The organism is Paraburkholderia tropica (genome assembly GCF_900109265.1).
Taxonomy (GTDB): Bacteria; Pseudomonadota; Gammaproteobacteria; order Burkholderiales; family Burkholderiaceae; genus Paraburkholderia; species Paraburkholderia tropica.
This window is the reverse complement of the sequence record NZ_FNZM01000012.1, coordinates 1-57,671: the sequence shown is the minus strand read 5'-3', so window position 1 is coordinate 57,671 and position 57,671 is coordinate 1. Positions and strand designations below refer to the sequence as shown.

42 protein-coding genes (1 of these 42 running past the window's edge) are annotated in these 57,671 nt (G+C 67.1%); 30 read left to right on the top strand and 12 right to left on the bottom strand.

Annotation, left to right across the window (positions count from 1 at the left end; all coding sequences use genetic code 11):
* Both BMY06_RS20730 and BMY06_RS20725 read right to left on the bottom strand, forming a co-directional pair.
* Positions 1-957 carry the 5' portion of a porin gene (locus BMY06_RS20730; RefSeq protein ID WP_065063504.1) on the bottom strand. Its footprint begins 222 nt before the window's first position, so only the first 957 of its 1,179 coding nucleotides appear in the window; it begins with the start codon at positions 955-957; the stop codon falls past the left edge of the window.
* 139 nt (positions 958-1,096) lie between these two features.
* On the bottom strand, positions 1,097-2,998 hold the full coding sequence (locus tag BMY06_RS20725; protein WP_065063577.1) for a bifunctional sugar phosphate isomerase/epimerase/4-hydroxyphenylpyruvate dioxygenase family protein: 1,902 nt from the start codon (positions 2,996-2,998) through the stop codon (positions 1,097-1,099).
* A 345-nt stretch (positions 2,999-3,343) separates the two neighbouring features.
* On the opposite strand from BMY06_RS20725, the gene aroQ reads away from it, so the two are divergent.
* The 13 genes from aroQ to BMY06_RS20665 all read left to right on the top strand — a co-directional run bounded on the left by aroQ (position 3,344) and on the right by BMY06_RS20665 (position 28,656).
* The gene (gene aroQ / locus BMY06_RS20720) at positions 3,344-3,811 is read left to right on the top strand and encodes a type II 3-dehydroquinate dehydratase (RefSeq protein ID WP_065063506.1); all 468 of its coding nucleotides are present in this window, start codon (positions 3,344-3,346) and stop codon (positions 3,809-3,811) included.
* Positions 3,808-4,704, top strand: a complete 897-nt coding sequence (locus BMY06_RS20715) for a shikimate dehydrogenase (protein WP_080180479.1) — start codon at positions 3,808-3,810, stop codon at positions 4,702-4,704. The genes aroQ and BMY06_RS20715 overlap by 4 nt, the downstream gene beginning before the upstream one ends.
* Before the next feature lie 42 nt (positions 4,705-4,746).
* A complete protein-coding gene (locus tag BMY06_RS20710; protein ID WP_074984904.1) occupies positions 4,747-6,129 on the top strand; it encodes an MFS transporter in 1,383 nt (460 codons plus the stop codon).
* A 245-nt stretch (positions 6,130-6,374) separates the two neighbouring features.
* Positions 6,375-7,049 carry a TetR/AcrR family transcriptional regulator gene (locus tag BMY06_RS20705; RefSeq protein ID WP_065063510.1) on the top strand — a complete coding sequence of 225 codons (675 nt, stop codon included), beginning with the start codon at positions 6,375-6,377 and terminating at the stop codon, positions 7,047-7,049.
* 284 nt (positions 7,050-7,333) lie between these two features.
* Complete coding sequence (locus tag BMY06_RS20700) at positions 7,334-9,007, top strand: methyl-accepting chemotaxis protein (protein WP_065063512.1); 1,674 nt, start codon at positions 7,334-7,336, stop codon at positions 9,005-9,007.
* 46 nt (positions 9,008-9,053) lie between these two features.
* A complete protein-coding gene (locus tag BMY06_RS20695) occupies positions 9,054-9,581 on the top strand; it encodes a chemotaxis protein CheW (RefSeq protein ID WP_065063514.1) in 528 nt (175 codons plus the stop codon).
* Positions 9,578-11,275, top strand: a complete 1,698-nt coding sequence (locus BMY06_RS40205) for a CheR family methyltransferase (RefSeq protein ID WP_074984903.1) — start codon at positions 9,578-9,580, stop codon at positions 11,273-11,275. Before BMY06_RS20695 ends, BMY06_RS40205 begins: the two co-directional genes overlap by 4 nt.
* Positions 11,268-12,005 carry a chemotaxis protein CheW gene (locus BMY06_RS20685; protein WP_244144316.1) on the top strand — a complete coding sequence of 246 codons (738 nt, stop codon included), beginning with the start codon at positions 11,268-11,270 and terminating at the stop codon, positions 12,003-12,005. The genes BMY06_RS40205 and BMY06_RS20685 overlap by 8 nt, the downstream gene beginning before the upstream one ends.
* Entirely contained in the window at positions 12,002-14,389 is a 2,388-nt protein-coding gene (locus tag BMY06_RS20680; RefSeq protein ID WP_074984901.1) for a hybrid sensor histidine kinase/response regulator, read from the top strand. Before BMY06_RS20685 ends, BMY06_RS20680 begins: the two co-directional genes overlap by 4 nt.
* Complete coding sequence (gene cheB / locus BMY06_RS20675) at positions 14,389-15,417, top strand: chemotaxis response regulator protein-glutamate methylesterase (RefSeq protein ID WP_074984900.1); 1,029 nt, start codon at positions 14,389-14,391, stop codon at positions 15,415-15,417. Before BMY06_RS20680 ends, cheB begins: the two co-directional genes overlap by 1 nt.
* Before the next feature lie 64 nt (positions 15,418-15,481).
* Positions 15,482-16,597, top strand: a complete 1,116-nt coding sequence (locus BMY06_RS20670) for a diguanylate cyclase (RefSeq protein WP_080180480.1) — start codon at positions 15,482-15,484, stop codon at positions 16,595-16,597.
* Positions 16,598-16,825: 228 nt separating this feature from the next.
* Complete coding sequence (locus BMY06_RS38815; protein ID WP_124263338.1) at positions 16,826-17,131, top strand: hypothetical protein; 306 nt, start codon at positions 16,826-16,828, stop codon at positions 17,129-17,131.
* A gap of 386 nt (positions 17,132-17,517) precedes the next feature.
* On the top strand, positions 17,518-28,656 hold the full coding sequence (locus BMY06_RS20665; RefSeq protein WP_161495568.1) for an autotransporter-associated beta strand repeat-containing protein: 11,139 nt from the start codon (positions 17,518-17,520) through the stop codon (positions 28,654-28,656).
* 66 nt (positions 28,657-28,722) lie between these two features.
* Here the strand turns inward: BMY06_RS20665 and BMY06_RS20660 are convergent, their stop codons facing one another.
* Positions 28,723-29,295 (bottom strand): nucleotidyltransferase family protein, encoded by a 573-nt coding sequence (locus tag BMY06_RS20660; protein WP_074984898.1) that lies wholly within the window; start codon positions 29,293-29,295, stop codon positions 28,723-28,725.
* A gap of 207 nt (positions 29,296-29,502) precedes the next feature.
* On the opposite strand from BMY06_RS20660, the gene BMY06_RS20655 reads away from it, so the two are divergent.
* A complete protein-coding gene (locus tag BMY06_RS20655; protein WP_074984896.1) occupies positions 29,503-30,057 on the top strand; it encodes a hypothetical protein in 555 nt (184 codons plus the stop codon).
* A 36-nt stretch (positions 30,058-30,093) separates the two neighbouring features.
* On the opposite strand, the gene BMY06_RS20650 is transcribed toward BMY06_RS20655, so the two are convergent.
* Positions 30,094-30,546, bottom strand: a complete 453-nt coding sequence (locus tag BMY06_RS20650) for an Lrp/AsnC family transcriptional regulator (RefSeq protein WP_074984894.1) — start codon at positions 30,544-30,546, stop codon at positions 30,094-30,096.
* 131 nt (positions 30,547-30,677) lie between these two features.
* Between BMY06_RS20650 and BMY06_RS20645 the strand changes: the two genes are divergently transcribed.
* From BMY06_RS20645 to BMY06_RS20630, 4 genes are all read left to right on the top strand, one after another.
* Positions 30,678-31,304: a LysE family translocator gene (locus BMY06_RS20645; protein ID WP_065063585.1), complete on the top strand. Its 627-nt coding sequence runs from the start codon at positions 30,678-30,680 to the stop codon at positions 31,302-31,304.
* Positions 31,305-31,443: 139 nt separating this feature from the next.
* Entirely contained in the window at positions 31,444-32,265 is an 822-nt protein-coding gene (locus BMY06_RS20640) for an anti-sigma factor (protein WP_065063532.1), read from the top strand.
* 22 nt (positions 32,266-32,287) lie between these two features.
* The gene (locus tag BMY06_RS20635; protein ID WP_065063534.1) at positions 32,288-32,806 is read left to right on the top strand and encodes a sigma-70 family RNA polymerase sigma factor; all 519 of its coding nucleotides are present in this window, start codon (positions 32,288-32,290) and stop codon (positions 32,804-32,806) included.
* A complete protein-coding gene (locus BMY06_RS20630) occupies positions 32,803-33,666 on the top strand; it encodes an anti-sigma factor family protein (protein ID WP_074984892.1) in 864 nt (287 codons plus the stop codon). Before BMY06_RS20635 ends, BMY06_RS20630 begins: the two co-directional genes overlap by 4 nt.
* Positions 33,667-33,815: 149 nt before the next feature.
* Here the strand turns inward: BMY06_RS20630 and BMY06_RS20625 are convergent, their stop codons facing one another.
* On the bottom strand, positions 33,816-34,169 hold the full coding sequence (locus BMY06_RS20625) for a DUF4148 domain-containing protein (RefSeq protein ID WP_065063538.1): 354 nt from the start codon (positions 34,167-34,169) through the stop codon (positions 33,816-33,818).
* Positions 34,170-34,455: 286 nt separating this feature from the next.
* Here BMY06_RS20625 and BMY06_RS20620 point away from each other — a divergent pair, with 286 nt between their 5' ends.
* The 3 genes from BMY06_RS20620 (at position 34,456) to BMY06_RS20610 (ending at position 39,465) form a co-directional block, all read left to right on the top strand.
* A complete protein-coding gene (locus BMY06_RS20620) occupies positions 34,456-35,583 on the top strand; it encodes a transporter (protein WP_065063540.1) in 1,128 nt (375 codons plus the stop codon).
* A 216-nt stretch (positions 35,584-35,799) separates the two neighbouring features.
* A complete protein-coding gene (locus tag BMY06_RS20615) occupies positions 35,800-37,653 on the top strand; it encodes a sensor domain-containing diguanylate cyclase (RefSeq protein WP_074984890.1) in 1,854 nt (617 codons plus the stop codon).
* A 138-nt stretch (positions 37,654-37,791) separates the two neighbouring features.
* The gene (locus BMY06_RS20610) at positions 37,792-39,465 is read left to right on the top strand and encodes an EAL domain-containing protein (RefSeq protein WP_124263336.1); all 1,674 of its coding nucleotides are present in this window, start codon (positions 37,792-37,794) and stop codon (positions 39,463-39,465) included.
* 88 nt (positions 39,466-39,553) lie between these two features.
* Here BMY06_RS20610 and BMY06_RS20605 read toward each other — a convergent pair whose 3' ends face one another.
* From BMY06_RS20605 to BMY06_RS20590, 4 genes are all read right to left on the bottom strand, one after another.
* A complete protein-coding gene (locus tag BMY06_RS20605; RefSeq protein ID WP_065063543.1) occupies positions 39,554-40,513 on the bottom strand; it encodes an ABC transporter substrate-binding protein in 960 nt (319 codons plus the stop codon).
* A gap of 103 nt (positions 40,514-40,616) precedes the next feature.
* Positions 40,617-41,651: an ABC transporter permease subunit gene (locus BMY06_RS20600; protein ID WP_065063545.1), complete on the bottom strand. Its 1,035-nt coding sequence runs from the start codon at positions 41,649-41,651 to the stop codon at positions 40,617-40,619.
* A gap of 56 nt (positions 41,652-41,707) precedes the next feature.
* On the bottom strand, positions 41,708-43,261 hold the full coding sequence (locus tag BMY06_RS20595) for a sugar ABC transporter ATP-binding protein (RefSeq protein WP_065063547.1): 1,554 nt from the start codon (positions 43,259-43,261) through the stop codon (positions 41,708-41,710).
* Positions 43,248-44,510, bottom strand: coding sequence for an ROK family transcriptional regulator (locus BMY06_RS20590; protein ID WP_065063549.1), 1,263 nt, complete (start codon positions 44,508-44,510; stop codon positions 43,248-43,250). Before BMY06_RS20590 ends, BMY06_RS20595 begins: the two co-directional genes overlap by 14 nt.
* A 452-nt stretch (positions 44,511-44,962) precedes the next feature.
* Between BMY06_RS20590 and BMY06_RS20585 the strand changes: the two genes are divergently transcribed.
* Positions 44,963-45,385: a VOC family protein gene (locus tag BMY06_RS20585; protein WP_065063551.1), complete on the top strand. Its 423-nt coding sequence runs from the start codon at positions 44,963-44,965 to the stop codon at positions 45,383-45,385.
* Positions 45,386-45,417: 32 nt separating this feature from the next.
* On the opposite strand, the gene BMY06_RS20580 is transcribed toward BMY06_RS20585, so the two are convergent.
* A complete protein-coding gene (locus BMY06_RS20580) occupies positions 45,418-46,827 on the bottom strand; it encodes an MFS transporter (protein ID WP_074984886.1) in 1,410 nt (469 codons plus the stop codon).
* Between the two features lie 306 nt (positions 46,828-47,133).
* Between BMY06_RS20580 and BMY06_RS20575 the strand changes: the two genes are divergently transcribed.
* The gene (locus BMY06_RS20575; protein ID WP_074984884.1) at positions 47,134-48,216 is read left to right on the top strand and encodes a lactonase family protein; all 1,083 of its coding nucleotides are present in this window, start codon (positions 47,134-47,136) and stop codon (positions 48,214-48,216) included.
* A 61-nt stretch (positions 48,217-48,277) separates the two neighbouring features.
* Here BMY06_RS20575 and BMY06_RS20570 read toward each other — a convergent pair whose 3' ends face one another.
* On the bottom strand, positions 48,278-49,555 hold the full coding sequence (locus BMY06_RS20570; RefSeq protein WP_244144315.1) for a serine hydrolase: 1,278 nt from the start codon (positions 49,553-49,555) through the stop codon (positions 48,278-48,280).
* Positions 49,556-50,064: 509 nt separating this feature from the next.
* On the opposite strand from BMY06_RS20570, the gene otnI reads away from it, so the two are divergent.
* The 3 genes from otnI to BMY06_RS20555 all read left to right on the top strand — a co-directional run bounded on the left by otnI (position 50,065) and on the right by BMY06_RS20555 (position 52,908).
* On the top strand, positions 50,065-50,850 hold the full coding sequence (gene otnI / locus BMY06_RS20565; RefSeq protein ID WP_074984882.1) for a 2-oxo-tetronate isomerase: 786 nt from the start codon (positions 50,065-50,067) through the stop codon (positions 50,848-50,850).
* Positions 50,851-50,960: 110 nt separating this feature from the next.
* Positions 50,961-51,959: a D-erythronate dehydrogenase gene (denD, locus tag BMY06_RS20560; RefSeq protein ID WP_074984881.1), complete on the top strand. Its 999-nt coding sequence runs from the start codon at positions 50,961-50,963 to the stop codon at positions 51,957-51,959.
* A gap of 43 nt (positions 51,960-52,002) precedes the next feature.
* Positions 52,003-52,908 carry an SMP-30/gluconolactonase/LRE family protein gene (locus tag BMY06_RS20555; protein ID WP_074984879.1) on the top strand — a complete coding sequence of 302 codons (906 nt, stop codon included), beginning with the start codon at positions 52,003-52,005 and terminating at the stop codon, positions 52,906-52,908.
* A 38-nt stretch (positions 52,909-52,946) separates the two neighbouring features.
* On the opposite strand, the gene BMY06_RS20550 is transcribed toward BMY06_RS20555, so the two are convergent.
* On the bottom strand, positions 52,947-53,216 hold the full coding sequence (locus BMY06_RS20550; RefSeq protein WP_074984877.1) for a hypothetical protein: 270 nt from the start codon (positions 53,214-53,216) through the stop codon (positions 52,947-52,949).
* Between the two features lie 49 nt (positions 53,217-53,265).
* Between BMY06_RS20550 and BMY06_RS20545 the strand changes: the two genes are divergently transcribed.
* The 4 genes from BMY06_RS20545 to BMY06_RS20530 form a co-directional block, all read left to right on the top strand.
* Positions 53,266-53,520 carry a hypothetical protein gene (locus BMY06_RS20545; protein WP_074984875.1) on the top strand — a complete coding sequence of 85 codons (255 nt, stop codon included), beginning with the start codon at positions 53,266-53,268 and terminating at the stop codon, positions 53,518-53,520.
* Between the two features lie 344 nt (positions 53,521-53,864).
* Positions 53,865-54,869: an AraC family transcriptional regulator gene (locus tag BMY06_RS20540; RefSeq protein WP_065063566.1), complete on the top strand. Its 1,005-nt coding sequence runs from the start codon at positions 53,865-53,867 to the stop codon at positions 54,867-54,869.
* A 223-nt stretch (positions 54,870-55,092) separates the two neighbouring features.
* Positions 55,093-56,883 (top strand): acyl-CoA dehydrogenase, encoded by a 1,791-nt coding sequence (locus BMY06_RS20535; RefSeq protein ID WP_074984873.1) that lies wholly within the window; start codon positions 55,093-55,095, stop codon positions 56,881-56,883.
* 64 nt (positions 56,884-56,947) lie between these two features.
* Positions 56,948-57,671, top strand: a 724-nt coding sequence (locus tag BMY06_RS20530) for an NAD(P)/FAD-dependent oxidoreductase (protein WP_143064429.1), incomplete at its 3' end; no start/stop codon positions are given.

Below are 57,671 nucleotides of genomic sequence, written 5' to 3'. Positions count from 1 at the left end.
CGCGGCGCTGCTGATGCCGTTCGCCTTCGAGGCCATCGTGTACGCGTAGCCGCCGCCCACGTCGAACGCCGGCGTGAAGCGGTAGACGGCCAGCGCGGCCCACGTGTTGAAGACGGCCGTATCCGCGAAGATCGACTTGCCGCCCGGCAGATATTCGACGTTCGAATACGAGGCGCCGAGCGTGAGATTGCCGATCGCGTAGTTGCCCGCCACGGCAATATGCTGCACCGCGCGCGCCGACACATAGCCCGTATTCAGCGAGGACTTGCCGAAGCTCGCCGTCGACGAGGTGTCGAAGCCGCTCGTCAGCGCGGCGTTGTCCATGCGCAGGTAAGCGGCCGCGAGCGAGATCGGGCCGTTCAGGTAGCGCAGCGCGGCGCTCCACGTCTGCCCCTTGCCGGTGCTGCCCGCAATGCCGCCGAATGCGTACATCGCGCTTGCCTGCAGGCCGTTCCACGAGGGCGTGGTGTAGATCGCCGAGTTGTTGATGCGCACGGTGGTGTCGAGGCCGTCGATATCGCCCGGGTGCGCGCCCGTTGCGCCGGTCAGCCAGTTGCTGCCCGTGAGCGGACCGACGAACTGGTAGTAGGGCGTGTACTGGCGGCCCATCGTGAAGGTGCCCGCGCTGCGGTTTTGCAGACCCACATACGCCTGGCGGTTGAAGATCAGGCCGCTCGATTGCATCGCGCCGGTGTTCGGATCGAAACCGTTTTGCAGATCGAAGATCGCGAAGGTGCCGCCGCCGAGATCTTCCTTGCCCTGGAAGCCGAACTTCGAGGCGTAGACGTTACCCTGGCGCAGATAGACGTTCGATTTGCCGTTCTGGTTGTTCACGTAGGTGATGGCGTCGTCGATGGCGCCGTACAGCGTGACGCTGCTCTGCGCGAAGGCGGGACTGGCGATCAGGGCAGCGCCGGCTGCGAGGAACAGGCCGGGACCGAAGGCGGATTTCTTCATCGTTGTGCGTCTCCAGGAAAAGTAGGAATACTTATTGTTATGTGCTTTTTCGAGCACTTATAAGTTCTGTGCGAGAAGTGGGCGCGGCAAGTGCCGCGCCGGTGTTGCGTACTGTGCTTGTGCTTCGATGCTTCGTTGATTACTTCTGCGACTGCGCACGCTGACGCGCCTGCGCGGCGAGACGCACGGCCGCGTTCGGCGCGCCATAGCCGTCGTAGCCGCCGCGCCGTTCCACGAGTTCGAGGAAGAAGCGCTGGTCGAGCGTCTCCGTGTAGGCGTGCAGGAATTCGCCGCCGCGTTCGTCGCGATCGTAGAGCAGATTGTGTTGACGCAATGCGTCGAGGAAATCGCCGCGCAGCGCGAAGCGCGCGTCGAGATCGTCGTAATAGTTCGCGGGCACGCGCAGCAGCGGCACGCCCGCCGCTTCGAATTCCGTCACCGCGCGGAAGATGTCGGCGGTCGTGAAAGCCACGTGACTCAGGCCGCTGCCGTGATACGCGCGCACGGTTTCGGCAGCCGCCGTGTGCTGATCGACCGACGCGTTGAGCACCATGCGCAGGCCGCGATCGGCGCTGAACAGGGCGCGGCTGCGCACGAGACCATACGGATCGGGCAGCATCACAGGCGCGCTGGCCTGCAAACCGAACACCGATTTGAGGAACAGCACCCACGCGTCGAACGAACCGGCGGGCAGCGAAAGACTCACGTGATCGATGCCGCTGATCGGGCCGACTTCGGTCGGACCGTCCACATCGGTGAGCACGAAGTCGGCTTCGAACAGCGTCGGCTGACCCGGTTCTTCGTTAACGAAATAGTTAAGACTGCCGTCCGGACCCTGCACGGCGGGCACCACGCGCTCGTTCGGCCCGACGCGGCCCGAGAACGGCTGATAGCCGAAACCGGCGGCGCGTTCGAGCGCCAGTTGCGCGTTGTCCACGCGCAGCGCGGAGGCGCACAGCGAGAGACCGTGGCGCTGGAAAAAGGCGTCGGCGAACGAATCGCGCTCGGCGTTCAGCACGATGGCCGCCGAGCCGTGCTGATAAAGCGTGACGTTCTTCGAGCGATGCTGGCCCGCGCGGCGGAAATGCAGCTTGCCGAGCCAGTCGGCGACCTGCGCGCGCGCCGTATCGTTCACGGCGAATTCGAGGAATTGCCACTCCGTGTGCGTGGGCGCAGCAGGCGGATGATAGAGCGGCGCGGCATGCGCGGTGTCGTGTTCGGCTTCCAGCGTGTCGCGCGTGAGCGCTTCGAGCAGCAGCAGCGAACGATGGCCGTCGGCGGCCGTGGCCGCGGGCGGCGCGCCGCGAAAGCCGTCGTTGAAGATCTCGAGCGAAAGCGGACCGGTGTAGCCGCTTTTCACCACTTGCGCCGTGAAATCGGCGAGCGCGAAGTCGCCCTGACCCGGGAAGCAGCGGTAATGGCGGCTCCATTCGAGCACGTCCATCTGCATTTTGGGCGCGTCCGCGATCTGCACGAAGCCGATGCGGCCGCCGGGAATCTGCGCGATGGCGTCGGGCGTATCGTCGAGCGAAAGCGTGTGGAAACTGTCGAGCGCGAGCGTGAGATTCGGATGATTCACCGTATTCACGAGCTGCCACGCATGGCGGTAGGTCCGCACGTGACGGCCCCATGCGAGCGCTTCATAACAGGTCACCACGCCCGCTTCGCCGGCCGCCTTCGCCAGCGCGCCGAGCTGTTCGGCGACGAGCGCGTCGTCGGTGATCGTGTCGGGCGAGACGTTGCTGCAGACCAGCATGCGGTCCGTACCCAGTTCGTGCATTACGTCGAACTTGCGCTTGACGCGCTCGACGTTGCGCGCGAGGCGCTCGGCGCTCACGCCCTCGAAGTCGCGGAACGGCTGGTACAGCACGATATCGAGGCCCAGATCGGCGGCCATGCGGCGCACGTCGGCGGGCGAGCCTTCGAAATAGAGCAGGTCGTTTTCGAAGATTTCCACCGCCGTGAAGCCCGCGGCACTGATGGCGGCGAGCTTCTCCGCGAGCGTGCCGCTAATCGAAACAGTCGCGATCGAGCGGCGCAGGGGCGCGGGAGCGGAGGCGTGGGGCAGCTTGGACATGGCGTAAATGCAGCAATAACTGTAACCGGTATGAGCCGTACGACCCGGGCCGGCGGTGCGGATACAGATGCCCGCCGGAGTGTCGCAAGAATAACCAAACTAACCAGTTAGTACAAATTCGCGGAAACCCCAGGGTGACCCCGGGGCGCGCGCGCGGCACACTGGCGGCCATGCGTGGGATGCCATGCGGCCAATCAATCTCAAGAATGTTATTAGGCGCCGTCTTGTGTTGAGAATCAACCGCAGCGAATTTCGACCGAAGATTCCGCGCTTGCCAAACCGTTGTTGTGCGCTGTTGTGGAGTGTGTGATGCAATTGCCGTCGGTACTGGTCCTGAACGGGCCGAATCTGAATCTGCTGGGAACGCGGGAACCCGCGATATACGGGGCGGAAACCCTCGACGACGTGGCGCGGATGTGCCATGACGCGGCGGCCCGCCTTCATCTCGAAGTCGATTTTCGGCAGTCGAACGCCGAGCATCAGCTGATCGACTGGCTGCACGAGGCGCGCACGCGCGTCGACGGCATCGTCATCAATCCGGCGGCCTATACGCATACGTCGGTGGCGATCGCCGATGCGCTGTCCGCCATCGCCAAGCCCGTGATCGAGGTCCATATTTCCAACGTTCACAAACGCGAGGCCTTCCGGCACCACTCGTTCGTCTCGCCGATCGCCGAAGCGATCATCGTCGGTTGCGGCACGCAGGGCTACGTGCTCGCGCTCGAACGCATGCAGACCTTGTTGACCACGAAATTCGCGAAGCAGGTGACGCAATGAGCCAGCACGACAGCAACAAACCGCGCTCGTTCCTTTGCGGCCTGATCGGCAAGGGCATCGGCGGCTCGCTCACGCCCGCGATGCACGAGAAAGAAGGGCGCGAACTCGGTTTCAACTACGTCTACCGTCGCATCGATCTTGACGCGCTCGAACTCACGCCCGCCGCGCTGCCCGAGCTGCTGCTCGCCGCCGAGCGCATGGGCTTCGACGGCCTGAACATCACCTATCCCTGCAAGCAGGCGGTGATCGAGCTGCTCGACGAACTCTCGGACGACGCCCGCGCGCTGGGCGCCGTCAACACGGTGCTGCTGCGCGACGGCAAGCGCATCGGCCACAACACCGACTGGTCGGGCTTCGCGAGCGCCTTCAGGCGCGGCCTGCCCGACGTGTCGCTCGAATCGGTGGTGCAACTGGGCGCAGGCGGCGCGGGCGCGGCGGTCGCGCACGCGGCGCTGCAAATGGGCGCACGCGCGCTCACGCTGTTCGACGTCGACGCCACGCGCGCCGACTCGCTCGCCGCCGAACTGCAGGCGCGCTTCCCGCAGGCGCGCGTGAGCGCGGGCGGTTCGCTCGAAGCGACGCTCGCGGCGGCCACCGGCCTGATCCACTGCACGCCGACCGGCATGGCCAAGCTGCCGGGGCTGCCGCTGCCCGCCGAGTATCTGCACGCGGGCCTGTGGGTGGCCGACATCGTCTATTTCCCGATCCGCACGGCGCTGCTCGAAGCCGCCGAGGCACGCGGCTGCCGCACGCTCAGCGGCGGCGGCATGGCGGTCTATCAGGCCGTGGACGCTTTCCGCCTCTTTACCGGCGTCGAGCCGGACGCGGAGCGCATGTACGCGCATTTGCAGTCGATGCTGGCACCGGGCGCAGCCCAGGGCGCCGGCCAATAACAAGCCGGGCCAATCCGGCCATTAACAGGAATGGAGACAGACATGGCACCTCCCGTATCCACGGGCCGCGACGCGCCGACGCTTTCCTCGACGTCCGCCGCAGGCGCAGTACGGCGCTCGAAAGCGCGCTATCGCATCCTCGGCCTGCTCGCCGTCGGCACCATGATCAACTACCTGGACCGCACCGTGCTGGGTATCGCGGCGCCGCAACTGACCAAGGAACTGGGCATCAATGCGGCGCTGATGGGCCTCGTGTTCTCGGCGTTCTCGTGGAGCTACGTGGTCGCGCAGATTCCGGGCGGCGTGTTTCTCGACCGCTTCGGCAGCAAGCTCACGTACTTTCTCGCGATGACCTTGTGGTCGACCTGCACGCTGATCCAGGGTTTCGTCGGCAGCGTGGGCGCGCTGTTCGCCTGCCGGCTCGGGCTGGGTGCGGCCGAATCGCCGTGCTTTCCGACCAATAGCCGCGTGGTGGCGACCTGGTTCCCGCAGCACGAACGCGCGTTCGCGACCGGCACCTACACCGTGGGCGAGTACATCGGCCTCGCGTTCTTCAGCCCGTTTCTGTTCGCGCTGATGGGCGCCTACGGCTGGCGCTCGCTGTTCTACGTGGTGGGTGCGGCGGGCATCGGCTTCGGCTTCGTCTGGTGGTTCCTGTATCGCGAGCCGCACGAGCACCCGGCGGCCAACCGCGCCGAACTCGATTACATCGAGGCGGGCGGCGGCCTGGCGAAGCACGAACGCAAGGCTGCGAAGGAAGAGGCCGCCGCCGAACAGGCGGGCGACAAGAGCGCGAAGAAGGGCTTCGACTGGCGTCTCGCGGGCCAACTGGTGCGCCGCCGTCAGCTCGCGGGCATCTGCCTCGGCCAGTTCGCGGGCAACTCCACGCTCGTGTTCTTCTTGACGTGGTTCCCGACCTATCTCGCCACCGAGCGCCACATGGGCTGGCTCAAGATCGGCTTCTTCGCGATCATGCCGTTCATCGCCGCCTCGATCGGCGTGATGTTCGGCGGCACGTTCTCCGACTGGATGCTGCGCCGCGGCTACTCGGCCAACGTGGCGCGCAAGCTGCCGATCATCGCCGGGCTGCTGCTGGCTTCGACGATCATTCTGGCGAACTTCGTCGAAAGCAACGTGACGGTGATCGTGATCCTCTCGATCGCGTTCTTCGCGCAGGGCATGGCGGCGCTGGGCTGGACGCTGGTCTCCGACATCGCGCCGGCCGGCATGCTGGGCCTGACGGGCGGCATCTTCAACCTGGCGGCCAACCTCGCGGGCATCATCACGCCGCTGGTGGTTGGGCTGATCGTGGGCGTGACGGGCTCGTTCGTCTGGGCGCTGGTGTTTATCGGCGTGATCGCGCTGATCGGGGCGGCGTCGTATATCTTCATCGTCGGCGATATCAAGCGGATCGAGCTGGTGTGATCGGTCTGGTGCGCGGCTTCGTCGAGGCGTCAATGAAACCTCGATGAAGCCGCGCCGAAAGCGCGCTGCAACGCGGCGGCAAGATCGGCGAAATACCGCTGCAAGGCCGCTGCAATCCGCGCGCCGCGCGCCTGCTCCAGACGGCCTGCGGAACACCGGCCGGCTTGGCCCGGCCTCGCGGGACGCGGCGCCCGCCATGCTAGAATCGGCCGCATCCCTCCCTCCCTGCGGTCCACAACAACGATATGGCAAGACCGGCGGCTTCGGCCGAACGCAACGACGCTCAATCCGAAAGCCGGCGCAAGTACGATCCGGAGCAAACCAAGCGCAACATTCTGGAAGTGGCGACCGCCGAGTTTTCGGCGATGGGGCTGTCGGGCGCGCGCGTGGACGCGATCGCCGAGCGCACGAACACCACGAAGCGCATGCTGTATTACTACTTCGGCAGCAAGGAAGGGCTGTACGAAGCGGTGCTCGACAAGGTCTACGGCGACATCCGTGCGCTCGAACAGGACCTGCATATCGACGAACTCGATCCCGAGGAAGGCCTCAAGCGCCTCGTCGAATTCACCTTCGACTACCACGACCGCCATCGCGACTTCGTGCGCCTCGTGACGATCGAAAACATCCACGGCGCGAAGTACATCGAGCGGCTCAAGACGTTCCGCACGCGTAACGCCAGCGTGATCCGCACGATCGAGGATCTGCTCGCGCGCGGCGTGGCGGCCGGCGTGTTCCGCACCGATATCGACCCGATCGACCTGCACTTGCTGATCAGCTCGATGTGCTTTCATCGCGTGGGCAACCGCCACACGTTCGGCGCCGCGTTCGGCCGCGATCCGTCGCATCCGCGCCTGCGCGCGCGTCATCGCGAAATGGTCGTGGACGCGGTCGCGCGCTTCGTGCGCAAAACGGATTAAGCAAGCGTTTCAAGCCCGTCGCGGCGCACACCCGAAGGCGATGTCAGCCCGGACGAGCCGAGCGAGCGTGCCCGCCGCGCTTTGCTGCTATATCGAAAAACGCGCTCAGCGTTGCCGCGCCGCCTCGTCAGGTAGTGTCCTCATCGCATAAAAGTGCTCAAACGCATTACACTACGCCCCGGAAGCCCGTGTGACGGGCCTTCGCCGGGGCGTCTGTGCGCTCGCGCACCTTGCGCGGACGGCAAACGCCGCCTCCCGCCGCCAACCGGAAAAGCCCAAGCGTAATGAGCACAGCCATGCCCCGTTCCGGCTCAGCCGGCCTGCCGCGCCAGACCCACGGTCGCTACACACTCGGGACGCGCATCGTCGTGAGTTTCGGCTTGCTGTTCGTGCTGATGCTCGCCACGGCCGCCCTCTCGTGGGACCGCCTGCGCGCCATCGACGACGAAGCCCTCAGCCTGTCGCACGATTCCGTGCCGGGCCTGTTCTACTCCACCTCGATGCGTGCCGCCGCCAATCAGACCTACGCGCTGGTCGAGCGCGCCGTCTTCGTGGAAACCGATCCGGCCGCCGTGGCGCGCGTCCTCGCGCAACTGCCGGTTGCCGTCAACCAGGCCCAGCAGGACGCGGCGCACTACGAGGCCTCGATGTACGACGCCGACGACCGCGCGCGCTTTCAGCGCTTTCGCGATGCGTACGGCCGCTATCTGCCGCAATTGATGGCCATCGCGCGCCAACTGCCCGCGCAGCGCGCCGCCGCGCAAGGCGCCTTCGTGCAGCTCGACGCGAGCTGGCGCGAAGTGATCGACGCGGCCAACGTAGTCGTCGACGAAAACCGCCGGCGCGCCGACGAGTCCGCGCGCGCGATCCGCAGTTCGGTGACCGGCACGGAAATCACGCTCGCCACGGCGCTCGGCGTCGTGCTGCTGGCCTCGCTCGCGACCGGCTATCTGCTCTATCGCGCGATTACGCGGCCGATGGGGCGGCTCGTCGAAGTCCACGATGCGATGCGCATGGGCAATCTTTCGCAGCGTCTGGAGCTGGGACGCAAGGACGAATTCGGCGTGCTCGAAGACGGTTTCAACCGCATGAGCGACGAACTCGCGAGCCTCGTGGCGCAGGCGCAGAAGTCGTCGCTGCAGGTGACGACCTCGGTGGCCGAAGTGGCCGCGACCTCGAAGGAGCAGCAGGCGACCGCGAGCGAGACGGCGGCCACCACGACCGAGATCGGCGCGACCTCGCGCGAGATTTTCGCCACGGCGCGCGACCTCGTGCGCACGATGGGCGAGGTGGCGACCGTGGCCGAGCAGTCGGCTTCGCTCGCCACCACGAGCCAGAGCGGCCTCACGCACATGGAAGACACCATGCGCAGCGTGATGGAAGCGGCGGGCTCGGTGAACGCCAAGCTCGCGATCCTCAACGAGAAGGCCGTCAGCATCAACCAGGTGGTGGCGACCATCACCAAGGTCGCGGATCAGACCAATCTGCTGTCGCTGAACGCGGCGATCGAAGCCGAGAAGGCCGGCGAATACGGCCGCGGCTTCGCCGTGGTGGCGACCGAGATCCGGCGACTGGCCGACCAGACCGCGGTGGCGACCTACGACATCGAGCAGACCGTCAAGGAGATCCAGTCGGCGGTCTCGGCGGGCGTGATGGGCATGGACAAGTTCGCGGAGGAAGTGCGCCGCGGCATGCACGACGTGCAACTGGTGGGCGGGCAGCTTTCGCAGATCATCGGCGCGGTGCAGACGCTCGCGCCGCGCTTCCAGGTGGTCAACGACGGCATGCAGGCGCAGGCGACCAGCGCCGAGCAGATTACCCAGGCGCTGATCCAGCTTTCCGAGGCGGCGCAGCAGACGGCGGAGTCGCTGCGCCAGTCGTCGCAGGCCATCGACAATCTGACGCTCGTGGCCAACGAACTGCGCACGGGCGTGTCGCGCTTCAGGATCGAGGCGTGACGCGGATGACGACGCCCATGATGACGCGCCGCTGAACGGAGCCGCGATGCTCTTTCTGGTCTTCGAGCTGGATGGCGAACGCTACGCGCTCGACGCGCGCGAAATCGTGCGCGTGTTGCCGTTGCAGCCGGTGCGCGCGTTCGCGGGCACGCCGCCGTATATCGCGGGCGTGATCGATCACGACGGCGCGCCGGTGCCGGTCGTCGATCTGGCGAGGCTCGCGCTCGGGCGGCCGTCGCGCGCGCTGATGTCGACGCGGCTCGTGCTGGTGAACGACGGGGCGTCGGGCGTCGATACATCGGGCGGCGCTTCAGCCGACATCGATACGCCGTCGCGCTGCCTCGCGCTGCTGCTCGAAAGCGCGACGCGCACGCAGACCCTCGCCGCCGACGCCTTCGCCGAAGGCGGCATCGCCACGCCCGAGGCGCGCTGGCTCGGACCCGTGGCCAGCGACGCGCACGGTTTCGTGCAATGGGTGAAGGTCGATCAGTTGCTCGACGCGCGCGTACGCGCGCTGCTGTTCCCCGATCCGCCTTCGTGGCGGCGCGCGGCCACTGACGGGCGTGCGCCATGAAGACCGTCGATCCGCGCTTTTCCGCCTGGCTGCTCGAAGAAACCGGCATCGAAGCCGAATCGCTCGGCGCGCACGCGCTGGCGCGCGCGGTGGCGTCGCGCGCGGCGGCGATGATCGCGGCGATGCTGGCGGCCAGCGAGGGTGGCGAGGGTGGCGAGGGTGGCAACGCATCGGCGCACGGCCATGCTTCGCACCACGGCGGCCATCGCAGCGTGCATCACCACGGGCATCACAACGCCCATCACGATTCCCATCGCGCCTCGCATCACGGTCATGCTCACGCCGCGCCCGTGCAGCCGCCGGTTCCGGCGCAATGGGAAGGCGGCCTCGCGCTGCCCGACAAGGTCCGCGACGCCTACTGGACCTACCTGACGACCGCGCCCGCCGAACGCCAGGCGCTCATCGACGCGCTGGTCGTGCCCGAAACCTGGTTTTTCCGCGAGCGCGAAGCCTTCACGGCGCTCGCGCGCATCGGCGCCGAGCATCTGACGAAGCATCCGGGCGAAGTGCTGCGCGTGCTCAGCGTGCCGTGTTCGACGGGCGAGGAACCGTATTCGGCGGCGATGGCGCTGCTCGACGCCGGGCTCTCGCACGCGCAGTTCGGCATCGACGCACTCGACATCAGCGCCGCGTCGATCGAAGCCGCCGCGCGCGCCGTGTATGGCCGCAACGCGTTTCGCGGCGACGCGCTGTCGTTTCGCGAACGCTATTTTCACGCCGGGCCGGACGGCTGGCGGCTGGCCGATACGGTGCGCCGCGCCGTGCATTTCGAGCGCGCGAATCTGTTCGAGTGGCTCGCGGCGCATCCGGTGCGTTACGACTTCATCTTCTGCCGCAACGTGCTGATCTACTTCGACCGCGCCGCGCAGGACCGCGCGATCGGTCTGCTGCGCGGGCGTCTCGCCGACGGCGGCATGATCTTCGTCGGTCCCGCCGAGACCGGGCTGATGATGCGCCACGAATTCCAGTCGGCGTATATCCCGCTCGCATTCGGTTTTCGCGTGCCCGAGGCCGCGCGCGCCGATGGCGAGGCCGCCGGGCCGCAGGCGCTGGCGTCGTCGCTGGCGGTGGGCTGTCTGCCGGGCGCCAGCGTGACGGCGAACGCGCGTGCGCCGGTGGCGAGCGCGCCCGGCGCGGTGCCGCCTGCTGCGCTGCGTCCGCTGCATGCCGCGCCGCCCGCGCGCGCGGCCGGTTTCGTCGGCGTGGTGCCGGGGGCGGCGAGTGCGCCGGCGGCGGCGTTTTCCGCCCGCGCAGGCGCGCCGCTCAACGGCTTCTCGCCTGGCGTGACGCCCACGCAGAACACCGCGCCGCTCGCGCCGTTCACCGCGCTCTCGACGCGCACGCAGCCGAGCGCGCCGACGCCCGATGCCGCGCTGCGCGAAGCGCGGCGTCTCGCCGACGCGGGCGCGCTCGACGATGCGCAGCGCCTCGCGACCCAGGCCGCGCAGGCCGCGCCGCACGACGCGCCGACGTGGTATCTGCTCGGCCTGATCGCCGACGCGCAAGGTAACGGCGCGCTCGCCCAGGAACACTATCGCAAGGCGGTTTATCTGGAACCCGGTCATTACGAAGCGCTCACGCATCTCGCGGCGCTGCTCGAAGTGCAGGGCGACGCCGAGGGCGCGCGCCGCCTGATGCGCCGCGCCGAACGCGCCGCGCAGCGTGCGCCGGACCGAGGAGGCGCCGATGCGTGACGCGCATGCGATGGACGAACTGAGCGCGCCGCAGGACGTGCCGTTCGACGCCTGCTGGAAAAGCATCGGCGTGCTCGGCGACAACTCGTGTCCCAGGCTCGCCGAATACGTGCGCTGCCTCAACTGTCCCGTGTTCGAGCAGGCCGCCGCACGCATGCTCGATCGTCCGGCGCCGCGTGAGGTGCGCGATCTTCGTGATCCGCGAGACAATAATCGGCATGCCGAATTATCAGGATCGCGAAATAATCATGCGGTGCGCAGCAACGCGCGACAGACCGGTTCGCTGGTGTTTCGCGTCGGCGCGGAATGGCTCGCGCTGCCCGCGCAGGCGCTGCGCTACGTGGGCGAGTCGCGGCCCGTGCATTCGCTGCCGCACCGGCGCAGCGCGGCCGTGCTCGGCGTCGTGAACGTGCGCGGCGTGCTCACGCTCGCGGCGTCGCTGGCCGAGTTGCTGCATATCGATGCTGTCGCGACCGTTGCATCCGCCTCGGTGCGCGTGGCCACGCCGCGCCTGCTGGTGACGGAGTGGGGCGGCGAGACAACGGCGTTTCCCGTCGACGATGTGGACGGCGTCGCCTGGTTCGGCGACGACGAACTGCTGCCCGCGCCGGCCACGCTCGCGCAGGCGGCGGGCCGCCACGTGCGCGGCGTGTTCGTCTGGCGCGGCCGTTCGGTGGGCGTGCTCGAACCCGATGCGCTGTTCGGCGCGCTTGCGAGGAGTCTGCGATGAGCAGCCAGCACGGCGACCACGACGATAACGACAGCGCCGACGACCTGAGCCGGCGCTCGCTGCTCGACCTCTTTCACGAGGAAGCGCAGACGCAGACGCGCACGCTGTCCGCCGGTCTCCTCGCGCTCGAAGCGGCGCCCACGGAGGCGTCCACGCTCGAAGCCTGCATGCGCGCGACGCACTCGCTCAAGGGCGCGGCGCGCATCGTCGGGCTGCCCGAGGCGGTCGAGGTGGCGAGCGCGATGGAGGACTGTTTCGTCGCGGCCCAGCACGGCCTGCTGACGATCGGCGCGGCGCATATCGATGCACTGCTGGTCGGCATCGACATGCTGCTCGCGGCCGGTGATCCGAATGCGCCGCCGCTGGCGCGCGACGCGGTCGAGGCCTTCGTGACGCGGCTCGTGGGCGCGGCGCAGGTGCAGCCGGAGCCGCGGGCCTCGGCGCAAGCGGAAACGCCCAACGACGCGGAAGCGCTGCTGGCCGCGAGCATCGCGGCGCTGCAATCGTCGCAGCCGTCACAATCGCCACAATCGCCGCAAGCGGACGAACCGCCCGCAGCACCGCCAACGCCAGCACCGACGCCAACGCCGCCCGAAACCGCAACGCCCGGCACGCCGCACGAAAGCCACCGCATGCTGCGCGTGCGCGCGGGCACGCTCGACCGTTTGCTCGGGCTCGCGGGCGAGTCGCTGGTGGAGTCGCGCCGCATTCGTCCGTTCGCCGACGGCCTGCTGCGCGTGCGCCGCGCGCAGAGCGGCGTGCTGGCGGCGCTCGGCCAGTTCCACGAACGCCACGGCGACACGCTCGACGCCGACGCGCGCGCCTCGCTCGCCGACGTGCGTGCGGCGCTGGGCGCGCTCGAACGCCAACTCGCCGAACGTTTCGACGACCTCGACCGCATCGACCGGCGCGGCACCCAGCTCGCGCAGCGCCTCTACGACGAAGCCCTGCAATGCCGCATGCGCCCGTTCGGCGACGCGGCCCACGCCTGGCCGCGCATGGTGCGCGATCTGGCGCGTTCGCTCGGCAAGCGCGTACGTTTCGTCGTCGATGGCGAATCGACCCAGGTCGACCGCGACATCCTCGAAATGCTCGATGCGCCGCTCGGCCACCTGCTGCGCAACGCGCTCGATCACGGCATCGAAGATCCTGTCGCGCGGCTGAGGGCGGGCAAGCCCGAGGAAGCGCGCCTTACGCTCGAAGCGCGCCACAGCGCGGGCAAGCTGCTGATCGCCGTGGCCGACGACGGCGCGGGCGTCGATCTCGACGCGCTCAAACGCGCCATCGTCGCGCGCGGTCTCGCGCAGGCCGACGCCGTGGCCCTCATGTCCGAGCCGGAACTGCTCGACTTCCTGCTGCTGCCGGGCTTCACGATGCGCGAGCGCGTCACCGACGTGTCCGGGCGCGGCGTGGGTCTCGACGCCGTGCAGAATTTCGCCAAGGCCGTGCACGGCACGGTGCGCATCGAAAGCACGGCGGGGCGCGGCACGCGTTTCGTGCTGCAATTGCCGCTCACGCTTTCGGTCATGCGCAGCCTGATCGTCGATGTCGCGGGCGAGGCCTATGCGTTCCCGCTCGCGCACGTGCGGCGCGCCTTGCGCGTGCCGCGCAGCGCGATCGAAATGCTCGAAGGCCAGCAGCACATCGCCTACGAAGGGCGGCCCGTGGGCCTCGTGACCGCGCGCCAGTTGCTTGGCGCCGACGGGCGCGGCGTGCCCGCAGCGGACGCCGACGACGTGAGCGTGGTGCTGGTCGGCGACGACGCGGGCCACGAAGCCGCGCTCTACGGCGTGGCCGTCGACGCCTTCGCGGGCGAGCGCACGCTCGCCGTGCAACCGCTCGACGCGCGTCTGGGCAAGGTGCGCAACGTGGCGGCCGCGTCGCTGCTCGAAGACGGCACGGTGGCGCTGATCGTCGACGTCGAGGATATCGTCGCGTCGGTCGGTCGGCTGGTGCGCGAAGGACAGCTCGCGGGCGTCGCGCGCGGCGCGCAGACCACGGCGCGCGAACGCAAGCGCATTCTGGTCGTGGAAGATTCGTTGACCGTGCGCGAGCTGGAGCGCAAGCTGCTCGAAAAGCGCGGCTACGCCGTGACCGTGGCGGTGGACGGCATGGACGGCTGGAACACCTTGCGCACGGGCCAGTTCGATCTGGTGATCACCGACGTGGACATGCCGCGCATGGACGGCATCGAACTCGTCACGATGATCCGCAGCGATCCGCAGCAGCGCGCGGTGCCGGTGATGATCGTCTCGTACAAGGATCGCGAGGACGACCGCCGGCGCGGCCTGGACGCGGGCGCCGACTATTACCTGACCAAGGGCAGCTTCCACGACGAGGCGCTGCTCGACGCCGTGAACGATCTGATCGGAGAGGCGACCTGATGAATATCGGCATCGCGAACGACATGCCGCTGGCCGTGGAGGCGTTGCGTCACGCCATCGCCAGGCGGCCGGGGCATCGTGTGCTATGGGTGGCGCAGGACGGCGAACAGGCGGTGGACTTCTGCGCCGCGCAGCCGCCCGACGTGATCCTGATGGATCTCGTCATGCCCAGGCTCGACGGCGTGGAAGCCACGCGGCGCATCATGGCGCGCTCGCCGTGCCCCATCCTGATCGTCACGAGCAGCGTTGGCGCGAACGCCTGGCGCGTCTACGAGGCGATGGGCGCGGGTGCGCTCGACGCCGTCGACACGCCCACGCTCGCGGGCCCCGATGCGCGCCGCACGATGGATCTGCTGCTCGCGAAGATCGAACAGATCGGCCGCGTGAACGTGGTGAGCGACGTCGCGCGCACCCAGGGCGCCAGCGCGATCGCCACCGACGCGCGCACGCCGCTGGTGGCGATCGGCGCATCGGCGGGCGGCCCCACGGCGCTCGCCACCGTGCTGGGCGCGCTGCCGGCCAGCTTCAACGCCGGGATCGTGATCGTGCAGCACGTCGATCAGTCGTTCGCGGCGGGAATGGCCGACTGGCTCGACGGCCAGGCCGCGCTGAAGGTGCGCGTCGCCAAGGAAGGCGACCGGCCCACGCCCGGCGAGGCGCTGCTCGCGGCCACCAACGACCATCTGTGCATGACGGCCGCCGGCAAGCTCGCTTACACCCGCGAGCCGGCGGACACGCCGTACCGGCCTTCCGTCGACACGTTCTTTCACAGCGTGGTCGAGCACTGGCGCGGCACGGCCATCGGCGTGCTGCTGACCGGCATGGGCCGCGACGGCGCGATCGGCCTGAAGGCCATGCGTGCGAAGGGCTATTACACGATCTCGCAGGACGCCGCGACGAGCGCCGTCTACGGCATGCCGAAGGCCGCCGCCGCGCTCGATGCCGCGCGCGCGATTTTGCCGCTGCCCGTGATTGCCGCCGAACTTTGCCAACGCGTCGGACTGCCCGGCGCGGGGCGACCCGAGTAACGAGAGGAACCGGGTCGAAGCACGTACCGAGCTTCGATCCGACCCACATCATGCGACCGAAATCATGACCGAGAAGCCGAATCTGACACCCGGAGCCGAGCCCGCACTTGCCGATGGCGGCCCCGACGAGGCTTCGCTCGAACGGGCGCTGGAGGCCGTGCGCACCGCGCTCGAACAGCCGTTGCCGAACGCGGACGTGCCGATGATGGTGCTGCTCGTCGACGACCAGGCGATCGTCGCCGAGGCCGTGCGGCGCGCGCTGTCCGCCGAGCGCGAGATCGACTTCCATTACTGCGCGCATCCGGAGCAGGCCGTGCGCATGGCCGGGGAAGTGCGGCCCACGGTGATCCTGCAGGACCTCGTGATGCCGGGCACCGACGGCCTCACGCTCGTGCGCGCCTATCGCGCCAACGACGCCACGCGCGACGTGCCGATCATCGTGCTGTCGACCAAGGAAGAACCCGCGATCAAGAGCGCGGCGTTCGCGGCGGGCGCGAACGATTACCTCGTGAAGCTGCCGGACAGCATCGAACTGATCGCGCGCATCAAGTATCACTCGCGCTCCTATGTGAACATGCTCCAGCGCGACGAGGCGTACCGCGCGCTGCGCCGCTCGCAGCAGGAACTGCTGAAGGCGAATCTGGAATTGCGCCGTCTCACGCATTCGGATGGCTTGACGGGGCTGTCGAATCGCCGCTATCTCGACGAATTTCTCGGCGCGGAATGGCGTCGCGCGCAGCGCGAGAGCACCGAGATGTCGCTGCTGATGATCGACGTCGATTACTTCAAGCCTTATAACGACACCTACGGCCACGTGGCCGGCGACAACGTGCTGCGCTCGGTCGCCACGACGATCCGCCGCGAGGTGAAGCAGCCGCGCGATCTGGTGGCGCGTTTTGGCGGCGAGGAGTTCGCCGTGGTGCTGCCGGGCGCGGGCAGCGTGTTCGCGCGCATGCTCGCGGAGAAGATGCGCCGCGACGTGGCCGCGCTGCAACTGCCGCACGTCGGCTCGAAGGTGAGCGAGCATCTGACGATCAGCGTGGGCGTAGCGACGTTGACGCCGACGGTGGGCATCGCCGAAACCGCGCTGATCGAGGAAGCCGACGCCGCGCTCTATCGCGCCAAGCGAGAAGGGCGCAACCGCGTGGAGTTTTCGACGGGTGTGTCGGGGCGGAATTGATGCGTTGATGTGCGTCGTTGTGCCTTGACTGGTTGCGTCGGCAACGGTCTTAAGAAAAAAAGCCCGCTTCGAGCGGGCTTTTTCTTTTTTCAGGTTATGGCGCACTTGCGCAGCGATTTCGTGACTCGATGATCGCGCTGCCTGACAGCCAAACTGTGCGGCGCAGGCCCGGCAATATATCGGACAAGGTCGAGCAGACGGCATTCCCGCTTTAAACATAGTCCGTCCATGATCCAGGCGGCTCGCACGAATTTTTTACCGGTATTTATCGCCATTCAAAGCAGTTATTTCCGCGCTTTAAAAAGCGATTCGCATATGCCGTTCCCTGTCAATTTTGCTGGGCGCGATTTTAGATATTGGCGGTTTTACCGTAATTTAATCCAGTTCGCAAAAAATGATTTAAAGCGCGATTTAAAGCTTGAAGTAAGCAAGCTTTTGTCTATGCTCTGGATGACAGTCAATGATGTGAACAAACGATCCACGAGAGTACACCGGGAGGCACCCTCCATGAAACCGCTCACCAGCCCATCCTGATTGGCGCGGCGAGTCCTGCACGCTTGCTGTACGCGTGTTGCTCGTCCGCGGCCGCCATCCGTTCGCCTTGATCGCCGCTTGCCCGCAAAGCGCCCGTGCGCCTTGCGTTGCGTGTCTGCGCGCGCCGTCCATGACCGGCGCCCGCGCGCGCACGGCCGCGACGGCGCCGATTTGACTCGCGCATGCCATCAGTGCGGGACGGGTCTGTGCGCGCCTGCGAAACGGATATCGACGTAGTGCCGATTCACGATCTTCTAAGGGGAAAGGGCGTGAGGGAATCGAACGGTATTTGCGTGCTACGCGTTGCGCCTCGCGCAATGGGCGGCTTTGTTTCCGGCGACGTTATTGTCGCGTTGATTGTTCAGTGCGCTTCGTTGTGCGCTTCTTTGGTTATTGCGTTATGCATTTTCCTGCTGACGCCAGGCCGCGCGCAGGCGACGACCTGCACGACGGCAGGCTCGGTGGTGAATTGCACGGGCGCAGCCAATCCGCTCGCGCCGAACTATGCGAATACCACCAGCGGTATCACCGTCAACGCCGATTCCACGACCAACTTCGGCGTCCTGCTCGGCGTGGGCGGAACGGCGGTGTCGCTCACGGGCAGCAACGTCACCTTCAATAATAGCGGCACGATTGATCCTTCTCTTTTAGGCATACTGAGCATCCTGTCGAGCGGCACGGTGATCGGCAACAGCAGCGCGAGCACCATCAACGTGACCAACAACGGCACGATGAACGGCACCGCGCAGCTCGTCACCGTCAATCTGTCGAATCTCACCGGGCTGGCGCTCGCCGTGCAGAACGGCGCGGGCGGCGTGAGCAACATCGTCAATAACGGCACGATCGGTTCCAGCGCCATCGCGGGCGTGACGGTCGCGCCCGCCGATCGCGTCACCGCCGCGGTGTACGGCGGCGGTCAGGTCAACTTCACGAACAACGGCACGATCTCGGGCCGCGTGGGCTTTCAGGCGTCGACGGCGGGCAACACGTTCCGCAACACGGGCAGCGTGATCGGCAGCGTGTCGATGGGCGCGGGCAGCACCAACAACTTCTATGCGTACACGGGTTCGTCGGTGTCGGCGGGCACGGGGGCGTATGTGGGCGTGCTCGGTCTCGTCGGCGTGAATCTGGGCTTTGCGCAGGCCGGTTACGTGGATGGCGGCAGCGGCGGCAATAACACGCTGCATCTCGCGCAGGCCACGGGCGGTCCGGCGGCCGGCCAGGTCACGATGTCCAACTACATCAACTTCAACCATCTCTCGCTGGAGAGCGGGACGTGGACGCTCAACGGTCCGTCGGGCGCGCTCGACGCGACGCTCGCCAGCACCGCGACGGCCATCGTCGATAACGCCACGAGTCTCGGCACCGGCACGATCACGGCGACGGGCGGCGCGCTCGAAGCCGCGGCGGCGGGCCTGAACATCGCGAATACGATTTCGCTCGGCACGGGCGGACTCATCGCGCAAGGCAGCAATGCGTTCACGCTCTCGGGCGTGCTGTCGGGCACCGGCGCGCTGACCAAGACCGGCACCGCGGCGCTCACGCTCACGGGCGCAAACACGTATAGCGGCGGCACGAACCTGAACGGCGGCTCGCTCGTCGCGGGCAACGCGGCGGCGCTCGGCAGCGGCGCGCTCAACGTGGGCGGCGCGGCCACGCTCGATACGAGCACGGCGGGCCTCACGCTCGGCAACGCGGTCAATCTCGGCGCGAACACGCTCACGCTCGGCGGCAGCAATGCGGCGACGCTCAGCGGCGTGATCGCCGGCACGGGCGCGCTGGTGAAGAGCGGCGCGGCCACCGTGACGCTCACGGGCGTCAACACCTACACGGGCGGCACGACGATCAACGCGGGCACGCTCGCGCTCGGCACGGGCGGCAAGCTCGCGGCGACGGGCGCGGTCAATCTCGCGAGCACGGGCGCGGCGCTCGATATCAGCGGATCGGGCGCGAATCAGACGATCGGCGCGCTCTCCGGTTCGGGCAACGTCACGCTCGGCGCGCGCAGCCTCACGTTCGGCGATGCGACCGCGCAGACCTTCAGCGGCGTGATCAGCGGCACGGGCGGCGTGACCAGGCAAGGCAGCGGCACGGCGACGCTCACGGGCGTCAATACCTACACGGGCGGCACGACGATCAATGCGGGCACGCTCGCGCTCTCGGGCGCGGGCAATCTCGCGTCGGCGGGCGCGCTCACGCTGGGCGCGAGCGGCGCGAATTTCGATCTCAGCGGCGCATCGGGTGCGCGGACGGTCGGCGCGCTCTCGGGCGTGACGGGCAGCACGCTCGCGCTCGGCGCGAACACGCTGACGTTCGGCGATGCAACGAACCAGACCTTCGCGGGCGTCGTCAGCGGCACGGGCGGTCTCGTCAAACAGGGCAGCGGCACGCAGACGCTCTCGGGCGCGAACACCTACACCGGCGGCACGACGGTCAACGTGGGCAAGATCGCGCTGGGCGCGGGCGGCTCGCTGGCCTCGACGGGCGCGCTCACGCTCGCGAACGCGGGCACGGGCTTCGATATCAGCGGCGCGTCGGGTGCGCAGACGATCGGCGCGTTGTCGGGCGTGGCGGGCAGCACGCTCGCGCTCGGCACGAATGCGCTGACCTTCGGCACGACGACGAACCAGACCTTTGCGGGCGTCATCAGCGGCACGGGCGGTCTCGTCAAGCAAGGCAGCGGCACGCAGACGCTGACCGGCGCGAACACCTACACGGGCGGCACGACGATCAACGCGGGCACGCTCGCGCTCGGCGCGGGCGGCAGTCTCGCGGCGGCGGGCGGCGTGACGCTCGCGGGCGCCGGTGCGGGTTTCGATATCAGCGCGGCGAGCGGTGCGCAAACCATCGGCGCATTGAGCGGCGTGAGCGGCACGACGGTCGCGCTCGGCGCGAACGCGCTGACGTTCGGCAACGCAACGAATCAAACCTTCGCGGGCGTGATCGGCGGCACGGGCGGCGTTGTCAAGCAAGGCACCGGCACGCAGACCTTGAGCGGCGCGAACACCTACACGGGCGGCACGACCGTCAACGCGGGCACGCTCGCGCTCTCCGGCGCGGGCGCGCTGGCGGCGAACTCGGCGCTCACGCTCGCGAATGCGGGCAGCGTGTTCGACCTCGGCGCGGCGAGCGGCGCGCGCAGCATTGGCGTGCTCAACGGCGTGACGGGCAGCGCGATCAATCTCGGCGCCAATGCGCTGACGCTCGGCGGCGCGGCCAACGGCGCGTTCGCGGGCGCGATCAATGGCACGGGCGGCATCGTCAAGCAGGGTGCGGGCGTCGAAACGCTGACGGGCGCGAACACCTACACGGGCGGCACGACGGTCAACGCCGGCACACTCGCGCTCGGCGCGGGCGGCTCGCTCGCATCGACGGGCGCGGTCAATCTCGCAAATGCGGGCGCGGGCTTCGATATCAGCGCGGCGACGGGCGCGCAGACGATCGGCGCATTGAGCGGCGTGAGCGGCACGACGGTGTCGCTCGGCGCGAACGGACTCACGTTCGGCGATGCGACGAACCAGACCTTCGCGGGCACGATCTCCGGCACGGGCGGGCTGACCACGCAAGGTTCGGGCGTCGAGACGCTCAGCGGCGCGAACACCTATAGCGGCGGCACGGCGCTCAATGCGGGCGGGCTCGTGCTGGGCAACGCGTCGGCGCTCGGCTCGGGCGTGCTGACCATCGGCGGCCCGGCCTCGCTCGACAACACGAGCGCGATCACGCTCGCCAACGGCGTCGTGCTCAACGGCGCGCTCACGGTGCTCGGCTCGAACGCGCTGACGCTTGCGAGCGGCCTGAGCGGCACCGGCAGTCTGACGAAGAACGGCGCGGCCACGCTCACGCTGAACGGCGCGAACACCTTCACGGGCGGCACGGCCGTCAACGCGGGCACGCTGGCGCTCGGCGCGGGCGCGACGCTCGGCGGCAACGTCGCGCTGAACGGCGCGGGATCGACGCTCGATCTCAGCGGCGCGGGCGGCAACCAGACGCTCGGCGCGCTCTCGGGCGTGGCGGGCAGCGCGCTGGCGCTCGGCGCGAACACGCTGAGCTTCGGCGACGCGACGAACCAGAGTTTCGCGGGCGTGATCAGCGGCACGGGCGGGCTGGTGAAGAACGGCGCGGGCGTCGAAACGCTCAGCGGCGCGAACACGTACAGCGGCGGCACGACGCTGAACGCGGGCGGCATCGTCGTCGGCAACAATGCGGCGCTCGGCACGGGCGCGGTCACGGTGGCCGGACCCGCTTCGCTCGACAGCAGCGCGGCGAGCACGCTCGCCAACGCCTTCACGCTCGGCAACTCGCTGACCGTGGGCGGCTCGAACGCGCTCACGCTGAACGGCGTGCTGTCGGGCGCGGGCGGCCTGACGAAGAACGGCGCGGCCACGCTGACACTTGGCGGCGCGAACACGTACACGGGCGGCACGACGATCAACGCGGGCACGCTCGCGCTCGGCGCGGGCGGCGCGCTGGCGTCGACGGGCGCGGTGAGTCTGGCCGGAACCGGCGCGGGGCTCGATATCAGCGGCGCGTCGGCGGCACAGACCCTCGGCGCGTTGAGCGGCGTCGCGGGCAGCAGCGTAACGCTCGGCGCGAACGCGCTGACCTTCGGCGATGCGAGCGATCAGACTTTCGCGGGCGCGATCGGAGGCACGGGCGGCATCGTCAAGCAGGGCAGCGGCACGCAGACGCTCACGGGCGCGAATACGTATACGGGCGGCACGACGATCGACGCGGGCACGCTCGCGCTCGGCGCGGGCGGCTCGCTCGCGTCGACGGGCGCGGTCAATCTCGCCGGAACCGGCGCGGGCTTCGATATCAGCGGGGCGTCGGGCGCGCAGACCATCGGCGCATTGAGCGGCGTGGGCGGCACGACGGTGACGCTGGGCGCGAATGCGCTGACCTTCGGCGACGCGACCAATCAGACCTTCGCGGGCGCGATCGGCGGCTCGGGCGGTCTCGTCAAGAACGGCACGGGCACGGAAACGCTCACGGGCGCGAACACCTATAGCGGCGGCACGACGCTGAACGCGGGCGGACTCGTCGTCGGCAACGACTCGGCGCTCGGCACGGGCGCGGTCACGGTGAACGGCGCCGCGACGCTCGACGGCAGCACGGCCACGACGCTCGCCAACGACTTCATCCTGAACAGCGGCCTCACGGTGGTCGGCAGCAACGACGTCACGCTCAACGGCGTGCTCGCGGGCACCGGCGGCCTGACCAAGAACGGCCTCGCCACGCTCACGCTGAACGGCGCGAACACTTACACCGGCGGCACCAACATCAACGCGGGCACGCTCGCGCTCGGCGCGAACGCGAGCCTGGCGTCGACGGGCATCGTCGATGTGGCGACCGGCGCGACCTTCGATCTGTCGGCGGGCAACGGCCAGCAGCAGTTCGGCACGCTGATCGGCGGCGGCACGGTGCTGCTCGGCGGCAATTCGCTGACGCTCGGCAGCGACGTGGACGGCACCTTCAGCGGCTCGATCGGCGGCACGGGCGGCCTGCTGAAAATCGGCAGCGGCACGGAGACGCTGACGGGCGCGAACACCTTCACGGGCGGCACGACCATCGATGCGGGCACGCTCGCGCTCGGCCTCGGCGGCTCGCTGGCCGCGACGGGCGCGGTCGATCTCGCCAACGCGGGCACGGGCTTCGATATCAGCGCGGCGGCCGCGAACCAGACGATCGGCGGCTTGAGCGGCGTCGGCGGCAGCACGGTCACGCTGGGCGGCAACACGCTGACGTTCGGCGATGCGGGCAACGAGACCTTCGGCGGCACGCTCGGCGGCACCGGCGGCATCGTCAAGCAAGGCAGCGGCACGGAAACGCTGACGGGCGCGAATACCTACACGGGCGGCACGACGATCGACGCGGGCACGCTGGCGCTGGGCGCGGGTGGATCGCTGGCGTCGACGGGATCGGTGGCGCTCGCGGGCGCCGGAGCGGGCTTCGACATCAGCGGCGCGACGGGCGCGCAGACGATCGGCGCATTGAGTGGCGTCGATGGTACGACGGTCTCGCTCGGCGCGAATTCGCTGATCTTCGGCGATGCGAGCGACCAGACGCTGGCAAGCGCGATCACGGGGACGGGCGGCATCGTCAAGCAGGGCAGCGGCACGGAAACGCTCACCGGCACGAACACCTACACGGGCACCACGACAATCAACGACGGCACGCTGGCGCTTTCAGGGAGCGGCACGTTGTCTGCATCGAGCGACGTTACGTTGGCAAATGCAGGGACGTCGCTTGATGTAAGCGGCTCGACCATTGCGCCGACCATCGGCGCGTTGAACGGCGTGAGCGGCTCGACGGTTGCGCTGGGCGGCAATACGCTGACGCTCGGTAGTGCGAACGACGGCACATTTGCGGGCAGCATCGGCGGCACGGGCGGGATCGTCAAGAGCGGCACGGATACGGAAACGCTGACTGGCGCGAACACGTACACCGGCGGCACGACGATCAACTCGGGCACGCTCGCGCTCGGCGCGGGTGGATCGCTGGCGTCGACGGGATCGGTGGCGCTCGCGGGCGCAGGCGCGGGCTTCGATATCAGCGGTGCGACGGGCGCGCAGACGATCGGCGCATTGAGTGGCGTCGATGGCACGACGGTCTCGCTCGGCGGCAATTCGCTGATCTTCGGCGATGCGAGCGACCAGACGCTGGCGAGCGCGATCACGGGGACGGGTGGCATCGTCAAACAGGGTTCCGGCACGGAAACGCTCACCGGCACGAACACCTACACGGGCGCGACGACCATCAACGACGGCACGCTGGCGCTTTCAGGGAGCGGCACGTTGTCTGCATCGAGCGACGTTACGCTGGCGAATGCAGGGACGTCGCTCGACGTGAGCGGCGCGACCGTTGCGCCGACCATCGGCGCGTTGAATGGCGTGAGCGGTTCGACCGTTGCGTTGGGCGGCAACACGCTGACGCTCGGCAGCGCGAACGACGGCACGTTTGCGGGCAGCATCGGCGGCACGGGCGGCATCGTCAAGAGCGGTACGGATACGGAAACGCTCACCGGCGCGAACACGTACACGGGCGGCACGACGATCAACTCGGGCACGCTCGCGCTCGGCGCGGGCGGATCGCTGGCCTCGACCGGCGCTGTCAATCTCGCGAACGCAGGCGCGGGCTTCGATATCAGCGGCGCGACGGGCGCGCAGACCGTCGGCGCGTTGTCGGGCGCGACGGGCAGCACGGTGAATCTCGGCGCGAATTCGCTGACGTTCGGCGACGCGAGCAATCAAACCGTCGGCAGCACGATCGAAGGGACGGGCGGCATCGTCAAGCAAGGCAGCGGCACGGAAACGCTCACGGGCGCGAATACGTTTAGCGGCGGCACGACGCTGAATGCGGGCGGACTCGTCGTCGGCAACGACGCCGCGCTCGGCACAGGCGCGGTGACCGTGAACGGCGCCTCGACGCTCGACAGCACCGCGCCGGTCACGCTCGGCAACGACATCACGCTCAACGACGGCCTCACGGTGCTCGGCAGCAACGACCTCACGCTGAACGGCGTATTGAGCGGCACGGGCGGATTGACGAAAGACGGCGCGGCCACGCTCACGCTGAACGGCACGAACACCTACACGGGCGGCACGACGGTCAACGCGGGCACGCTCGCGCTCGGCGCGAACGCGAGCCTCGCGTCGACGGGTATCGTCGATGTGGCGGACGGCGCGACCTTCGACCTCTCCGCGGGCAACGGGCAGCAGCAATTCGGCACGCTGGTCGGCGGCGGCACCGTGAATCTCGGCTCGAACGATCTCACGCTCGGCAGCGCGACCGATGGCACCTACACCGGCGGCATCGCGGGCACGGGCGGCGTGACGAAAATCGGCAGCGGCACGGAAACGCTCACGGGCGCGAACACCTACACGGGCGGCACGACGATCGATGCGGGCACGCTCGCCATCGGTGCGGGCGGCTCGCTCGCCTCGACGGGCGCGGTCACGCTGGCCAACGCGGGAACGGGCTTCGATATCAGCGGCGCGTCGGCGGCGCAGACCATCGGCGCGTTGAGCGGCGTCGCGGGCAGCAGCGTGACGCTCGGCGGCAATACGCTGACCTTCGGCGACACGACCGACCAGACGTTCGGCGGCACGATCGACGGCACGGGCGGCATCGTCAAGCAAGGCAGCGGCACGGAAACGCTGACGGGCGCGAACACCTACACGGGCGGCACGACCGTCGACGCGGGCACGCTCGCACTCGGCGCGGGCGGCTCGCTGGCCTCGACCGGCGCGGTCAATCTCGCGAACAGCGGCGCGGGCTTCGACATCAGCGGGGCGTCGGGCGCGCAGACCATCGGCGCGTTGAGCGGCGTGGGCGGCACGACGGTGTCGCTGGGTGCGAATTCGCTGACCTTCGGCGACGCGAGCGATCAGACCGTCGGCAGCACGATCTCGGGGACGGGCGGCATCGTCAAGCAAGGCAGTGGCTCCGAAACGCTGACGGGCGCGAACACGTATAGCGGCGGCACGACGCTGAACGCGGGCGGCCTCGTCGTCGGCAACGATGCGGCGCTCGGCACAGGCGCGGTGACGGTGAACGGCGCCTCGACGCTCGACAGCACCGCGCCGGTCACGCTCGGCAACGACATCACGTTGAACAACGGCCTCACGGTGCTCGGCAGCAACGACCTTACGCTGAACGGCGCGCTGAGCGGCACGGGCGGTCTGACCAAGGACGGCGCGGCCACGCTCACGCTGAACGGCGCGAACACCTACACGGGCGGCACGACGATCAACGCGGGCACGCTCGCGCTCGGCGCGAATGCGAGCCTGGCTGCGAGCGGTATCGTCGATGTGGCGAACGGCGCGACCTTCGACCTCTCCGCGGGCAACGGGCAGCAGCAGTTCGGCACGCTGGTCGGCGGCGGCACGATCAACCTCGGCGCGAACACGCTGACGCTCGGCGACGCCACCGACGGCACCTTCACGGGCGGCATCGCGGGCACGGGCGGTGGCATCGTCAAGCAGGGCAGCGGCACCGAAACGCTCACCGGCACGAGCACTTACACGGGCGCGACGACCATCAGCGACGGCACGCTCGCGCTCGCGGGTGGCGGCACGCTCTCGGACTCGACCAACGTGAATCTCGCGAACGCGGGCACGAGCTTCGACATCAGCGGCAGCGATTCCACGGCCACGCCGACGGTCGGCTCGCTCTCGGGCGTCGGCGGCACGAGCGTCACGCTCGGCGGCAATACGCTCACGCTCGGCGGCGGTTCGGACGGCAGTTACGGCGGCACGATCTCGGGCACGGGCGGCATCGTCAAGGCCGGCGCGGGCACGCAGACGCTCACCGGCGCGAACACCTACAGCGGCGGCACGACGCTCGAAGGCGGCACGCTCGTGGCGGGCAACGACGCGGCGCTCGGCACCGGCACGCTGACGGTCGCCGCGCCCGCGACGCTCGACGCCTCGACGGCGGTCACGCTCGCCAACGCGGTCGCGCTCAACGACACGCTGACGATCGGCGGCAGCGCCGACACCGTGCTGTCCGGCGTGGTCTCCGGCACGGGCGCGGTCGTGAAGAACGGCGCGGCCGATCTCACGCTGACGGGCGCGAACACCTATAGCGGCGGCACGACGCTCAACGACGGCACGCTCACGGTCGGCTCGAACACGGCGCTGGGCACCGGCGGACTGACCGTGAACGGCGGCACGCTCGCGCTCGGCACGACCGGCGGCGCGCCGCTCGACGTGACGGTGGGCTCGCTCGACGGCGCTTCAGGTTCGAGCGTCTCGCTCGGCAATTCGAGCCTCACTGTGAACGGCGGCGGCAGCTATGCGGGCTCGCTCACGGGCACGGGCTCGGTGACAAAGTCGGGCAGCGGCACGCTTACGCTCGGCGGCACCAGCACCTATAGCGGCCCGACCACGGTCTCGGGCGGCACGCTCGACGTAAGCGGCTCGACCGCCAATTCGACGGCCACCGTGCAGAACGGCGCGACGCTCACGGGCACCGGCACCGTCGGCGGCCTGATCGTGCAGAGCGGCGGTACCGCGGCGGCGCTCACGCCGGGCCAGAGCCTGAACGTGGCGGGCAACGTGACCTTCGAATCGGGATCGAACTACCAGGTCGCGGCCACGCCGACCCAGGCGGGCAAGATCGCGGCGACGGGCACGGCGACGCTCAACGGCGGCGCGGTCAGCGTGCTCGCGGGCCAGGGCGCCTGGTCGCCGCAGACGCAGTATCCGATCCTCACGGCGGCGGGCGGCGTGAGCGGCGCGTTCCAGAGCGTCAGTTCGAACCTCGCGTTCCTCACGCCGTCGCTGAGCTATACGCCGAACACCGTCAACCTGACGCTCACGCGCAACGACCAGCCGTTCACGTCGGTGGCGGTGACGCCGAACCAGAGCAGCGTGGCGACGGCGGTGGCCTCGCTCTCGACGACGGGCCCGCTGTATCAGTCGATCCTCGCGACCGATGCCGCCACGGCGCGCCAGGCCTACAACATGATCGACGGCCAGTTGATCTCGGATGCGAAGACGGTGTTCCTGCTCGATACGCGCTATCTGCGCGACGCGGTCACGGACCGCCTGCGTCAGGGTCTCGCGCCGACCGACGGGCCGCTTGGGGCGCTGTCGTCGGGACCGGCGCTGTGCGATTCGCGTCTCTCGCAAGGCGCAATGTCGGGCGACAGCGTGCACGGTGGTTCGCAGGGCGCGTGCGCGAACAGCACGCCGTATCAGCCGGTGGTCTGGGCGCAGGGCTACGGCGCGGATAGCCGGCTGGCGGGCGACGCCAATGCCGCGGGCCTCGACCGCACCACGGCCGGTTTCATCGGCGGTGCGGATATGGCGCTGAACGACCAGTGGCGTGTGGGCGTGGCGGGCGGCTTTGCGCACAGCTCGCTGGAGAACGGGCTGAACTCGTCGGCATCGGTCGATACGTATCACGTGGCGATGTACGGCGGCGCGCAGTACGGGCCGATCGGCGTGCGGCTCGGCGCGGCGTACACCTGGAACGATGCGAGCGAGGATCGCTATCCGGCCTTCACGGGCTTCTCCGATCACGACAGCGCGAACTACGACGCGAAGGCCGCGCAGGTGTTCGGCGAAGTGGGCTACGCGGTGCCGTTCGATCGCTTCGCGGTCGAACCGTTCGCCGGGCTGGCGTATGTGAATCTGCATAGCGACGGCTTTTCGGAGAACGGCGGTCAGAGCGCGCTGCGGGCTCAGGGCGATACGGAGAATATCGGCTTCTCGACCCTGGGTCTGCGAGTGGCGACGCGGCTCGGCGAACTGCCGCTCGCGAGCGTGAGCGCGCATGCGATGGCGGGCTGGCGGCATGCGTTCGGCAATACGCAACCGACTTCGACGCTGGCGTTTATCGATGGCGGGTCGGCGTTCTCGGTGGCCGGTGTGCCGATCGCGCGGGATACGGCGGTGGTCGAATTGGGCCTGGATGCGAGCGTCGCGAAGAATCTGACGCTGGGCGTCGCGTATAGCGGGCAGTATGGCGGCGGCTCGCATGACAATGCGATTTCCGGGCGCCTGGCGTGGCGGTTTTGAAGTTATTTGCGAGTTCGCCAGAGCCTGTTTTTGGCGGACGGGCGAGCGCTTCGGTTGGCGCTCGTCCTACCATGGCTCGATGCGAAGATGCGGCCATTCGCGCTTCCAGCGTGCGGTTTTTTCGGCGTAGACCGCCGGGATCGGCAGAGCGCGATTGGGCTTTAGCGTGCCTTCGAATAGCGACGTCAGGCCGAAGGGGCAATGGACTTCGAATTGCCGATTGTTCTGGTGGCGGATTCCGATTGCGACCGTTGCACAGGGGAATCGATCTATGCCGTCGGAGGCTTGTGCGACCGGGCCGAACGGGATGCCGAATTTGTTTTCATACCATAACGGCACGCGGGCCTGGTTGCGGATCTGGACTTCTACGGGAACATCGGAGAACAGTTTTTTCGCCTTGCAGATGACTTCGTTTTCCGCGTCCCATGACGTGTCGCGGTCGTAGTAGAACAAGTCGTAGTCGCGAATGCCCGCGTGAATCTCTCGCTCGCACGTGAAGTTCCAGACGGTCTGCGCAATGCAGCCCGCAGTGAGCCACCAGTCGTCGACGCCAAGATCGCCCGCGCGATTCAGAATGAGCGTGTTCCAGGGGTTCTTTTGGATCACCTCGATGAGGTCGAGTTTTTTAACGGCGTTCATGGGTTCTCGCGCTGCTGCGGTGGCGTTGTCGTCGACAACGAGTAGTGAAGAATAATTCGGGCATTACAAAAGCGCGCGTTGTGCGACTTCCAGATCGCGCATGCTTGAGCAACCCATTCGCATAATCGAACAACACCATTTTCGTTCAATCGACAGCGCCGCACAGAACGCGGACAATGCATCGTGTCCAGCGCGCGTGAGTCGACGATGCATCACAACGACCTGCTCTTTATTTCGCGGCATCTTTCGCCAGCCGAAGTGTGTGCACAACTGCTTGCTTTAAGCGTTGTCGAATATAGCCGCGCGCCGGGCTTGAGCGTCGTGCTGACGCTAAACGGCACAGAAGGCCAACTCGCCGACACAGGCAGAGGCATGCGACTCACGCCGGATCTGGGCGATACGATTTCCCACGCCGAGCGAGCGCTGACCAGCTTCTATCCGTGTCTGTCGTCGAACGAGCACGACAACGCCATACTCCAGGAACTGATCTGGGGCGACCACGGCTCACTCGGTCCTTCGCTTGCCAACTTCGCCTGCCCGGCGCTGAGATTCACCAGTCGACGAGAAGGCGAGGTCTGGTCGCAAAGCTTCAGATACGGTCAGCCATCCGGCCCGGCCGCGTTGCTGGGCGCGACGAATACGACCGGCACGACCATCGATTTCACCACCGAAACCGCAATCGACGCTACCGAAGTCGCGGCGCTCGTCGCCCGATTGCGCAAGCGCATCCCTGAACTTCAGATCACGATTCACACGCGCTAAAAGCCATCGCGCACGCATGCGAGAAAGCACGCCGCCTCACAACGGCAGCGGCCGGTCCTGAAAAATGCTCTTCATGACGAGCGTGGAGGTGAGGCGCAGCACGCAGGGCAGCGGCAGCAGACGCCGGTCGTAGAGCGTCTGGAACGCCTTCAGGTCGCGCGTGACCACGTGCAGCATGTAGTCGGGCTCGCCGAACAGGCGTTCGGCGCGCGTGATCTCCGGAATGTCGATGAGCGCGTCCTCGAAGGAATGCACGTTCTCGCTGCTGCCCTCGCGCAAGGTGGCGAAGACGATGGCCGAAAAATTCAGCCCGACTGTGGCGGGGTCGATGGTGGCGCGATAGCCGCTGATGACCTCGGCGCTCTCGAGCGCGCGCAGCCGGCGCTGGCACGGCGACAGGCTCAGGCCCACGCGTTCGCTGAGTTCCGTGATTGAAAGTCGTCCATCTTGCTGAATCTCGGCAAGAATCTTGCGGTCAATGGCATCCATGTGAGAAATATTAGCGCCTGAGGACGCCGACTGGCAAGAAATAGGGAGCACATTCCGGTGCGCAAACCGTAAGATTTGCGCCCTCGGGCGGTGGCGCCCGTCTTACCGGAAGTACAGCAGTGGAAGTGAGCATGTTGACGGCGTTCTGGATCGTTTCGTTCTCCCTCGTCATGGTGCCGGGCGCCGACTGGGCCTACGCGATTTCGGCGGGTTTGCGCGGCAGCGTGATCGCGCCGGCCGTCGGCGGCATGTTGCTGGGCTATCTCGCGATCACGCTGGTGGTCGCGGCCGGTGTCGGCGCGCTGGTCACGAGCGTGCCCGCGCTGCTTTCGGTGCTGACGGTGGTCGGCGGCGCTTATTTGCTGTGGCTCGGCGTACGCACGGTGATGCATCCGGCCGAACTCTCGGCGGGCCAGGAAGACGGTCCGAAAACGGGACGGCAGAGCCGCTGGGGCTGGTCGATGCGCGGTTTCGCGATCAGCGGCCTCAATCCGAAGGCGATTCTGCTGTTCGTCGCGCTCCTGCCGCAGTTCACGCGCCGCGACGCCGGCTGGTCGGTGTCCGCGCAGATCGTCGCGCTGGGCGTGCTGCATATGATCAATTGCGCGTCCGTCTATTCGGTGGTCGGGTTCGGCTCGAAGGCCGTGCTCGGCACGCGGCCCGCCGCGGCGCGCCGCGTCAGCCAGTTGTCGGGCGTGGCGATGATCCTCGTCGCCGTGCTGCTGTTCGCGGAGCAGGTGTTCGCCTTTACGCGCTGAATCTGCGTTGAATCTGCGCTGAATCCACGCGGTTTCTTCCTGTTTCCCCGTCCTCGTCCCTGCCTTTCTCGCGCCCGCCCGGAATAAATCGCCGGGCCGCCTGTTAGTCCATTATCTCCATCCACGCAGGCCGACGATCATGGTTTCCCAAGGGCCGCCCGACGAGCGGCCGGTGTCCGAGGCCGATATTCAGGCCTACACTGACGGCTCGCTGGCCGGCGAGCACGCCGCGCGCGTGCGGCGTTATCTGGCACGGCGGCCCGGCGAATGGCATCGGATCCTGTTCTATCGGCGTCTCAATGCGCAGATGCGCCGCTCGTTTCACGCGGCCGCAGCGTCGCATCCGGCCTTGGCGAGCACGCAGTCCGGCACGCAGTCCGGCATGCCGGCGCGGCGCGCCGGGTTTGGTCTGCGCGCGGTCTGGCGCCGCCGCGCCGCCGCGCTCGCGCTGGTGTGTGCGATGCTCGCGGCGGGCGCGGCCTGGCTGGCGCTGACCGAACCGGACGACCACACGCTGAACAACGCGGCCGTCATGGCGCTGATGGAAGCGGCTCCGGCCGCGTCAATCGGCGCCGATCACGCCCATGAAGGCGCAAGTGTCGATAACATCTATCACGTCGATGCAGCCGCCGACGCCGCGCCGTTCGATCTGGCCTCGGCGGGCTTGCGGCTCGTGTCGGCGGGCAAGATGGAGCTGGGTCCGTTTGCGCGCGCCGCGCGCTACGTCTACGAAAATGGCGACGGCGAACCGGTCGTGCTGCTGGGCGCGCGCGCCTGGTTCGCGGCCGACGCGCCGCAGTGGAGCGCGCGCCGCGTGGGTGCGCTGCGTCTGCTCGGCTGGACGTCGCACGGCACGCGCTGGGTGCTCGCGGGCAATGCCGCGACGCACGGTCTGATGCGCGCCGCCGACGTCGCCACGCAGCAGGGCGCCTCGCGTCGCGAGCGCCGCACGCACGAATAAAGAGGGCAGAGAAGGATGCAACATGGACATCCGTGACGAACTGATCGATCACGTGCCGCGCCTGAGGCGCTATGCGCGCGCGCTGATCAACAACCGCGAGCTCGCCGACGATCTCGTGCAGGACACGCTCGAACGCGCAATCGCGCGCACCGAGCTGTTCCGAGCGGGCACCGACCTGCGCGCGTGGCTGTTCACGATCATGCACAACATCTTCGTGAATCAGGTGCGCAAGTCGGCGGCGCGCGGCACGCATGTCTCCGTCGACGACGACAGCGTACCCGAAACCGACTACGCCGTGCCCGCGACCCAGACCGGCGCGCTCGAAGTGCGCGATCTCGACTTCGCGTTGCAGCGGCTGCCGGTCGAACAGCGTGAAGTGGTGCTGCTGGTGGGCCTCGAAGAAATGAGTTATGCCGATGTGGCGCTGGCGCTGGACGTCCCCATCGGCACGGTGATGTCGCGGCTGTCGCGCGGACGCGAGCGCCTGCGTGCGCTCATGGCCGGCGCGGTGCCGCGCGCGAATCTGAAGGTGGTGCGATGAGCGAGCAACAAATTCCCGTGACCGAAGACGAAATCCACGCCTACGTGGACGGCACGCTCTCGGAAGCGCGCCGCGCCGACGTCGAGCGCGAGCTCGAACGCAATCCCGACCTCGCCGCGCGTGTCGGCGACTTCTTTTCGCTGAACAGCCTGCTGCATGAGCGCTTCGACAGCCTGCTCAGCGAGCCGGTGCCCGCGCGTCTGCGCGCGGCGAGCGAAGCGCCTGCCGCGCGCGTGGACGCGACCAGAACGCTGAACCCAACGCTGAAAGCGCCCGTGCGCGCGGCCGCCAACTGGCCGAAGTACGCGGGCATGGCGGCCGCGCTGGTGCTGGGCGTGGGGATCGGCTGGGGCACGCATTACGGCGCGGCGTTCATGCCGGGTACTGCCGGTCGCGGCGATCAGCAGACGGCGAGCGCCGACACGACGATGAGCTTCGTCCACGAAGCCGCGCTCGCCCATGTGGTCTACATGCCCGAAGTCGGGCGTCCGGACACCATGAGCAGCCATCAGGAGCAGGACTTCGTGCAATGGCTCGCGAACCGGCTCGGCACCGACGTGCATCCGCCCATGCTCGCGAAAAGCGGTTTCGAGCTGGCGGGCGGCCGTTTGCTGCCCGGTCCCGACGGTGAAGTCGCGCAGTTCATGTATCACAACGCGCAGGGCGAACGCGTGACGCTGTGCATCTCGCACCGCAAGACCAGCAGCAACACCACGGCGTTCAAGCTCTACGAGGACGGCCCCGTGAGCGTGTTCTACTGGATCGACGGCGACTTCGGCTATGCGCTGTCCGGCGGCATCGACCACAAGGTGATGCTGCAACTCGCGCACGACGTCTATTCGCAACTGACGCCGCATTGAAGCTCTATTGACGCGGTATTCATGACGTAGCGGTGCGGATTGCCCGCACCGTTCTTGCCGCGTCATGGTTCGCATGCGAACGCCGACGCCCCGCTCATCGAGAGCGGGGCGTCGGCGTTGCACGGTGTCGAACAGCGTCTTCTCTGCGCTCAGCTACCCTGATAGATATTGCAGAAGCTCGCCGGGCCGACGCACATTTGCGGCGCGCCCGACTCGCTCGTGCCGGGCATCGGCATGCCCATGCCGCTTTGCGCGACGGGATCGGCCGCGGTCTGCGCGACACGCGGCGGCTGCTGATGTTGCTGTGCGGCCACTTGCTGCGCGAACACGGGACTCACGTCCGGGTACGACGCATCGGTCACGAAACGCGAGCCGTTGTTTTCGGCTTCGATCAACTGCTGGCGCACTTCGGCGCGCGTGAGGCCTTGTGCCGAGGCTTGCGTGACGGCACCCACGGAGGCAAGTGCGATGAAGGTGGCGAACATGGCGTGGCGAATGGACATTTCGAACTCCTGATAATGTGAGGTTGGTGCGTGACCGGAATCGATCGTGCTGGATTCATGTCGGCCTGCATGGAGATGAACGCATGGCGCGCCGTGCTATTCCGTTCGCGTGTGTATCTTCGTGTAGCGATGTAAGCGGGGCGGTCGGCAAACTCGGCGGAACGCGCCTCGGAGTTTGGGCGGGACATCGGCGCAATATGACGGTTTTGTGTCTTTGAGCGCGTGCAAGCTTGCCCGCGAAAGCACCCGTGTGGCATGCTTGCGGCGATCAAACGGCCACACGACCATGGATCTCGCTTCGTCCATTGCAACTTATGGCGCCGACATGTCGGGCCTGATATGCGGATTCCGCTTCACGCCTGGCCAGCCGGGCCAGCCCGTCAGCGGCGAGGAAGTGCTGCGCGGGCTTCAGCATGCGCGCGCCCTGGCCGCCGAGGCCGCCGAAGCGGCGCTTGCTGCCGCCGCGCGCCAGAATGCGGATCTCGCCACGCCGGATTGCGCGCCTGTGCAGCCCGAGCCCAGTCCGGCCGACGACGGCGCCTTCTACTGGCTGCACTTCAATCTCGCGCATGCCGCGAGCGCCTCGTGGATGCGCTCGCATCTGGATTTGCCCGACGGCTTTTTCGAAATGCTCGTCGAAGGCTCGCATTCCACGCGTATCGAACACATGGACGGCGCGCTGTTCGCGGTCGTCAACGACGTGATGTTCGATTTCGAGCTGACGCCTTCGCAGATCGCCACGCTCTGGTCCTATACGCACGAACGCCTGCTGGTGACGGCGCGCATGAAGCCGCTGCGCTCGATCGACCGTTTGCGCGGCGACGTGCGCAATGGCGAGACGTTCCGCTCGCCCGCCGAACTGCTGATTCATCTGATGCGCGATCAGGCCGACCTGATGGTGGAAATCGTGCGCCGCACGAGCATCGACGTGGATCGCGCCGAAGATCAGTTCCTCGCCTCGCGCCGCTCGAAAAGCCGCCACGAACTGGCCGCCATGCGCCGTATCCTCGTACGATTGCAGCGCATGCTCGCGCCCGAACCCGGCTCGATCTTCCGTCTGCTCGCGCGTCCGCCGCGCTGGCTGCAATCGCCCGACGTGCAGGATCTGCGCGAGGCGACCGAAGAATTCTCGCTCGTGCTCGGCGACATGGCGGGGCTGGTCGAGCGCATCAAGCTCCTGCAGGAAGAGATCGCCGCGCGTCTCGAAGAGCAGAACAACCGCACGCTCTTCACGCTCACGCTGGTGACCGTGCTCGCCTTGCCGATCAATATCGTCGCGGGTTTTTTCGGCATGAACGTGGGCGGCATTCCGCTCGCCGAGAACCGGCACGGCTTCTGGCTGATGGTGCTGGTGGTGGCGAGCTTCACGGCGCTGCTCGGCTGGTGGGTGTTCCGCCGCCGCGGCGACAGCTAGGCGCGCGTGCCATAACGCGCACGCGCGGACTGGCGGCGAAAATTGAGGCCTTTATTTGAGGCCTTATACTACGCGCTCGAACCGTCGGCCCCGCGCCGTTTTGACCCTTTCCACCCCTCCAGCCTGTGTGCTAACGCTATGGCCGTCCCTCCGCCATCCGTCGAATCCGCGACTGCCCCCGCTGCCTCCAAAAGCGGCGGCGCACGCGTGCGCGGCATGGACGATGGCGCGTTGCCGCCTGCTCATGAAGCCCTTCATGAAGTCGCCCGCGAGGCCCCGCTCGACGCCTTGATGCGCGTGATCGCGCGCCACTTCAACGTGGCTTCCGCCTGCGTGCTGCCGGGCCACATGCGTGACGACGCGCACGCGGGAGCGTGGCTGGGCGAGGGCGTCGATGCACCGTTGCGCGACGCGCTGCTCGAACTGCAGCGCGCCGAACGCCTGGGCGGCGCGCAAACGGGCGCGTTCGCGAGCGAACCGATCGTCGTCAGCGACGTGGCGGGCGATCCGGCCTGGCAGGCCTGTCTGAATCGCGCGAGCGCGCTGCCATTTCGCTTCGTCGCCGCCTGGCCGCTGGCGGGCGCGAACGGCGACTCGCCCGGCACGCTCTACCTGATCGATCACGCGCCGCGCGAGCTGAACGCCGCCGAGCGCGCGAGCCTCGACGATTTCGCGCGCGTGATCGCCACGCTCGCGGTGCAGGCGCCGCCGGCGCACGACGAAGTCGAAGCGTTGCGTGCGCGCGAGCGTCTGCTGGCGCTGGCGATCGCGGGCAGCGGCACGGGCATCTGGGATCGCGACGTCGTCACGGGCGAGATCCGCTATTCCACCGGCTGGAAAGCGATGCTCGGCTACGAGGACGACGAAGTGACGAGCCGCGTAGAAGACAGCCTCCTGCGCCTGCATCCCGACGACCGCGATTACGTGAAAGCGACCATGCAGGCGCACTTCGAAGGCCGCACCGCGCACTACGAAGTCGAGCACCGCATCCGCTGTAAAGACGGCAGCTACAAGTGGATCTGCAGCCGCGGCAAGGTGACGGCGCGCGACGCGGACGGGCGCGCGCTGCGCATGATCGGCACCACGACCGATATCACCTCGATGCGCGAAATGGCCGAGCGTCTGCGCGAGTCGGTGAATCTCGTCACCAATCTGACGAATGAAGTGCCGGGCCTCGTGTTCCAGTGCCATCAGGCGCGCGACGGCCATGTGTCGTTTCCGTATGCGAGTGCGGGGATCGCGGAGATTTACGAACTGACGCCCGCGCAGGTCGCGGCCGACGCGAGCGGCATCGAGGCGCTCGTGCATCCCGAGGATCTGGATGCGTATCGCGCGTCGTTCGCGGCGTCGGCGGCCGTGCTCGCGCCGTGGCACCTCGAATATCGCGTGTGTCTGCCGCAGCAGGGCTTGCGCTGGCGTCAGGGCGATGCGAAGCCGCGCCGTCTCGCCGATGGCGCGACCGTGTGGCACGGCTTTATCACCGACGTCACCGAGCGCAAGCGCATCGAAGCCGAGTTGCAGGAGTTCGCGACCACCGACGGCCTCACGCGGCTCGCGAACCGGCGTCATTTCATGGCGCGCGTGGAAGCGAAGCTCGCGCTGCTGCGCCGCGTGGCGAGCGCGGCCGGCGTGACGGGCATGGTCGGCATGAAGGGACTCGGCGGCATCGGCAACGTGGCGGCGGTCATGATGTGCGACCTCGATCATTTCAAGTCGATCAACGACCGCTTCGGCCACGCGGTCGGCGACGACGCGCTGCGCCACTTCGCCGAAATCCTGCGCACGCATCTGCGCGCGGGCGACGTGGCGGGCCGCATCGGCGGCGAGGAGTTCGCCATTCTGCTCGACGGCGCCGACGTGGAAGGCGCGTGCCGCGTGGCGCGCCGCATTCAGGACCGCATCGCCGTCGACCCGCTGCTCAGCGTCGCCGGGCCGGTCACGCTCGCCGTGAGCATCGGCATCACGCAGATGAGCGCCGACGACAGCGCCGCCGAAGCCGCGCTCTCGCGCAGCGACGTGGCGCTCTATCGCGCCAAGAAGGGCGGCCGCAACCGCATCGAGTGCGCCTGAGCGCGCGGTTTTCGGGCATCGCCGTGAACATGCGCGTCTCCCGGCTGCGGAGCAGTGTGCGCTCCTCATTCTGTCCCTTGGTGTAACGTTCCGGCAAGGCTCACGCCATTTCGCGCGCGCGTCGCGACGGAGAAACCTGTGCCGTTTCAGTCACCCCGTTCTTCCGATGCACCCGGCATGCTCGCGCGGCTCGCGAACCTGGCCGCGCGCGGGCTGGTGATCGCGCTCGCCGCCGGCGTGCCGCTCGTGCTCTGCGTGCTGCTGACGCGCTACGAAGCCGTGCGCATCGGGCGCAGCGAGGCCGCGCTGGCCTCGAACTTCGTCGTCAATCAGGTGATGGCGATCGTCGAGCAGGCGCGCGACGCCGCGCGCTCGGTCGCGCCGCATGCGGGCGCGCCGTGCGAGACGCTGTCGCGCGAACTCTCGCTCGCCGCCGCGACGCAGCCCTATGTGCGCACGCTCAATATTCTCGACAGCGATCACGTCGCCTGCTCGTCGGCGACCGGCAATCAGTCGATCGCGGTCGAGACCTTCCTCAACGGCAACGTGCGCACGCCGCGCGGCGACTGGCTGATGATCGTCCCGGGCACGCCGCTTGTCGCGAACCGGCCCGCGCTGCTGGTGGCCGTGCGCGCCATCGGCGGCCGCAACGTGGTCGCGGCGGTGGACTCGCAGTATCTGCTCGATCTGCTGCACGCTGCCGCGCCGCATAACGAGTTCCGGCAGGCGACGCTGCGCGTGGGCACCGGGCCCGCGCTGCACGAAATTCCCGCTGGCGGCGACCCCGCGCGCGACGAGGCGGGCGGCGACAGCCCGATGGAATCCGCGCCGCTGCTCGCCGACGTGCGCCGCACGCTCGACGGCAGCGTGATCGAACTGCGTCTGCAAGGCTTGCCCGAACGGCTGAACGCCACATGGCGTGTGCTGTTGTTTCGCTATCTGCCGTGGACGGCGCTGCTCGCCGCGCTGCTGGTCTGGCTCGTGTATCGCGTGCAGCAAAGCCGCCGGTCGCGCCGCGAGCAACTGCTGCGCGCGATCCGCGCGGGCGAATTTCATGTCGAATATCAGCCGCTGTTCGGCGTGGCGAGCGGGCGCTGCGAGGGCGCGGAAGCGCTGCTGCGCTGGGTGCGGCCCGGCATCGGCACGGTGCGTCCGGACGAGTTCATTCAGGCTGCCGAAGAAGAGCACGTGATCGTGCCGCTCACGCAGCATCTGCTCACGCTGATTGCCCAGGACGTCATGAAATGGGCGACGTTGCCGGGTTTTCACCTCGGCATCAACTTCGCGCCCGAACATCTGTCGAGCGAGGCGCTGCTGCCCGACGTGCGCAACTTCACGCGCAGCATTGGCGGACGCGGCATCGAGGTGGTGCTGGAAATCACCGAACGTTCGCTGGTGCGCAATACCGACGTGGCGCAGCGCAATCTCGTGGCGCTGCGCCGCGACGGCGTGCGCGTGGCCATCGACGACTTCGGAACGGGCTTTTGCTCACTCTCGTATCTGGAGAAATTTCCGTTCGATATCCTGAAGATCGATCGCGGCTTCGTGCTGACCATCGATGCGCAGGAGCGCAGCGCCGTGGTGCTCGACAGCATCATCGGTCTCGCGCACAGTCTCGATGCGAAACTCGTGGCGGAAGGCGTGGCTTCGCAGGCGCAATTCGATTATCTGTGCGCGCGCGGCACGAACTGGATTCAGGGCTTCTTCTACGCGAAGCCGATGCCCGCCGACGATTTCGGGCGCTGGTATCGCGGGCCGGGCATGGCGCCGTTTCCCGCCCCGGTTGTGGCGGCAGCGCGCGAAGCAACGTAATCCGGCGACCTCAGCGGCTTTCGATCGATGCAAAAAAACGGGCGGCCCTGATCGGCCGCCCGTTTGTCTTCAAGCCTCAGCGCAAGAATCAGTGCGGCGAAGTCCAGCCCTTGTAGCTGCCGACGTTGTCGCGCGTGATGAGCGCGGGCGTCATCTGGATCATCGGATTGGCGGGCTTCTTGCCGTTCATGATGTCGTAGCCGACCTGCACGGCGGTTTGCGCCATTTTCCACGGGTCCTGGCTCGCGGACGCCTGCACGAGCGTGTCGCCCTTGAGCGCGGCTTCGATGTCGGGCGCGCCGTCCACCGAGGTGATCACGATATTGCTGCGGTGCAGTTGCTTGGCGGCCAGGTCGCTGCCGATCGCCTGCGGATCGTTGATGGTGAATACGCCGTCGAGCTTCGGAAAGCGCGTGAGGTAGCCCTGCATCGTGTTCATGCCGCCTTCGCGCGAGCCTTTGCCGTCCTGATCGTCGGAGAGAATCTTGATGCCCGGCGACTTCGCGAGCACCTGCTTGCAGCCGTTCACGCGGTCGATCACCGCCGAGACCTGCGGGCCGTTTTCGATAATGACGTTGCCCTTGCCGTTGATCTTCTTCGCGAGGTATTCGCAGGAGATCGCGCCGGCCTTCACGTTGTCGGTCTGCACGGTGGCGTCGGCGCCCGCGGCGCTCACGTCCACGGCCAGCACCACGATGCCGGCCGCGCGCGCCTTGCGCACGGCGGGCTCGATGGCTTTCGGATCGGAGGCGTTCAGCAGGATCATGTCGACATGCGCCGAGATGAAGTTGTCGATCTGCGTGAACTGCTTGTTCAGATCGTAGTCGGCGGACACGGCCGTGACCTTCGCGTTCGGATTGATCTGTTTGGCCTTCGCTTCCGCGCCTTGCACGATGGTCACGAAGTACGGATTGCCCAGCGAACCCACGGTGATGCCGATCGACTTCAACTGCTTGTCGGCGGCGTGCGCGCCCTGCAGGGCGCAGCCCAGGGCGAGGGCGGCAACGGTGCGAACGGCGACGGCAACGGCGGTTTTCTTTTTCAGCATGATGTCTCCTGAGGGTGCCTTCGAGTTATGTCGTGTGTCGTGTTGGTGTGATGTATCAACGTGCTGTGTCAATGTGATGCGTGCTGCAAGGGAAAGCGAGGAATCAGGTGCGGGCCGAACCGCGCTGGCGATAGCGGTCGAGCGCCACGGCGCCGACGATCACGAGGCCCTTGATGATGTATTGCCAGATGTCCGAGACGCCGAGCAGCACGAGGCCGTTCGACAGCACCGCGATGATGAGCGCGCCGATCAGCGTGCCGACGATCGAGCCCACGCCGCCCACGAAGCTCGTGCCGCCGAGAATCACCGCGGCGATGGCGTCGAGTTCGTACGACTGGCCGAGTTGCAGGCCGTTGGCAGCGTAGAGGCGCGCCGCCGACATCACCGCGCCGAGCCCGGCGAGCAGGCCCGAGGCCGCGTAGACGAACATCTCGATCGCCCACACCTTGATGCCCGAGAGACGCGCCGCTTCCGGGTTGCCGCCCACCGAATAGATATGCAGGCCGAGCACCGTGCGGCGCAGCACGAACCACGACGCGGCCACCACGACGAGCGCGATGATCACGAGCCAGGGCACGCCGAACACCGTGCCGTTGCCGATGAAGGCGAACGAGAGCTGCGGATTGAAGATGGTGGTGTCGTGGCCCATCAGACGCGCCACGCCGCGCACGGCCGTGAGCGAGCCGAGCGTGACGATGAAGGGCGGCAGGCGCAGCAGCGAAATCAGCGCGCCGTTGATGAGACCGAAGCCGAGACCCACGCCGAGCGCGGCCGGAATACCCAGCCAGCCCCAGCCGACGATGGTCGAGCCGAGCATCGCGGCCACGGCGGACGCGGCCAGAATCGAGCCCACCGAAAGATCGATGCCGCCCGTGAGAATCACGAAGGTCATGCCGGCCGCGAGCACGATGTTGATCGACGCCTGCTGCGTGACGATCGACAGATTTTCGAGCGAGAAAAAGCCGTCGGTGAGCAGGCCGAAGCCGATGCACAGCAGCACCAGCACGGGCAGCATGCCCGCCGTGCGCATGATCGACTTCATGCGCGCGCGATGGCCGTCGACGGTCTGGCCGCGCGTGGATTGCGCGCCCTGGGCAGGCGTGGCCTCGGCCGCATGGCGGGGAAGAATGCTTTTCATGATGTCGTGCTCCTCAATATCTCTTTTGACGGGGCGATGCGCGTCGGGCGCGGCGCTTACGCGGCTTCGTCCAGCGCGCCCTGCGAGCCGGTGGCGAGTTCGATGATGGCTTCCTGGCCGATGGGTCTGCCGGTGTAGCCGCCCAGTTCTCCGGCGAACAGGCCTTCGCGCATGACGAGCACGCGATCGGCCACGCCGATGATTTCGGGCAGCTCGCTCGAAATCACGATGATGCCCACGCCGGTTTTGGCGAGGTCGTTGATGATGCGGTAGATCTCCGACTTCGCGCCGATGTCCACGCCGCGCGTCGGTTCATCGAGGATCAGCACGCGCGGTTTCGTTTCGAGCAGACGTGACAGCAGCACCTTCTGCTGATTGCCGCCCGAGAGCGCGCCCACGTTCACGCGCGGGCTCGGCACGCGTATCGTCAGCGCGCGGATCGACTCCTTCGCGCGCGCCGAGCCGCGCGCGAGATCGAGCACGCCGAAGCGCGCGTCGCGGCCCGCCACGGACACGTTGATGTTGTCGCGCACGCTCATGTCGAGAAAGAGGCCTTGATGCTTGCGGTCTTCGGTCAGATAGACGAGGCCCGCGTTGATCGCGTCGCGCGGCGTGTGGACGTGCAGCGTTTTGCCGTCGATCGAGATCTCGCCGCGCACGCGCGGTTCCGCGCCGAAGATCAGGCGCGCGAGTTCCGTGCGGCCCGCGCCCACGAGCCCCGCAATGCCGAGCACTTCGCCCGCATGCAGATCGAGGCTGCAACCGCGCACGCGCTTGTCGTCGGCGACGTCGCGCACGGTGAGCACGACCTTGCCCGGATCGTAGGGCGCGTGCGCCTTTTTGTAGAAGCCCGAAATATCGCGGCCCACCATCATGCTGACGAGGCTTTCGGCGCTCAGCGCGTCGCGCATCAGCGTGCCGACGTAGCTGCCGTCGCGGAGCACCGAAACACGATCGGACAGCTCGTAGATTTCGGCCATGCGATGGCTGATGTAGATGATCGCGAGACCGTCTTCGCGCAGTTGCAGGATCAGCTTGAAGAGGCGTTCGGTTTCGCGCGAGGAGAGCGGCGTGGTGGGCTCGTCCATCACGATGATGCGCGCTTCGGTATGCACGGCGCGCGCGATTTCCACGAGCTGGCGTTCGGCGATCGAGAGCGAGCCGACCAGCGTGGTCGGGCCGAAGGTGGCGCCGAGGCGTTGCAGCACGTCTTCGCAGCCGCGCTCCATCGCCGCGCGATCGACCATGCCGAAGCGCGAGTTGCCGCGCCGCAATTCGCGGCCCGCGTAGATATTTTCGGCCACCGACAGATTCGGCGCGAGGCTCAGTTCCTGATAGATCACGGCCACGCCGAGTTCGCGCGCGGCGAGCGGCCCGTCGATCGTCACCGGCTTGCCTTCGATGAGAATCTCGCCGCCGGGATCGGCCTGATACGCGCCCGAGAGAATCTTCATGAGCGTGGACTTGCCCGCGCCGTTCTCGCCCATCAGCGAATGCACTTCGCCGGGCCAGACCGAGAGGCGCACGTTGTCGAGCGCGCGCACACCGGGAAAGGTCTTGCTGATGCCCCGCATTTCCAGCAGCGGCGGCGTCGTCTCAGAGCTCGACATGGCTCTCCTCCTGCGCTTGTACGTTGGTTTGTGCGCCGGCGCCCATCAGGATGCCCGCACGCGGCGAAAAGTTGAAGAACATCGGCAGCGTGGCCGCGCCGAGCGCGCCCGCGTCGGGGCCGAAGGTGCCGCGCACCAGCGCGGGCGTGCCGCGCGCCTCGGGGGCGGTGGCGGCCACGGCCACGCGCAGGCGCTGCATGAGCGTGTCGATGAGGCCCGCGTCCACGTCGGCGTCGAGCACCACGGCGGGCACGTCGAGCACGCAGAGCGCGGCGCGCAGCGCGGGCGCGAGCGCGTCGATGCAATCGTCGAGCCATTCCTCGACCGCCGGATGCCGGCGCGCGATGCAGGCTTCGAGATCGGCGCGGCTGTCGACGGTCTCGCCGCAATATTGCAGATGGCGGCGCAGCGCGATCAGCGACGCGCGCGAGAGCAGGATGTCCCATTTGCCGTCGGGCTTGTGCGCCGAAGGCAGGTTGCCGGGCGGCACCGGCATCACCGCGAAATCGCCCGCGTTGCCGGTCAGGCCGCGCACGCAATCGCCGTCGATGGCGACGCCGCCGCCGATCGCCGGGCCGAGAAACAGATAGAGGAAATCGTCGCGCTGACGTCCGCAACCGTAGAAGATTTCGGCGATGGCGGCGGCGTTGCCGTCGTTTTCGCTGAACACGGGCAGGCCGGTCGCACGGCCCAGTTCAGCGGCGAAATCGACGTCGCTCCAGACGCTGAAGGTATCGGCGGGCAGGCCCAGTTCGCGCAGCCAGCTGCCGAGGTTGTACGGCTGCGCCACGCCGATGCCCGCGAGGCGGCGGCGCTCGTCCTTGTCGAGCAGTCCCGACAGTTCGCCGATGTCGCGCTGCACGATTTCCTGCGCGAGCGCGGGTTGCGGCAGCAGCATGTCATGCGAGCGGCGGCCGATCATCCGGCCCGCGAAATCGACGAGCACGGTTTCGATGTTGGTCCGGTCCAGACGCACGCCGATGGCGAATGCGCCGCGCGGCGACAGGCGCAGCAGCGAGGCGGGCTGGCCGCGTCCGCCGTCGAGGCGACGGCCGCTCATTTCGATCAGACCATTGTCGATCAGCGACGTGATGATGCTGCCCACCGCCGTGCTGGTGAGGTTCGCGAGGCGCGCGAGGTCGGCCTTCGACGCCTCGCCGGCGCGCCGCAGCGCTTGCAGCAGCAGACGCTCGTTGAAGCGGCGGACATTGGCCGAATTGCTGCCTTGACCGACATGCGGACTTCTCACGCGTCTCCTCCGTAGCTCTCGATGCGTGTCGACCGGACGGTGTGCGGCGTTCGTCGGCGACTAAATAAATCAAGTTGATTTATTTAATGCCGGATTTTGCCCCGTGTCAGCCTGGGGAAATCCCGGCGCGGGGTGGGCATGGGGCTTGTCATGGGCTCGGCGCAACGCCGACGCAGGCCGGCGGCGGTTCGCGTGCGCCTGGTCGAAACCGATTATCCGTCCGCTGTCATCTTCGTGCGCCGGGCGCGTTGCGATGCAGGGTGATTGAAAAGAAAGGGAGACGATCGCATGCGCCGGTTTTCATGCGCGACCAGCGACGCGATGAATAAAGGATGCCCCGCACATCGACCGATTGAGCCGGACGCGATTCCGCGCTAGATTGCGTCGTTGCCGCGAAATCGACGTTGCAGCGAACGCGTCGTCGTCGAAATAAATCCGCCAGGGAAACGCCTATGCACAAGCACATCTTCGTCAATCTGGGCGTGCGCGACTTGAAGCGCTCGATGGACTTTTTCGCTCAGGTCGGCTTTACGTTCGAGCCGAAATTCACCAACGAGCAGGCCGCCTGCATGGTCATTGGCGAAAACATCTTCGCCATGCTGCTGACGCCCGACTTCATGCGCGGCTTCACCGACAAACCGCTCGTCGACGCGCGCGAGCAGACCGAAGTGCTGGTCTGTGTCTCATGCGAGTCGCGCGAGGAGGTCAATGCGCTCACGGAGAAAGCGCTCGCGGCGGGCGGCACGTCGAAGCGTCCGCCCACGGACTACGGCGACGCGATGTACGGCCGCAGCTTCGAAGACCTCGACGGCCACATCTGGGAGTTGATGTGGATGTCGCCCGAGATGGTGGAGAAGGGCGCGCACGGCGCGTGACCGGCGGCGGATAAAGCGCGCCGCAGGCGGGTTCAGACCAGCTCGACCCGCTTGATTTCCTTCACGATCACGAGGTAGCTGATCACGGTGATCACGGCGTTCACGCCGACGAAGGCCAGCGCGCCGTCGAACGAGCCGGTTTTCGCCACGAGGTAGCCGATCACGATCGGCGTGACGATGCCGGCCACGTTGCCGAACATGTTGAAGATCGAGCCCGAGAGGCCGATGGCTTCCTTCGGCGCGGTATCGGCGACCACGGCCCAGCCGAGCGCGCCGATGCCCTTGCCGAAAAACGCGAGCGACATCAGCAGCACCACGAGCCAGTCGCTCTGCACATAATTGCAGCCGACGATGCACGCCGACAGCGCCATGCCGCCCACGATCGGCGCCTTGCGCGCCAGCGTGAGCGAACAGCCCGCGCGAATCAGCGAGTCGGAAATCACGCCGCCCAGCACCCCGCCGAGAAAGCCGCAGACCGCCGGCAGCGACGCCACGAGGCCCGCTTGCAGGATCGTCATGCCGCGCGCCTGCACGAGGTAGATCGGGAACCACGTCAGGAAAAAGTAGGTGATGACGTTGATGCAGTACTGCGCGAGATACACGCCCAGCAGCATGCGGTTCGACAGCAACTGACGCATGATGCGCCAGCCGTTGCCCGCCGCCGGCGTCTGCCCCGCTTGACCGGCTTGACCGGCTTGACCGGCTTGACCGGCATGACCCGCAGCGCGCGACTTGCGCAGATGGCCGTTCACGAGGCCGCCGCCTTGTTCGATGTACTCCAGCTCCTGCGGATTCACGCCCGGATGGTTCGCCGGATTCTTCATGACCTTGAGCCAGACGAAGGCGAGCAGCAGCCCGGCCACGCCCATCATCAGATAGACGTGGTGCCAGCCATAGGCGTGCGTGACCCACGCCATCAGCGGCGTGAAGACGACGGCCGCGAAATACTGCGCCGAATTGAAGATTGCCGACGCCGTGCCGCGTTCCTGGGTGGGGAACCAGCTCGCCACCACTTTCGCGTTGGCCGGGAACGCGGGCGCTTCCGCCGCGCCCATCACGAAACGCAGCGCGAACAGCGCCGCGACGGCCGCCGCCGTACTGCCGAGCACGCCGATCGCGCTTTGCAGCAGCGTGAACAGCGACCACAGGAAGATGCTGGTGGCGTAGACGCGGCGCGCGCCGAAGCGGTCGAGAATCCAGCCCGCGGGCAGTTGCGAGAGCACGTAGGCCCAGCTGAACGCCGAGAAGATGTAGCCCATGCGGATGGCGTCGAAGCCGAACTCCGCGCGCATCGCCGAACCGGTGACCGAGAGCGTCGCGCGATCCGCGTAGTTGAGGGTGGTGATGACGAAGATCAGCGCAAGGATGACGTAGCGGACTTTCGTGCGGCTCGCGGCATCGGCTGCGCTGGCGGCCGGGTTGGCGGTACGGCTCAACGGCATGGGTTCACCTTGGTTCGTGCGCGGGGGAACGGGCGAGCGTCTCCGCGTAATGTCTCCGAGCGGCGCGAGTTGTCAGACATCGAGCCGACTTGTCAGAAGGCATCCTACAATGTCTTACGGCGGCGGAGCAATCGTCTCGGCGCATGTTTCGGCTGAATTCAGGGTAAACGTGGTATTGAGCGGGGCGCGCGCTTGTGGAATTGTTCGCCAAGTTGTTCGACAACATGACGGGCGCCGCGGTGATGATGTTAACAGTGGCGCCCCCGACTACAACAGCCCGGGGAGGCGAATTTGAACAGGAAGAAAATGGCGCAGGCAGTGATGGGCGCGGTGCTGGGCGTCGCGGGCGCGGTGGCGGCGCACGCGGCGACCTTTGTTTATGTGTCGAATGCGGATAGCCAGAACATCTCGGTGTTTCGCGTCGACGAAAGCGCGGGCACGCTCGCCGCCGTCGAGACGGTGCCGGTCGGCGGCACGGTCATGCCGATGACGCTGTCGCCCGATCATCGCCGTCTGTACGCCGGTCTGCGCTCGCAGCCGTATCGCGTGGTGAGCTTCGCGATCAATCCGCTCGACGGGCGGCTCGCCGAACTCGGCCGCGCGCCGCTCGCCGAAAGCATGGCCTATCTCTCGACCGACGCGACCGGCCGCTATCTGCTGTCGGCCTCGTATGGCGGCAACCAGCTTGCGGTGAACCGCATCGGCGAGAACGGCGTGGCGGGCGAGGTGCAGCAGACGATCAAGACCGGGCCGATGGCGCACGCGATCCGCACGTCGGCGGACAACCGTTACGCGTTTGCGTCCGTGCTCGGTTCCGACGCGTGGCTGCGCCTGCGTTTCGACGCCACGACCGGTCAATTGACCGAGGACGCCGCGCCCGCGTATGCGCTGCCCGAGAAGTCGGGGCCGCGCCATTTCGTGTTTTCGTCGGACAGCCGCTTCGTCTATCTGATCGACGAACTCGACGGCAAACTGCACGTGCTCGCGTTCGACCGCGCGCACGATACGGTCAAGCCGATCCAGACCGTCTCGATCCTGCCCGCCGATTTTCATGGCGACAAGCCGTGGGGCGCGGATCTGCACCTGACGCCCGACGGGCAATTTCTCTACACGTCGGAGCGCACGTCGAGCACGCTGGGCGCCTATCGCGTCGATCGCGCGACCGGCAAGCTCGCGCGCATCGGCACCTATGCCACGCAGAAGCAGCCGCGCGGCTTCAATATCGATCCGTCGGGGCGCTGGCTGTTCGCGGTCGGCCAGTTGTCGACGCAGATGAGCGTGTATCGCATCGATGCGAAAACGGGCGCGCTCGAAGAAACGGGGCAGGTGCCCGTGGGCAAGGGCGCGAACTGGGTGGAAGTGGTGCGTTACACCGGGTCGAACGAGTAACGCCGGTTCGGCACGGCGCGTCCGCGTGGGTTCTCACGCACGCGGACGCGCGGGTTCGCCTTTAACGCAGCGAACAGTTGAGCCAGTGATGGATGCGCTCGCCGTCGAGACGCGAGCCATCGGCGCTCGCGCTGCCGAGCATCGTGACGATCACCGGGCGGCGGCCGTGCACCATCATGCGCATGACCATGTTGTGGCCCGACTCGTTGATGAAGCCGGTTTTCTGCAAGCTCGCCTGCACGCGGTTGTAGCGCACGAGGCGGTTGCTGTTCACATATTGAAGCTGCCCGCGTCCCGTGGGCACGCGTTCCTGATGATCGGTGGAATAGCGGCGGATCAGCGGATAGCCGTTGGCCGCGCGCACGAGCCGCGCGAGTTCGCGCGCCGTCGAGACGTTCTGCGGCGAGAGTCCCGTGGCGTTGACGAAGTGCGTGTGCGGCATGCCGAGGCTCGCGGCCTTCGCGTTCATTGCGTCGACGAAGGCGGGCTGGCCGCCCGGATAGTCGCGCGACAGCGCCGACGCCGCGCGGTTCTCCGACGACATCAGCGCGATATGCAGCATGTTCGCGCGCGTGAGGCTCGACCCGACGGTAAGTCGCGAATGCGTGAACTTGAGCGTGTCGAGATCGGCGTCGGTCACGTCGATGCGGCGCGCGAGCGGCGCGTGATTCTGGTCGAGCCAGACCACGGCCGTCATCAGCTTCGACACCGAGGCGATGGGCACGACGGCGTCGGCGTTACGCGCGAACAGCGGCGTGTGCGTCTGTTCGTCGACGATGAACACCGAGCGCGAGAAAAGCCGCTTGCGTGAAGCCGGCGTGTAGCCGCAGCGCGCGAGCAGATGCGGACCCTCGGTGGCCGATGCGGTGGTCGACACGCTCGTTTGCGGCGCGACGTACGGAATGATTGTCGGCGCGAAATTCGGCGACTCGGCTTGCGCGGTCGTGACGGGCGGTTTCGCGTGGTGACGTTTGGCCGGCGCTTTCACGTGGGCTTTCGGATGCGCCTTAACGTGCGGCTTCGCGTGCACCTTCGCATGCGGCTTGACGTGCGACTTGCTTTGCGCGATCGAACGGTGAGCGGCATGCCCGTGCGGCAACGGCTTCGTTTTCGCGCGCTTTCCGCGGCGCTTCGCATCAGGCGTTTTCGCCGCGGCGAGCGCGGGCACGGTGCGCTGCGCCGAACGCGGCTTGCGGGTGATTTTCTTCTTCTTGGCGGCCGCGTGGACATGCGGATCGGCGCGATGCCGAGGCGTCGTTGCGGCGAAACTCGCCGTGGCCGTCAGGCCGGCGAGCAGGAGGGCGGAAACGAGGAGCGGAAGTCGAGAAAGGGAAATCACCGGCAGAAGAAGTTGAGGCGGGTAGTTCGAAAGAGGGCGAAGAGGCGCGATGAAGCACCGGGAAACGGCTGGATAGCAGCAGCGCGATGCGAGGCGTATCGCCGCGCGCGAGACTCAATGGTACAGGTAGAACACCTCGCCGCGCGCATTCTTGCTGTTTTTCCGGCGAAATCGCTGCAAATGGGCGCATGATGCGCCGGAAAATGCGTGATCGGTCACGTTGTTCGCACGCATGTTACCGGTCTCAGGGTTATCGCGAATGGCTGCGTTCGCGCACCGATTTGTATGATGGGCCAGGACATGCCGATGCTCCCGCTCATGCGCTGCGGCTGCGCAGTCGTCGCTGCCGCGTCGAGCGTGACGGGCCACGCAGCCTCATGAACGCCCACACTCCCGCCCCCGCTTCCTTGCCCGTGCATTCGCCCAGCCATTGCGTCGAGGACTTCACTGGCGTCGCCAATCTCGCTAGCATGCTGGATTGCGCCCGCATCCGTTACCGGAGTGTCTAGATGCCTCGCTTCGCCGCGAATCTCACGATGATGTACAACGAGCACGCGTTTCTCGACCGCTTCGCCGCCGCCGCGCACGATGGGTTCGATGCCGTGGAATATCTGTTTCCGTACGACCATCCCGCCGCCGAAGTGAAGGCGCGGCTCGAAGAAAACGGCCTCGCGCAGGCGCTTTTCAACGCGCCGCCCGGCGACTGGGCCGCAGGCGAACGCGGTCTCGCCGCGCTGCCTGGCCGCGAGGACGAATTCCGCCGCGGTATCGACAAGGCGCTCGATTACGCGCGCGTGCTCGGCAATCGCAAGCTGCATGTGATGGCGGGCATCGTCGCTTCCGAAGACACGCGTGCGCAGCAGCGCGAGCTGTATCTGAAGCATCTCGACTACGCGGCGCAGGCCGCGCGCGGCGAAGGCATCACGATTCTGATCGAGCCGATCAACACGCGCGACATGCCGGGCTATCTGCTCAATCGTCAGGACGACGCGCACGCGATCTGTGCCGAAATCGGCGCGGCCAATCTGCAGGTGCAGTTCGATTGCTATCACTGCCAGATCACGGAGGGCGACCTCGCGGTCAAGCTCAAGCGCGATATCGCGCGGATCGGGCATATTCAGGTGGCGGGCGTGCCCGAGCGGCACGAGCCCGATAGCGGGGAAATCAATTATCCGTGGCTCTTTTCGCTCATCGACGAACTGGGCTATACCGGCTGGATCGGTTGCGAGTACTGGCCGCGCGCGAAAGCGTCGGACGGGCTCGGCTGGATCCGGCCTTATATGAAACCGCGATGAAACCGCGATGAAACACGGTGAAAGTGCGATGAAGGCGCGCGCCTGAGGCAGTCGTTCGTGCGTGCGCGGTACGCGGTGCATTCCATCAGGCTTGAACGGAGCGTTCGACTATGAAAGTGCTGATTACCGGCGGTGCAGGATTTCTCGGCCAACGACTCGCAGGCGAACTGCTTGCGCGCGAGTCGTTGAAGATTGGCGGCGTGCAGCAGCGCATCGACGAAATCGTGCTGCTCGACGTGACGCGCGCAGAAGGCCCCGACGATCCGCGCGTGCGCATCGAGGAAGGCGATATTGCGGAGCGCGCCGTGCTGGACCGCGTGATCGACGGCGAGACGGCCGTGATCTTCCACCTCGCCGCGATTCTGAGCGCGGAGGCCGAGGCGGCGTTCGAGCTCGGCATGCGCATCAATTTCGACGCCACGCGCGAATTGCTCGAAGTGTGCCGCGCGCGCGGCCATGCGCCGCGCCTCGTGTTCACGAGTTCGGTGGCGGTCTATGGCGGCGACATTCCCGAAGAGGTGCAGGACGATACCGCGCTCAATCCGCAGTCGTCGTACGGCACGCAGAAAGCGATGGCCGAACTGCTGCTGAGCGATTATTCGCGGCGCGGTTTCGTCGACGGGCGCGTGCTGCGTCTGCCCACGGTCAGCGTGCGGCCGGGCAAGCCGAACGGCGCGGCGTCGTCGTTTGCGAGCGGCATCATTCGCGAGCCGCTCAATCGCGAGATCAGCGTGGTGCCGGTGAGCGGCGCGACGCGCGTGTGGCTGCTGTCGCCGCGTATCGCGATCGAAAACATCGTGGTGGGCGCGGAAATCGACGCGGCGGCGCTCGGTCATACGCGTGTGGTGAATCTGCCGGGCGTGTGCGTGACCGTCGACGAAATGGTCGAAACGCTGAGCCAGTTCGCCGGGCCGAAGGCTGTGGCCCGTATCGAATGGGCGCCGGACGAGACGATCGAGCGCATCGTCAGCAGCTGGCCGTCGAGCTGGAACGTGCGCCACGCCAAAAAGCTGGGCTTCAGCGGCGAGACCACGTTCCGCGCGATCGTGCAGACTTATCTGGAAGACGAGTTGCACATACTGCCCAAACGCGATCACGGGCATCACTAGACGCGCAACGCGATCGAAAGCGCGCGATCAGTCAGGATGACGAATGAACAAGAACGAGTATGAAATCCATGATGCGCGCTTTCGCTGGCTGATTCAGGCGAACGCACCGTTGCAGAAGATCGCGGGCGATTGTCTCTGGAACGAGGGGCCGGTGTATTTTCCGGCCGCCGATCAGCTGCTCTGGAGCGACATTCCGAACAATCGCATGATGCGCTGGGCGCCCGGTGCGGGTGTCGGCGTGTTTCGCGCCAACGCGAATTTCAGCAACGGCAATACGCGCGACAACGAAGGCCGCCTCGTGACCTGCGAGCACGGACGGCGCTGTATTTCGCGCACCGAACACGACGGCAGCGTGGTGGTGCTCGCGTCGCATTATCAGGGCCGCCGTTTCAACTCGCCGAATGACGTGATCGTCGATTCGCGCGGCACGATCTGGTTCAGCGACCCCGACTACGGAATCATGAGCGATTACGAGGGCTTTCGCGCGGAAGGCGAAATCGGCGGCTGTCACGTCTATGCGCTCGAAACCGGCGCGAGCGAGGCGCGGCGTGTGACCGACGATTTCGTCAAGCCCAACGGGCTCGCGTTTTCACCGGACGAATCGCTGCTCTATATCGCCGATTCGGGCGCCTCGCACGTGGAGGGCGGCCCGCGCCATATCCGCGTATTCGATGTGCGCGACGGCGCGTTGTCGAATTCGCGCGTGTTCGTTTCGATTCAGAACGGCGTGCCCGATGGCTTTCGCGTCGACGAGCAGGGCAATGTCTGGACCAGTGCCGAGGACGGCGTGCATTGCTATTCGCCGCAAGGCGAATTGCTCGGCAAGATCCTGCTGCCGGAAGTGGTGTCGAACCTCACGTTCGGCGGGCTCAATCGCAACCGGCTTTTTGTGACGGCGACGTCGTCGGTGTACGCGCTGTTCATGGGCGTGCGCGGCGCGGCGCGCTGAACCTGGCGCGCACGCCTGTAGATCGTGCGTGCCTGCGATCAGGCTGTCGTGGAGATCAGGCCGCCCGTGCTCTGGCCGCTCGCGAGCATCAACTGAACCAGTTCGGCTTGCGCCGTCTGGATCGCGGCTTCGAGCTGGTTGGCCGCGCTGAGCGTCGCATCCTGGCCCGATTTGGCGGAGCCGCCGGTGCTCGTGGATTGCGATGCGCCGGTCGTGCTGTTGTTCGAATCGGCATTCGCGTTGTTGTTCGCATCGCTGGCGTTGGTCGTACTGCTCGTCGCCTGCGCCGAACCGCCATTCTTCGGCAACGAGGCGAGCTGCGATTCGAGCGCCTTGATCAGCGCCTTGAGCTGATCGATGGCCGTCGTGGTGCTGCTTGAACTCGACGATGACGAACCGCCGCCACCGCCGCCTCCACCTCCGCCGCCGCTTTTCGAAGTCGAAGTCGTCGACGTCGTGCTCGACGTGCTGCTCGACGATGATGTGTCGCTCGAAGCGTTCGACGAAGTGGCGCTGTTATTGCCGTTCGACGTATTCGACGTATTCGACGTGTTCGCGCTGGCGCCGCTGGCGGTCGTGGCGATGGCCGAGGTGGCGGAACTGGTGGGCTGAATCTGCATGGAGGCGTGTCCTCGACGTTGAGCGGTGCGGCGAAGCGGTCCGGGCATCGTCCGCAAAACGCGCAGATGAAGCCCCTGTTTGGGATAACGGCAGCGCACGGCCGATTCTTTAGGGGGAGTCGCCCTGGCTCGCCTTACACGGCCTGACGCTGCCCGCCCGTTCAGCGTCGCCCGACGCCCGCCGAATCGCGGCAAACCTGCCGCAATCAGGGCGCAAGCACGGCGCAAACGCATCGCCAACAGGTAAAATCGATTCCGCGCGCCGCCGCGTGCGCATTCACCGTTCGAACGCTCCGAAACGATTCCGCTCCGGCGCCGCCGCCAGATCGACCAGGCATGCAATTACCCGGCTCCACCGTCCCGATCTCACTCGTCCTGGGTTTTCTCGCCGCCGCCCGCGCGCGGCCGGACGTGGTCGAGCGCTATCTGCAGCAGGCCGGCATTCCGGAGGAATTGCTCGACGAACCCGGCGCGCGCGTGACCGAGGAGCAGTTTTCGACGCTCTATCGCATGCTCGCAATCGAACTCGACGATGAAATGCCCGGCATTTTCAGCCGCCCGTTTCGCAGCGGCACGCTCAAGTTCCTCTGCCTGAGCCTGCTCGACGCGCGCAATCTGGAAACGGCGCTGCACCGCTTCGGCCAGTTCTTCCATATCGTGCTCGACGATTTCCGCGTCGAGTCGCGCCGCAGCGAACTCGTCGCGCAGGTCGAACTGCGTCCGCATCCTGCGTTCGGACCGATTGGCCCGCTCGGCCAGGAACTGATGCTCAAGCTCGCGCATGGCGTGTCGTCCTGGCTCATCGGCCAGAAAATCCCGCTGCTGCAAGTGGAACTCGCATGTGCGCGCCAACCGCACGCCGCCGATCATCGCTACTTCTTTTCGGGGCCGGTGCGCTTCGGTTGCGAAGCGCCGCTGCTGCGTTTCAGCGCGGCGTATCTCGACATGCCGATTCGTCAGAGCAAGCGCAATCTGCGTCAATTTCTCGCGCGCTCGCCGGGCGACTGGATCTTTGAATCGTTCAGCGAGCAACTGGTCAGCCATCAGGTGCGTCAGTATCTCGCCAGCACGCTGCCGGATCTGCCGACGATCGAGGCGGCGTCCGAGCATCTGCATTGCTCGGTGCGGACCTTGTGCCGCCGCCTCGCCGCCGAAGACACCGCGTTTCAGGCGCTCAAGGACGAATTGCGGCGCGATATCGCAATCCAGCGTCTGACCGACACGCAGGACACCATTGCGGCCATCGGCGCCGATATCGGTTTCGACGACCCGAGCGCGTTCCATCGCGCGTTTCGCCACTGGACCGGCAGCACGCCGGGCACCTATCGCGGGCGCGCCTGAGCCCCGATTTCACACGAATATTGCTTCGGGTTGACCCTGGGTGCCTTGCCGCGCATGGTGCGCTGCGTCACGCCGTGGCCAGATTTGTCACTAGATGGGCCGGATCGGACAGTCCCCGCCCGCGCCTTTGAGGCTACGATTTGATGAACATGACCGGCCGCGCCGGGCATTGCGCCCAGCCGTCACGGTCTTTCTCATTCAACGTGTGATCGAAAGGTTTGCCATGAGCTTTAACGCCCCCGTCAAGGACATGCTGTTCGTGCTGAAAGAGCTCGCCGGCATCGACACTATCGCCGAACTGCCGGGCTACGAAGAGGCCGGTTTCGACACTGCGCAGGCCGTGCTCGAAGAGGCCGCGAAGCTGTGCGCGGAAGTGCTCGCGCCGCTGAATGTCGAAGGCGACCGCAATCCCAGCAGCTGGCACGACGGCGAAGTGACCGCCACGCCCGGTTTCAAGGATGCGTTCCGCCAGTTTGCCGAGGGCGGTTGGCAAGGTTTGCAACATCCGTCCGAATACGGCGGCCAGGGCTTGCCCAAGCTGATCGGCACGCCGTGCAACGAAATGCTCAACGCGGCGAACCTGTCGTTCGCGCTGTGCCCGCTGCTGACCGACGGCGCGATCGAAGCGCTGCTTACGGCGGGCAGCGAGGACCAGAAGCAGCGCTATGTGCCGAAGCTCATCTCGGGCGAGTGGACCGGCACGATGAACCTCACCGAGCCGCAGGCGGGATCCGACCTCGCGCTGGTGCGCTCGCGCGCCGAGCCGCAGTCGGACGGCTCGTACAAGGTCTTCGGCACGAAGATCTTCATCACGTGGGGCGAGCACGACATGGCCGAGAACCTCATGCATCTCGTGCTGGCGCGCGTGCCGAACGCGCCCGAGGGCGTGAAGGGTATTTCGCTGTTCATCGTGCCGAAGTTCCTCGTCAATGAAGACGGTTCGCTCGGCGCGCGCAACGACGTGCACTGCGTGTCGATCGAGCACAAGCTGGGCATCAAGGCGAGCCCCACGGCGGTGCTGCAATACGGCGACAACGGCGGCGCGACCGGCTATCTGGTCGGCGAGGAAAATCGCGGCCTCGAATACATGTTCGTGATGATGAATGCGGCGCGCTTCGGCGTGGGCACGCAGGGCATCGCGATTGCCGAGCGCGCGTATCAGCAGGCGCTCGCGTATGCGAAGGACCGCGTGCAGAGCCGCCCCGTCGACGGTTCGGCGAAAGAATCCGTCACGATCATTCATCACCCGGACGTGCGCCGCATGCTGGCCACGATGCGCTCGCTCACCGAAGGCGCACGCTCGCTCGCGTACGTGGCGGCGGCGCATTGCGACATCGCCCATCGTCACGCCGACGAAGCGGTGCGCGCGCGTCACCAGGCCATTTACGAATTCCTCGTGCCGATCGTGAAGGGCTGGAGCACCGAAATGGCCAACGACGTCACGAGTCTCGGCGTGCAGGTGCATGGCGGTATGGGCTTCATCGAAGAGACGGGCGCGGCGCAGCATTATCGCGACGCGCGTATTCTCGCGATTTACGAAGGCACCACGGCGATCCAGGCGAACGACCTGATCGGTCGCAAGACGACGCGCGACGGCGGTGCGGTGGCGAAGGCGCTGCTCGACGAGGTCGCGCAGACGGTGGAAGCGCTCGGCAGTGCAAGCGGCGCGGCGGCGGTTTCGATGCGCGCGCAACTTCAGCAGGGTGCGAACGCGCTCGCGCAGGTGGTGGATTTCGTGGTACAGAATGTGAAGCGCGATCCGAACGCCGTGTTCGTGGGCAGCGTGCCGTATCTGAAACTCGCGGGCATCGTGTTGTGCGGCTGGCAACTCGCGCGCGGGCTGCTCGCGGCGCAACGCAAGCATGACGAAGACCCCGCGTTTTACGGTGCGAAGATCGCGATGGCGCACTTCTATGCCGAGCACGTGCTTTCGCAGGCGGGCGGTCTCGCCACGGCGATTGTGGGCGCGCAAGGCGGCGAAGGCGTGCTCGCGCTCGCCGAGGATCAGTTCTGAAACCGGTCGTCGCAAGCGGATGTAATGCGGGCATGATGAAAAAAGAAAACACACGAGACACAGCATGAATGCGAATGAACTGGTCGCCCAATACGGCCCACGCGAGTCGATGGAATACGACGTCGTGGTCGTCGGCGGCGGCCCGGCCGGGCTGTCCGCGGCCATCCGCCTGAAGCAGCTCGCAGCGGAAAAAGGCGTCGAAATCGGCGTATGCGTCCTGGAAAAAGGCTCGGAAATCGGGGCGCATATCCTCTCGGGCGCGGTCATGGATCCGCGCGCAATCGACGAACTCTTTCCCGACTGGAAAGCGCAAGGCGCGCCGCTGAACGTGCCCGTGACCGAGGACAAGTTCCTTTTTCTTTCCGAAACCGGGGCTAAGGCTGTGCCGAACTGGGCGCTGCCGGACAACTTCAAGAATCACGGCAATTACGTCATCAGCCTCGCGAACGTGACGCGCTGGCTGGGTCAGCAGGCCGAGGCGCTGGGCGTCGAGATTTTCCCGGGTTTCCCGGCCGCCGAAGTGCTCTATAACGAGGACGGTTCGGTCAAGGGCGTCGCGACGGGCAACATGGGCATCGGCAAGGATGGCGAGCCCACCGAGAATTTCCAGCTCGGCATGGAACTGCACGCGAAATACACGCTGTTTTGCGAAGGCGCGCGCGGGCATCTGGGCCGTCAACTGAACGAGAAACTCAAGCTGGGCAAGGACGCCGATCCGCAGGTCTACGGCATCGGCATCAAGGAACTGTGGGAAATCGATCCCGCGAAGCATCAGCCGGGTCTCGTGA

Excerpts from the sequence above, each read along its gene's own strand:
- BMY06_RS38815 (WP_124263338.1), top strand. The coding sequence starts at position 16,826 with ATGATCCAGGCGGCTCGCACGAATTTTTTACCGGTATTTATCGCCATT.
- BMY06_RS20640 (WP_065063532.1), top strand. The coding sequence starts at position 31,444 with ATGGTTTCCCAAGGGCCGCCCGACGAGCGGCCGGTGTCCGAGGCCGAT.
- BMY06_RS20575 (WP_074984884.1), top strand. The coding sequence starts at position 47,134 with ATGGCGCAGGCAGTGATGGGCGCGGTGCTGGGCGTCGCGGGCGCGGTG.
- BMY06_RS20650 (WP_074984894.1), bottom strand. The coding sequence starts at position 30,546 with ATGGATGCCATTGACCGCAAGATTCTTGCCGAGATTCAGCAAGATGGA.
- BMY06_RS20600 (WP_065063545.1), bottom strand. The coding sequence starts at position 41,651 with ATGAAAAGCATTCTTCCCCGCCATGCGGCCGAGGCCACGCCTGCCCAG.
- BMY06_RS20655 (WP_074984896.1), top strand. The coding sequence starts at position 29,503 with ATGCATCACAACGACCTGCTCTTTATTTCGCGGCATCTTTCGCCAGCC.
- BMY06_RS20695 (WP_065063514.1), top strand. The coding sequence starts at position 9,054 with ATGCTCTTTCTGGTCTTCGAGCTGGATGGCGAACGCTACGCGCTCGAC.
- BMY06_RS20630 (WP_074984892.1), top strand. The coding sequence starts at position 32,803 with ATGAGCGAGCAACAAATTCCCGTGACCGAAGACGAAATCCACGCCTAC.
- aroQ (WP_065063506.1), top strand. The coding sequence starts at position 3,344 with ATGCAATTGCCGTCGGTACTGGTCCTGAACGGGCCGAATCTGAATCTG.
- otnI (WP_074984882.1), top strand. The coding sequence starts at position 50,065 with ATGCCTCGCTTCGCCGCGAATCTCACGATGATGTACAACGAGCACGCG.
- BMY06_RS20685 (WP_244144316.1), top strand. The coding sequence starts at position 11,268 with ATGCGTGACGCGCATGCGATGGACGAACTGAGCGCGCCGCAGGACGTG.
- BMY06_RS20620 (WP_065063540.1), top strand. The coding sequence starts at position 34,456 with ATGGATCTCGCTTCGTCCATTGCAACTTATGGCGCCGACATGTCGGGC.
- BMY06_RS20660 (WP_074984898.1), bottom strand. The coding sequence starts at position 29,295 with ATGAACGCCGTTAAAAAACTCGACCTCATCGAGGTGATCCAAAAGAAC.
- BMY06_RS20585 (WP_065063551.1), top strand. The coding sequence starts at position 44,963 with ATGCACAAGCACATCTTCGTCAATCTGGGCGTGCGCGACTTGAAGCGC.
- BMY06_RS20635 (WP_065063534.1), top strand. The coding sequence starts at position 32,288 with ATGGACATCCGTGACGAACTGATCGATCACGTGCCGCGCCTGAGGCGC.
- BMY06_RS20705 (WP_065063510.1), top strand. The coding sequence starts at position 6,375 with ATGGCAAGACCGGCGGCTTCGGCCGAACGCAACGACGCTCAATCCGAA.
- BMY06_RS20535 (WP_074984873.1), top strand. The coding sequence starts at position 55,093 with ATGAGCTTTAACGCCCCCGTCAAGGACATGCTGTTCGTGCTGAAAGAG.
- BMY06_RS20700 (WP_065063512.1), top strand. The coding sequence starts at position 7,334 with ATGAGCACAGCCATGCCCCGTTCCGGCTCAGCCGGCCTGCCGCGCCAG.
- BMY06_RS20615 (WP_074984890.1), top strand. The coding sequence starts at position 35,800 with ATGGACGATGGCGCGTTGCCGCCTGCTCATGAAGCCCTTCATGAAGTC.
- BMY06_RS20545 (WP_074984875.1), top strand. The coding sequence starts at position 53,266 with ATGGCCGTCGTGGTGCTGCTTGAACTCGACGATGACGAACCGCCGCCA.
- BMY06_RS20605 (WP_065063543.1), bottom strand. The coding sequence starts at position 40,513 with ATGCTGAAAAAGAAAACCGCCGTTGCCGTCGCCGTTCGCACCGTTGCC.
- BMY06_RS40205 (WP_074984903.1), top strand. The coding sequence starts at position 9,578 with ATGAAGACCGTCGATCCGCGCTTTTCCGCCTGGCTGCTCGAAGAAACC.
- BMY06_RS20710 (WP_074984904.1), top strand. The coding sequence starts at position 4,747 with ATGGCACCTCCCGTATCCACGGGCCGCGACGCGCCGACGCTTTCCTCG.
- BMY06_RS20645 (WP_065063585.1), top strand. The coding sequence starts at position 30,678 with ATGTTGACGGCGTTCTGGATCGTTTCGTTCTCCCTCGTCATGGTGCCG.
- BMY06_RS20540 (WP_065063566.1), top strand. The coding sequence starts at position 53,865 with ATGCAATTACCCGGCTCCACCGTCCCGATCTCACTCGTCCTGGGTTTT.
- BMY06_RS20625 (WP_065063538.1), bottom strand. The coding sequence starts at position 34,169 with ATGTCCATTCGCCACGCCATGTTCGCCACCTTCATCGCACTTGCCTCC.
- BMY06_RS20670 (WP_080180480.1), top strand. The coding sequence starts at position 15,482 with ATGACCGAGAAGCCGAATCTGACACCCGGAGCCGAGCCCGCACTTGCC.
- cheB (WP_074984900.1), top strand. The coding sequence starts at position 14,389 with ATGAATATCGGCATCGCGAACGACATGCCGCTGGCCGTGGAGGCGTTG.
- BMY06_RS20680 (WP_074984901.1), top strand. The coding sequence starts at position 12,002 with ATGAGCAGCCAGCACGGCGACCACGACGATAACGACAGCGCCGACGAC.
- BMY06_RS20580 (WP_074984886.1), bottom strand. The coding sequence starts at position 46,827 with ATGCCGTTGAGCCGTACCGCCAACCCGGCCGCCAGCGCAGCCGATGCC.
- BMY06_RS20595 (WP_065063547.1), bottom strand. The coding sequence starts at position 43,261 with ATGTCGAGCTCTGAGACGACGCCGCCGCTGCTGGAAATGCGGGGCATC.
- denD (WP_074984881.1), top strand. The coding sequence starts at position 50,961 with ATGAAAGTGCTGATTACCGGCGGTGCAGGATTTCTCGGCCAACGACTC.
- BMY06_RS20555 (WP_074984879.1), top strand. The coding sequence starts at position 52,003 with ATGAACAAGAACGAGTATGAAATCCATGATGCGCGCTTTCGCTGGCTG.
- BMY06_RS20715 (WP_080180479.1), top strand. The coding sequence starts at position 3,808 with ATGAGCCAGCACGACAGCAACAAACCGCGCTCGTTCCTTTGCGGCCTG.